This is a genomic window from Neorhizobium sp. PAMB6716 (genome assembly GCF_058242805.1).
On the sequence record NZ_CM177835.1, the window covers coordinates 115,882 to 171,189 of the forward strand.

Below are 55,308 nucleotides of genomic sequence, written 5' to 3' on the forward strand. Positions count from 1 at the left end.
TACCACGAAATCGACCGGCGCCGGAACCGGGCTTGGCCTCAGCATGGTCTATGGTTTCGTGCGCCAGTCCGGTGGACATGTCCAGATCTACAGCGAACAGGGCCAGGGCACCAGCATCAGGCTTTTCCTGCCCAGCGTCGTCGATGCGTCGGCGCTACGACCGGGCGAGGAGCGTATGGCGGCTCTGGCGGATATTCCCGGCGGCAGCGAAACCATTCTGGTCGTGGAGGATGATCCGCGCGTGCGCCGGGTTGCCGTCGCGCGACTGGAAAACACAGGCTACACGGTGCATCAGGCCGGAAACGGCATCGAGGCGCTGGCCGTTCTTGACGCACATCCGGAAGTGGCGTTGCTGTTTACCGATATCGCCATGCCCGGCATGTCGGGCGATCAGCTGGCAAAAGTGGTGCGCGAGCGGCGCCCGGATATCCGCATCCTCTTCACCTCGGGTTATGCCGAACCGGACATTGCCGGCAAGCAGCTGGCGGCCGATGGAAGCTGGCTGAAAAAACCCTATACGGCGCGCGACCTTGCGGTGCAGTTGCGCCTGTTGTTGGATTGATTTCAAGCGCTATCGGCAACCGTTTATCGCCCGGAAGGCCGGTTCCCCCGCCGTTGAACGACGTGGGGAGCGGATGCGGCTTTCAGCTTGCCCGCGCAACGGGCCGGGCGGTTTGCGGCGAAAGGCGTGACAGCTGGGCCGCAATGTCCGACGGTGCCATGGAGCGGCCATAAAGATAGCCCTGGCCGCAATCGCATCCCATCATCTTCAGGGTGATTTCCTGTTCCACCGTCTCGATGCCTTCGGCAATCGTGATCACGCCGATGTCCTTGCTCAGTAAGATCAAGGCGCGCGTGATGGCGGCATCCCGCTGCTTGGTGATGAGATCGCGCACAAACCCCTTGTCGATCTTCAGCGTGGTGATCGGGTAGCGTTGCAGCGTGCCGAGAGAGGCATAGCCGGTGCCAAAATCGTCAAACGCAATGCCGACGCCCAGTTCACGCAACTCGCTGATCACCTTGAACGACTGGTCGCCATCCTGAAGCGTGGCCGTCTCGGTAATCTCAAGCTCGAGGATGGCGGGAGCGATGTCATAACGCTTGAGCAGTTCCGCCACTTCGGAGGCAAGGTTGGCGCAACGGATCTGGGACGGGAAAAGATTGACGCTCATCTTGACCAGAGGCAGGCCGCTTGCGGCCCATTCGGCCAGCTGCCGGAGAGCCTCGTTCAGCACCCACCAGCCGACATCGACGCTCAAGGCGCTCTGCTCCAGCATCGGCAGGAATTCGACAGGCGGCAGCAGGCCGCGTTCGGGATGTTGCCAGCGGATCAGGGCTTCCATGCCGCAAAGGCTGCCATCGCGCAGGTTGACCTGGGGCTGGTATTGCAGAACGAATTCGCGTTTGGTCAACGCCCGCAACAGGTCGCGCTGCACGGCGCGCCGGTTCTGCGCGACGGCCTGAAGCGAGGCATCGAAAGCCACCGCTTTATGTATATCGGAGCGCTTGGCGTGTAACAGGGCAAAATCGGCCTGGGCCACAAGCTCTTCCGGGTCGGCCTGATCTGCGACAATAGCATAACCGACACTGCCAATAACCCGCAGCCGGTGACCATTGATCATGAACGGGGTTCCCAGCGCATCCAGCAATTGCGCGGCCAACGCATCGACCGTGTCGCCGGTCACGTGTTGCGGCAGAAGGATGGCGAAGCGGTGTGTGCCAATTCGCGCCAGCGCCATATCCAGGCCAAGCGGCAGGCTGGTGCGGATGACAATGCTCTGCACGAGCGTATCGTGGATCTGTGGTCCGAGATGATCGTTGATGTCACGCAGACCCTCGATGTCGAGCATGAGGACCGCGCCGACATTCCCGTCTTCGCATTGCTCGCGCAGCAGTTCTTCAAAGCCATGGCTGTTATGGAGCCCGGTCAAGGTGTCGTGATTGGCGAGACGCAGCAGACGCGCCTGGCGGCTGTGTCGTTCGGATATATCGGCAACGGCAGCACCCAGATGCCGGCCCTCGTTGGTGTCCCACGCGGTCAGCACGACCTCGAGGGGGAATTCGTGCCCATCGCGATGGCAGGCCCGGATTTCGAAGGCCTTGCCGCTCAACTCGTCGGGGCTGAGGTTCATCATGCCCGAGAGAATGTGCTGGCATTCTTCCCGCAGGCGTTCCGGGATCAGGAGCATGGACGACAGGCCCATCAGTTCATCGCGACTGTAACCAAACAGCCGCAGGGCTGCGTCGTTGATGAAATCGACCACTCCGGTGGCGTTGATTGAGAAAAGCGGATGGTGTGTGGCATTGGCAAAGCCTGCGGCATTCGAGATCGCGGCCTCGGCCAGATCAATGTCGGCGTGCGTTTCCCGCTGCCCGTTCATCACCTTCAGCATCGTTTCCTCTGTCTCGGAACGGGGTGGGTGTTTGTCGATCGGGCCGAAGGATGACGGCAGTGACGCCTGCAGGCGGACCTCCGGAGCAGACGATGTCGCAGCCGTGGAAGCCTTCGGCTGCTCTTGTCCCATCGATGTTCCGGCCACAACCGCCGACGCAGCACATGGGCGAGCGCCCTGCACGGCGATCGTCGCACTGGGTCCCTCGCACGGCGCGAGGCCATGTCGCGGCGAGAGGGCGGAGGTGTCCACATCAAGGTTAAGTTGCATCATGGCTCCGCGGGAACGACCATGGGTGGGTCAAACGTATTGTGCTAATACTTAATGATTTATAAACGAGGTATAATCAAGCATAGTTATCGTATTTCCGACTATATTCTACACTTTAAAGAGATTGCAATGCCGAAAGGTGTACAAGTGTCGGATTTATCGCCAAAAACACCTCCGAGCGTCCAATATAGACAATTCCCGTCTGGCGGAATGTGTCCATGAGCTGGGTCAACTCCTGTTGTGCGGGCACATCAAGAAGCTCCAGTGCGTCATCCAGTACGATCCATTTCGGCTCCATCAGGCGGGCGTTGGCCAGTCTCAGCCGCGCCTGGTCTTCTTCGTCCAGCACGCGCTCCCAGCGATCCCGCACGTCAAGCCTGTCGGCCAGCCGCTCCAGGCCGACCTCCGAAAGAGCCGCCACCATTTGTTCATCGGAATAGTCGGTGGCTTTTTTCGGATAGGTCATGGCTTCGCGCAACGTGGCGTCGGGAAAATAGGCTTTCTGCGACAGGAACAGGATGTCGTCGAGCGGCGGCATGCGGATTTCGCCTTCCCCCCATTGCCAAAGGCCGGCCATCGCGAGGAAGAGAAGATGGCGGTTGGCCTTCGGATCACCGTTGATCATCACCCGCGAGCCGGGTTCTATAACGGTTTCACCGGCAAGCTGCAGTCCACGTTCGGTTGTGGATGCGGCCGGTCCGGCCTGCAGTATCACGTCTTTCAGAATGATCTGGCCAGTAGAGGAGGGCTGTATGATCGGCTTTTTCTGGCTTTCTGCCTTGTCTACTTCGATCAGCGCCCGGCGAAACACCGAGACGCGGTAAAGCGCTGCCTTCCAATCGGCGATGGGCCTGAAATTGTCGACATACCAGCGCAGGGCCGTGTTGACCTGGTTGAAGGCGCCGACTGCCATCATCAGCCCGCCGAAGGAAATACTGCCGTTGAAATAGACCGGTGCTGCAATGAGGATCGGTGCGATTGTCGTCAACCAGCCGAAACCGGAGGAGACCCAGGTCAGGTTGGTATAGGCAAGCGCAAGCTTGCGGATGACCGCCAGAACCGCCCCGATCGACAGCTGGATGCGCTGGCGCTCGCTGTCTTCGCCATTGGTCAGCGTGATGGCCATGAGGTTTTCATTGGTGTGCATCAGCGTGAAGCGCATTTCCGCTTCCTTGGAATAACGCTCCGTATTGAGGCGGGGCAGGTGGCGCCCCACCACATTGCTGATCAGCGAGGCGGTTGCCGCATAAAGCAGGGCTGCCCACACCATGTAGCCGGGAATGGCGATCTGGCGCCCGTCGATGGTGAAACTGAAATCGGCGGAAATCACCCAGAGCACGCCAATGAAGCTGACGAGAAGGATGGTCGAATTGACAAGGCCGATGCCAAGCGAAGTCGTCAATTCCGCAAGGTTTCGCGCGTCCTCATGCAGGCGCTGGTCCGGGTTGATGCCGATCTTGCCGTAGCTGGCAAGCTTCAGCGCCCGCCGCGGCTTCATCCACTGATCGACGAGATCGCGCGAAAGACCCTCGCGCATGTAAAGCGCGGTCATCTGGTTCAGGAATGCCTGCACGACATTGAGCACCAGAAGCGATCCGGCAATGATGAAAAACACTTTCAGTTGCTCGAAGAAAGCAGGCAGGTCGCGTTGCTCAAGCGCGTTGTAAAAAGGCGTGTTCCAGTGGTTCAGCCGGTACTGCCCATAGACCGTGGTCAGGATGACGGCCAGAAGCCCGATGGTCAGCAGCAGAACCCTCACGCGCACGCCGGAGGTCCAGAAGGCACTCATCATCATGCGCAACTGCGCGTCGAAGCGAAAGCCGGCATTGCCGATCTCGAAGTCGGATGGGTCTTTACCGTTTTGATCCGTCTGTGCTGCCATGGTGCTTTCCGCATGTGATCTTGCACGATCGGCCGCCGTGCTCCGCGAGGTCGGCATCGGACGGGCCTTGGAACAGAGCTATACTGTAAATCGCGCCGCTTACTATCTGCCCCGGGAACCCGGGCGGATAATTTCCGCAGCCACTGCCCAGCATCTCGCCCGCCAGCACCCTGCGCCTCCTCCGTTGCCCGAGCCTGATGCCGCAGGAATTGGCGCACCTGAGACGCCCGCGCGCCGGCCGCTCCTCAAAATTATTACAAACTTAAAATTTCTGTCTTGCCACGGGCGACCTCCGGTGCAATTCTTTCCCTCACAAGAGGCGGAAACAGCCTCAAAAGGACGACCATGCCGGAGAGGAAACCGACATCGGACGTTAGAAGACGAAGGGAACAAGAGCCATGCTGGGACCCACTGGCCATGTGGATACGTTTGCCCGCGACAATCTTCCGCCGCTGGATCAGTGGCCGGAATTGCTGCTCGAGGGCTTCGATTACCCGGAATACCTGAACGCTGCGGTGGAACTGACCGACCGCATGGTGGAAAAAGGTTTTGGCGATCACACCGCCCTCATCGGCAACGGTCGCCGGCGCACCTACAAGGAACTGTCGGACTGGACGAACCGCATCGCGCGGGCGCTGACAGAAGATTATGGCCTGAAGCCCGGCAACCGCGTGCTGATCCGTTCCGCCAACAATCCGGCCATGGTCGCCTGCTGGCTTGCCGCCACCAAGGCCGGCGCCGTTGTCATCAACACCATGCCGATGCTGCGGGCAGGCGAGCTGGCAAAAACCATCGACAAGGCGGAAATCTCCATGGCGCTGTGTGATACGCGCCTGATGGATGAACTGGTGGCGGTTGCCAAGGAGAGCCGGTTCCTCACCCAGGTGATCGGTTTTGATGGCACCGCCAACCACGATGCCGAACTGGATCGAGCAGCCCTCAACAAGCCGGTGCGTTATGAGGCGGTGAAGACCGGGCGCGACGACGTGGCGCTTTTAGGCTTCACCTCCGGCTCGACGGGCATTGCCAAGGCGACGATGCATTTCCACCGCGACCTGCTGATCATCGCCGATGCCTATGCCAAGGAAGTGCTTTCTGTCACGCCGGACGATGTCTTTGTCGGTTCGCCGCCGCTTGCCTTCACCTTCGGGCTGGGCGGGCTTGCCATCTTTCCGCTGCGCTTCGGTGCCGCGGCAACGCTTTTGGAGCACGCCACGCCGCCAAAAATGATGGAGATCATCGAGACCTATCGCGCCACCATCTGCTTTACCGCACCGACCGCCTACCGCGCCATGCTGGCTGCGATGGGTGAGGGCGTTGTGGACCTGTCTTCCCTGCGCATCGCAGTCTCCGCCGGTGAAACGCTGCCGGGGCCGGTGTTTGACGAGTGGACGCAAAAGACCGGTATCCCCGTTCTCGATGGCATCGGCGCCACCGAAATGCTGCACATCTTCATCTCCAACCGCCTGGGCGACGCAAAACCCACCTGCACCGGCAAACCGCTCACCGGCTACCGGGCGAAAGTTGTCGATGAGCAAATGAACGAGGTGGCGCGCGGCACCATCGGCCGCCTTGCCGTGCAGGGTCCCATCGGCTGCCGTTACATGGCCGACGACCGCCAGAAGGAATATGTGCGCGACGGCTGGAACCTGACGGGCGACAGCTTTTTCGAGGATGAGGACGGTTATTTCCATTTCGCCGCCCGCTCCGACGACATGATCGTGTCCGCCGGCTACAACATTGCCGGCCCTGAAGTGGAAGCAGCACTTCTGAAGCATGAGGCGGTGCTGGAATGCGCCGTGATCGGCGTGGCCGACGAGGCGCGCGGCCATATCGTCGAGGCCCATGTGGTGCTCACCGATCACGAACAGGCCTGCGATGCGCTGGCCAAGCTTTTGCAGGAGCATGTGAAGGCAATCATCGCGCCCTACAAATATCCGCGCTCCATCGTCTTCACGCAGGCACTGCCGAAAACCGAATCCGGCAAGATCCAGCGTTTCCGGTTGAAATCCGGGCATGCCGCGTGATGGTGCGCAGGGTTTTGCCACTGCATCCTGTGGATGTTTTCTTTCGACTGTGAAAGTTTGCGCTGGGGGCGTTATGGTCCCTCTCGGAATACGGTGATCACACGGGAAACCCGGGGCGCCGAAGACAAGAATAAGTGGGACATCAGACACAAACGGGAGTGCATGACATGAAGACTTTCCTCAAGGCCGCCACCCTTGCGCTTTCGCTCGGCGCCTCCACTCTTGCCATGGCCGAACCGGTGAAGATCGGCCTCATCACCACGCTGTCTGGCGGTGGTGCGGGCCTTGGCGTCGATACGCGCGATGGTTTCATGCTGGCCATCAAGCAGTCCGGCAACAAGGACGTGACTGTCATCACCGAAGACGACGCGCAGAAGCCGGAACTGGCTGTGCAGATCGCCGACAAGATGATCCAGAGCGATGAGGTGGATATCCTGACCGGCATCGTCTGGTCGAACCTTCTGATGGCGGTCGTGCCGGGTGCGGTTGCCCAGGGCAAGATCTACGTCTCCACCAATGCCGCCCCGGCAGCGCTTGCCGGCGAAAAATGCGATCCGCTCTATTTCAACGCGGCCTACCAGAACGACAATCTTCATGAAGCCATGGGCGAATATGCCAACAAGGGCTACAAGAAGATGTTCATCATGGCGCCCAACTATCCCGCCGGCAAGGATTCGCTGACCGGCTTCAAGCGCTACTTCAAGGGTGCGGTGGCAAACGAGGTCTATACCCAGGTCGGCCAGACGGATTATGCCGCTGAAATCGCCCAGATCCGTGCGTCTGGCGCCGATGGCGTGTTCGCCTTCCTGCCGGGCGGCATGGGCATCGCCTTCATGAAGCAATACGCGCAGTCCGGCGTCAAAATCCCGGTCATGGGCCCCGGCTTCTCGTTCAGCCAGGACGTGCTGCCGGCCATCGGCGATGCAGCTCTCGGCGCAAAGGCGTCTGGCCAGTGGGCGAAGGATCTGGACAACGCGGCCAACAAGAAGTTCGTGCCGGCCTTTGAAAAGGAATATGGCCGCCTGCCGTCAATCTATGCCGTGCAGGCCTATGATGCGGCTCAGCTGATCCTGTCTGCCGCCTCCAAGGCGAGCGTCAAGGATACGGCCGCCTTCACAGCCGAACTGAAAAAGGCCGACATCCAGTCGCCGCGCGGCAAGTTCAAGTTCAACACCAACCGTCACCCGATCCAGGATATCTACGTGACGGAAGTGGTGAAGGACGGCGGCGTTCTCACCAACAAGATCATCGAAAAGATCTTTACCGATCACGGCGATGCCTATGCGCAGGCCTGCAAGAAGTAAGGACGCTTCGTGACCTTTGCGCTTGCCATCGAGCAGCTGCTGAACGGGGTTCAGCTCGGCGTCATGCTCTTTCTCATGGCCGCCGGGCTGACGCTGATCTTTGGCGTCATGGGCCTGATCAATCTGGCCCATGGTTCGCTCTACATGGTGGGCGCCTTTGCCTGCGCAAGCGTGGCGGCTCTGACCGGCTCATTCTGGCTCGGCCTCGTCGCAAGTCTTGCGGCGTCGGCCGCTGCCGGCGCCCTCATCGAGGTCACCGTGATCCGTCGTCTCTATGACCGCGATCATCTCGATCAGGTGCTGGCGACGTTTGCGCTGATCCTCATTTTTTCGGAGGGCACGCGCTGGCTATTCGGCTCGTTCCCGCTTTATCTCGATATTCCGCCGCTGCTCGAAGGGGCGGTCGCTCTGCCCGGTGGCGCGCAATATCCGCTGTACCGTCTGGCGATCATTCTCGCCGGCGGTCTCGTCGCCTTCGGGCTTTATGGCCTCATCTCGAAGACGCGGCTTGGCATGCGCATCCGCGCCGGTGAAAGCGACCGCGAGATGATTGCCGCCCTCGGCGTCGATATCCGCACACTCTACACGCTGGTCTTTGCGCTGGGCGCTGCCCTTGCGGGCCTTGCCGGCGGCATGGTCGGCGCGCTGCAATCGGTGCAGGTCGGCATGGGCGAGCCGGTGCTGATCCTTGCCTTTGTCGTCATCGTCATCGGTGGCATCGGCTCGATCAAGGGCGCGCTCATCGGCGCGCTTCTGGTCGGCGTCGTCGATACGATGGGGAGGCTGCTGCTGCCGCAGGTGCTGGCGCTGCTGGTTCCACCCGCGCAGGCGGGGCTCATTGGCGGGGCGCTTGCCTCCATGCTCATCTATATCTTGATGGCGGTCATCCTTGCGGTCAAACCGCGCGGCCTGTTTCCGGCGCAGGCATGAGGGCTTTTCTGATGACCCGCGAAAACATCCTCAATCTCGTGCTGGCTTTGGCGCTTCTCGCGGTGCCGTTCATCGCGCAGGCCGCCGGCCAGCCTTTCACCATCACGCTTGCCACCCGCATCGCTATTCTGGCGCTTGCAGCAACCGGGCTCAACATCGCGCTTGGCCTTGGCGGTCTCGTCTCGTTCGGCCATGCGGCGTTTTTCGGCGTCGGCGGTTATGTGGCGGGCATCCTGTCGTCGCACGCCTTTTCGGGCGATCCGATGCTGTTCGGTCTGTCCGGCTCCAAACAGATGCTCGTCGTCTGGCTGGTCGCCATGATGACGGCCGGGGTGCTGGGCCTTGCCATCGGCGCCATCAGCCTGCGCACGTCAGGCGTCTACTTCATCATGATCACGCTCGCCTTTGCGCAGATGGTCTATTATTTCGCCATCTCCTGGCCCGCCTATGGCGGTGAGGACGGGTTGTCGATCGTCGTCAGAAACCAGTTTCCCGGCGTCAACACCATGCGGCCGATGAACTTTTTCCTGATCTGCTACGGCGTGCTTCTGGTCGGCATCCTCCTCTCGGCGCTGATCCGCTCCTCGCGCTTCGGGGCGGCGCTTCAGGCGGTGCGCCAGAACGATGTGCGGGTGGCATCCATCGGTATTTCGCCGATGCCGATCCGGCTCACGGCCTTCGTCCTCTCCGCCATGCTGACGGCGGTGGCCGGCGCGCTTTATGCCGATCTCAACCGGTTCGTCAGCCCGTCGATGCTTTCCTGGCACATGTCGGGCGAACTCATCGTGCTGATCATTCTCGGCGGCACCGGTCGGTTGATGGGGCCGGTCGCCGGCGCTGCCCTCTACGTCATCTTCGAATATCTGCTGGGCGGGCTGACCGAACGCTGGCAGTTCTTCCTCGGCCTCATCCTGCTCGCCACCGTGCTTTTTGCGCGCGGCGGTCTGATCGGGCTTCTTGCCGGAAAGGTGCGTCATGGCTGATCCGGTTCTCTCCATCCAAGATCTGCACAAGAGCTTTGGCGCGCTGAAGGCAACCGATGGCGTGACCATCGATCTTCACGCGGGCGAAATCCACGCGCTGATCGGGCCGAACGGCGCTGGTAAATCCACGCTGATCCACCAGATCTGCGGCACGCTGCGGCCGGATTCCGGCACGATCACGCTAGCCGGCCGCGACATCAGCCAGCTTGCCGTGGCAGAACGCGCGCGGCTGGGGCTCGGCCGCACATTCCAGATTTCCTCGCTCATCGGCGAGTTTTCCGCCCTGCGAAACGTCATGCTGGCGGTGCAGGCCGGCCAAGGGTCCAGCTTCCGTTTTTTCAAGCCTGTCCTGCGCGACGGCTCGCTCACGGATGCGGCGATGGCAAGGCTGGAACGGGTGGGTCTTGCGGCGCGTGCGCATGTGCCGGCCTCCGAACTCTCCCACGGCGAAAAACGCCAGCTGGAGATCGCCATTGCGCTGGCGCTCGATGTCAAAGCCTTCCTGCTCGACGAGCCGATGGCCGGCATGGGGCCGGAAGGCTCCAAAGTGCTGACCGGCTTTCTCGACACGCTACGCCAGGAAGCGCCGATCCTTCTTGTGGAGCATGACATGGATGCCGTCTTTGCGCTCGCCGACCGCGTTTCGGTTCTGGTCTATGGCCGGGTGATCGCGACAGGCACGGTGGACGAGATCCGCAACGACCCGGCCGTGCGGCAGGCCTATCTTGGAGATCACGCCTGATGCTGCTCGATATCCAGGATATTGCCACTTTCTATGGCGCCAGTCAGGCGCTGTTCGGCGTCGAATTCCAGATGGCTGAGGGCGAGGTTGTGGCGCTGATGGGGCGCAATGGCATGGGAAAATCGACCACGATCAAGTCGATCTGCAACCTCATGCCGCCGAAGTCAGGCCATGTGCTGTTTGATGGCGCCTCGACGAAGCGTTTGGCCCCGCACAAGGTCGCCCGCCTCGGCATCGGCCTTGTGCCGGAGGGGCGGCGGTGTTTTCCAAACCTCACGGTGCATGAAAATCTGGTCGCCGCCGCACGCCCCGGCCGCTGGACGCTTCAACGTGTTAACGCGCTTTTCCCCCGTCTTGAAGAACGCCACGGACAGATGGCGCGCTCGCTGTCGGGTGGAGAGCAGCAGATGCTGGCGGTCGGCAGGGCGCTGATGACCAATCCGCGCCTTCTTATCCTCGACGAGGCAACCGAAGGTCTGGCGCCTGTCATCCGCCAGGATATCTGGCGCGCCATCCGCACGCTGAAGGACGACGGCCTTTCGATCCTCGTGGTCGACAAGACCCTTTCGGAACTGCTGCCGGTGGCGGATCGCTGCGTGGTTCTGGAAAACGGAAAAACCGTCTGGACCGGCCGGCCGGATGGTCTGACGCCGGATCTGCAGGACCGTTATCTCGGCATCTGAGGAAACAGGCTCTCGCGCGGTGGGCGCGAGAACCGGTTGATCAACAGGGAGCGCGTCAGGCGCCGAGCCGTCCGTCTGCTCTTTTCTGCGCGTCCGGCAGGGCGGCGAGGCGGCTGGCAAGGTTTGCCATGCGCTTCACGGCCTCTTCCAGCACCTCATCCGGCACCGTCAGCGAAATCCGGATAAAACCGGCCGCCTGATGGCCGAAAGAGGAGCCGGGCATGACAGCGACCTTTTCGCTCTGCAGCAGTTCCAGCGCGTAATCGGCGCCGGCCAAGCCGGTTGCCGTCACATCCACCACCACGAACATGCCGCCTTCCGGCATCATCGGCTTCAACAGATTGCTGCCGGAAAGCGTATCGCGCACGATCTTGGCGCGGCGCTCGTAATTCGTCCGCATGATACCCGCGGTCTCGAAGGGTTTGGAGAGCGCCAGCGCCGTCATGTCGGAAATGAACGGCTGCACGCCAAACAGCATGGTTTCGGAAACCGGCAGCAACCTTTCGCAAAATTCTTCCGGGCCTGCCGCCCAGCCGCTGCGAAAGCCCGGCGCTGCATGCGACTTGGAGATCGAGGAAACGACGATGGTGCGCTCGGCAAGATCGGCCATATCGAAGGGCGAGGCAAAATCTTCACCGAAGATCAGCTGTTCATAAACCTCGTCGCAGACGATCCAGAGATCGTGCTTGCGGCAGATCTTTCCGATGGCGGCAATTTCCGCCTCCGTCAGTACGGCACCCGTCGGGTTGTGCGGCGTGTTCAAAAGCAGCACGCGCGCTTCCGGCGTGATCGCCCGCTCCAGATCCTCTGCCTGCATGTGAAAACGGTTTTCCGGGCGAAGCGGGACCGGAATAAAGTGTGCGCCGGTGGAGGCAATGACGCCCTCGTAGGTCGCGTAAAGCGGATCGCCAACCAGCACGCCGTCACCGGCTTCCACCAACCCTGTCATCACGGCATAAAGCGCGGTCTGCGTGCCGGGAAAACAGAGGAAATTCTTTTCCGTCACGCCCGGGCGGCGCTTTTCATATTTTTCCACCAGCGCCTTCAGGACCGGCGGCTCGCCGCGACCATTGGAATAACGGGTGCGGCCGGCATGCATGGCGCGGGCGCATTCGGCCAGAAGCTCCGGGTCCGGCGGCAGGTCCGGCTCGCCGATGGTAAGCTCGATGATCGGTTCGCCGGCAGCCTTCATGCGGCGGGCCTGCAAATGAAGGGCCCAGCGGCCGGAACCGAGATCGGCAAGGCGGTCGGTGATGGAAGCGTAACGCACGGAAAAATCTCCAGTTCAGGTACGGATGGGAGCGACGAGATCGCCGGGGTTCAGGCCCAGCAGCCGCTCGACCGAGAGGATGGCGGTATCGGCGAGTTCATGATCGTGAAACATGTCGGAAACCAGCGTTCCCTCCAGCCACAACCCGTCGATCAGGCCGTTCAATGCAATGGCGTGGTGCCGGCAGGTATCGGCAGCCAGCGGCTTTCCCTGTTCTTCGAAAAAGGCCTGCAGCAGATCTTGCAGCACCGACAGGAAGGCGACGTAATTTTCGCGGTGAATGGCGGCAAAGGCCGGCTCGACGCGAATATGGCCGATGAAGGCTGCCCAGAGCGACAGCATACGCGGATCGGTGACCGGTGGCGTGAGGTTGCCGGCGATAAAGAGGATCAGGCGTTCGCGCGCCGTGCCCTCGCTGTCGGCAGCCGCAAAGGCCGGCGCGCTCATCATGCGCATCACCTCGCGATAGGCTTCCTGCATCATCAGGTCCTTGCTCGCGAAATAATGCCGGATGAGCCCGCCGGTCACACCGGCGCGGGTGGCAATCTGGCGCACGGTGGCGCCCTGGATGCCAAGCTCGGCAATACAATCGAGCGTCGCGGTGATCAGATCCTCGCGTCGCTCGGCCTCGGGGGCCCTATGGAAGGTCCGCCTGTTCACGCAGCCTGCCGAAGGATCGGGCGGGTGAGGCATGTCGGGCCACCCTCGCAGGCGATGCAGAGCGCATCGGCCGCAAACGTGGTGACAGTGCAGCCATGCGCTTCCATGGCAGCCTTGGTGGCGGGAAAACCTTCCACCATGATCACCTGGCCGGGGCTTGTCGGCAACACGTTGAGATTGAGGCCGTTGCTTGCGGCAAAATCGGCTTCCGGCGCATGGATGAGCGTAAAGCCACGCTCCTTCAGCATCAGATAGAAGGCAGCCGGCATCAGCGGGGCATGCACGAGCGCCATGGTTTCAGTGAGCGGGCTGATGACTGACATCAGGTGCAGGCAGGCTTCCTCGCCCTGCCAGAGCGGCAGATCGTACCCGAGAACGGTGACGCCGATCGTGCCGAGAATGGCCGACAACTGCTCGATGCCGGACTGGTTGCTGCGCACGCCGCGACCGACGGCCAGCGTCTTGTCATCCACCCACACGCAATCGCCGCCTTCCACCGTGCCCGGCGCCTCGATGGTGCCGAGGATCGGAATGCCGGCGTCGCGATAGGCTTTTGCATGCAGCGCCGGTTCGTCGGCGCGCAAGGGCTTGCCCATGCGCAGGATCACGGCGCCCTTGTCGGTCATAAGTGAGGGATCATGCGTGAACATGGAATCGGCAAGCCCATCGCCCTCATCTTCCAGCCAGAGGATTTCGGCGCCGGAGGCAGCAACCAGAGCGGCGAACTCACCATGCTGGGCAATCGCCTTTTCCGCATCGAAAGTCGGGCCGTAATGCCATTGTGCGGCATCTGCGGCGCGAAGGCTTGCGCCGGGGCGGCGCATCAGCACGCGCGACAGCCGTGTTGCCATGGCCTGGCAGCCGTATCCATTCATGGGAAACCTCTATGGTGTTGGTGATCAAAACAGGGGGTTGCCCTTATTATACGCTTGAGTAATTTTTAGACAAGTGCAAAACTCCGGATCGAAACAACGGCGCCAGCACCGTCACACAATAAAAACTGCTGGGGGAATAGTCGGTAGAGAGATCGGGCGATGAACGTCCGGCAGTGAAGGTAACATGGCGGAAACGGCGCAAGCCATTGAAGTACGGGATCTTTTCAAGCGTTTTGGCCCGCTTGAGGTTCTGAAGGGTGTATCTCTGAGTGCAAAGCAGGGGGATGTGATCGCCTTGATTGGCGGCAGCGGATCGGGGAAATCCACATTCCTGCGTTGCATCAACCTGTTGGAGCTGCCCACGGCAGGCCAGGTGTCCATCCACGGCGAAACCATCGAGATGAAGAAGGATGGTCGTGGCGGATTGATGCCCGCCAATCGCCGCCAGGTGCAGCGCATCCGCACGAAACTCGGCATGGTGTTCCAGAGCTTCAACCTCTGGCAGCACATGACGGTTCTACAGAATGTCATCGAAGTGCCCGTGCATGTGCTCGGCCAGTCACGCGACGAGGCGATTGCTGCGGCCGAGACGCTTCTGCGGCGCGTCGGCCTGTACGAGAAGCGCGATGCCTATCCGGCGTTCCTTTCCGGTGGCCAGCAGCAGCGCGCCGCCATTGCCCGCGCGCTCGCCATCCAGCCGCTCGTTATGCTGTTTGATGAACCGACCTCGGCGCTCGATCCGGAACTGGTCGGCGAGGTCCTCACCGTCATCGGCGATCTCGCGCGCGAAAAGCGCACAATGATCCTCGTCACTCACGAAATGGCCTTTGCCCGCCAGGTGGCCAACCACGTGGTGTTCCTGCATGGCGGCCATATCGAGGAGCAGGGATCGCCGGAGGCCATTTTTGAAAATCCGCAGTCGGAACGACTGAAGAAGTTCATCAGCTCCATCCACTAGAATAACCAAAAACAGACAGACATTACCGAAAGGGGAAAATCATGAAGAACCTTCTCAAGTCCGCCGCAGTGGCGCTGGCCGTCAGCGTTGCCGCATTCGGCTCGGCTTCTGCCCAGGAACTCAAGATCGGCGTTGCCGCGGAACCCTATCCGCCCTTTTCCTCGCCGGACGCGAGCGGCAAGTGGGTCGGTTGGGAAATCGACTTCATCGAGGCGCTGTGCGCCGAAGCTAAGGAAAAATGCGTCGTCACCCCGGTTGCCTGGGATGGCATCATTCCGGCGCTGACCTCCAAGAAGATCGACGCCATCATCGGCTCCATGTCGATCACCGCGGAACGCGAAAAGACGATTGCCTTCTCGGACAAGTATTACAACACACCGGCCACCGTCATCGGCCCGAAGAGCGAAAAGTTCGACGCCACGCCGGAAGGCCTGAAGGGCAAGATCCTTGGCGTTCAGGTGTCCACCGTCTCGGCTGATTATGCCAAGAAGTATTTTGCCCCGGTCGTTTCCGAGATCAAGGAATACCAGACGCAGGACGAGGCAAACCAGGATCTGGCTGCCGGCCGCATCGATGCCACCCAGGCTGACCTGATCACGCTGCAGGCGTTTCTTGACAGCGAACAGGGCAAGGCCTGCTGCGAATCGAAGGGCAACGTGAAGGACGATCCGGAAATTCTCGGCACCGGCATCGGCATCGGCCTTCGCAAGGAAGACACGGCGCTGAAGGACAAGTTCAACGCCGCCATCAAGGCGATCCGTTCGAACGGCACCTACGACACCATTTCCAAGAAGTATTTCGCCTTCGACATCTACGGCAAGTAAGCCGCCAGAGACCTGACCGCCCGGCCTGTCGCCTTCCGGCGTCGGGCCGGGCGTGCCTGTCCGGCCTTGAAAGCGCCTCTTCATGGACGCCACTCTCAAACTTCTTTCGCTCTGGTCTCCGGGCTGGGGCGGCGTACTCCTGACCGGTCTTCTCCATTCGCTGCAGGTGGCGTTCGGCGGTTATCTGCTCGGCCTCGTCATCGGCACCGGTGGTGCTGCCGGCAAGCTGTGGGGCGGACCGATCCTGCGCGATCTTCTGGAGGTTTATACCACCGTCGTGCGCGGCGTGCCGGAACTCGTTCTGATTCTCATCCTCTATTATGCCGGCACCGATGCGGTGAACCAGCTGACGGCGCTTGTGGGCTTGCCGTCCATCGATATCAGCGGGCTTGCCGCCGGTATTTTTGTCATTGGCGTGGTGCAGGGGGCCTATTCGACCGAGGTGCTGCGTGGCGCGATCCTATCGGTGCCGGCCGGCCAGCTTGAGGCGGCGCGTGCCTATGGCATGTCGCCGCTGCTGTCGCTCAGGCGCATCACGCTGCCGGCCATGCTGCCTTATGCGCTGCCGGGTCTCTCCAACCTCTGGATGATTGCCACCAAGGATACAGCCCTGCTGGCCGTTGTCGGTTTTGCCGAACTGACGCTGGTCACGCGTCAGGCGGCCGGCACCACCAAGGCCTATCTGACCTTCTTTCTCGCCGCCGGCGCGCTTTATCTTGCCGTGACACTCATCTCCAACCTGCTGATCGGCCTTCTCGAAAAACGCGCCCGCCGCGGCCTTGTCCGTCAGGGAGGCGCCTGATGAGCGAGATCCAGAGCCCTGCCACCTATGTGGCACCCAAAGCGCGCAGCCTGTTTGAGCCGCATCGCCTGTTCCTGATGGCGGTGGCCGTCGTGCTGGTGTTCTGCGTGGCCTGGTTCATGCGCTGGGACTGGCTGCCGCGTTATCAGGAACGGCTGATCTACGGCATCGGCCAGACCCTGCTGATGCTGTTTTCCACTGCCATCGTCGGCTTCCTGTTTGCCGTGCCGCTCGGCCTCGTGCAGGTCACGGGACCAAAGCCGCTGGCCTGGGCGGCGCGTGGCTTCTGCACCCTGATCCGCGGCACGCCGCTTCTGCTGCAGCTCTGGCTGCTTTATTACGGGCTCGGTTCGCTGTTCGCGCAATATCCGGAAATCCGCTCGTCCTTCCTCTGGCCTTATCTGCGCCAGGCCTGGCCTTATGGTTTTGCCGCGCTGATGATTTCCTTTGCCGCCTATGAGGGCGAGGTGATGCGCGGGGCCTTTGCCGGTGTGCCCCGTGGCGAACTGGAGGCGGCCCGCGCCTATGGCATGGGGCGCTTTACGCTGTTTCGCCGCATCTGGCTGCCTCGCGCTATCCACCGCGCGCTGCCGACGCTGACCGGAGAGACGGTGCTGCAGCTGAAATCGACGCCTCTCGTGGCAACCGTGACCGTGGTCGATGTCTACGCCATCATCTCGCGCGTGCGCCAGGAAACGTTTCTGACCTATGAGCCGCTGCTGCTGCTGGCGCTGATCTATCTCTGCCTCACCGGCATGCTGGTTTATGCCTTCAAGCTTCTGGAAAACCGCATTCCGACGCGCGGCGTCTGAACCCACGCCCGGTCTCAGGCCGGGCGGGTGGCATTCCGGCGGTGAAGCCGCAGCATGGCCCAGGCTCCGAGAAACGGGCCGGGGCTCAGAAACAAAAATGTCCAGCGCCAGCTGCCGAGCCACGCGGCAAGCTGCGGCATCAGCCAGATGCTCATGCCCGTCAGCGCAAATCCCATGCCCATTTGCAGCGAAAGTGCGGTGCCGACGAGATGCCGATCGGTCAGTTCCGTGGCGGCTGCGGAAAACTGCGCGGAATCGCCGATGACGGAGATGCCCCAGATGATCACCACCAGCATCAGCGCCCAAGTCGGCCCGTCGAAGAGGAAGCCGATGGCAAGGGCTGCCGTGCCTGACACCAGCATCATGCCGGCCGTCGTCACCGCCCGGCCAAACCGGTCTGCCAGCACGCCACCGGCGATACAGCCGATGATGCCGGCGGCAAGCGCTGCAAAGGTTGCAAGCGACCCGGCGCCTGCCGCAAAACCCGCAGGCGCCGCGCTCAGGTAGGCAAGCAACCAAGCCCACATGGCATAAAGCTCCCACATGTGGCCGAAATAACCGGCATTCACCAGCATCAGGTCACGGTTTTTGAACACGTGGCCGATCTGTCGCGGATCAAACACCGTGCGGGCAAAGGGATAAGGTCCCTCGCGAACAACAAGAAGAAACAGAGCGGCGCCGATGAGCCCGCAGAACGAGGCAAGCTCCACGACAATGCGCCAGTCGAGCGATGCCGTCAGCCCGCGAAACAGGTGCGGCAGGGAAGAGCCCGCCGTCAGCGCCCCGATGACGAAACCGAGCGCCAGCCCCCGGCTTTTCCGGAACCAGGTGGCCGCGAGCTTCATGGCGGGCGGATAAACGCCGGCGAGCGCAAAGCCCGTGGCAAAGCGGCAGAACACGGCCCCGGCAAGGCCGGGCTCCAGCAGCAGCGCTGCGTTGGCGAGCGCCGCCAGTGCTGCCGAGACGGCGGCAAGCCGGTTCATGGCAACGATATCCGGCAGGTTGATGAGGCTGGCGATCAGCGCGCCGGTGACGAAACCCAGCTGGACGCCATTGGTCAGCCATGCGGCAGCCCCGGACCCAAGCGACAGCGCCTGCGTCATCTCGGGCGCCACGGCCGTTGCCGAAAACCACGCCGACAGCGACAGCACCACGGCAAGGCAGAGCCAGCCGAGCATTATTTTTCCAGGCGCGCCGCTTTCGCTGTCCGGCACTTGTGCCATGTCAGGCGTTTTTCGCACGGTAGCTGGCCGCCACGTGCCTTGCGGGAAGGCGCGGCATGCCAAACAGCTTTTGCCGCATCGGCCCTTCCGCATAGGCGGTCTTGTAGACGCCGCGCTCCTGAAGGATCGGCACGATGAGATCGATGATATCGTCAAAACATTCCGGGACGACAGTGCGCGACAGGTTGAACCCGTCGATGCCGGCGTTCTCGCTCCAGTCGATCAACTGCCCGGCAATATCCTCGGCGGCGCCCACCATCGGCGCCTGCCTGCTGCCCAGTACCATCTGTTCCAGCAGCTTGCGGCGCGTCCATTGCGGACCGGCCGAGCGCGTCATCGCCTCGACATTCGAGGTGATGGCATTGCTTTTGCCTGTTTCGATCGGCTCATCCGGATCGTATTTCGAAAAATCGATGCCCATCGAGGCGGCCGCATGCACAAGGGCGGCCTCCGAACTGACATAACGCCGGTAATCCTCAAATTTCTCCCGCGCCTCGGCATCCGTGCGCCCGGTGACGATGGTGGCGCCCATGAACACCTTGATATCGTCAGCCACGCGGCCGACCTCGACCGCCCTTGCGCGGATATCGTCGACGATCGCCTTCACGCCGTCGATCTTCTGGCCGTTGACGAAGACGCATTCGGCATGCGTTGCGGCAAATTTTCGTCCGCGCGGGGAGGAACCCGCCTGGTACAGCACCGGCGTGCGCTGCGGCGAGGGCTCGCAAAGATGCATCGCATCCAGCCGGTATTGTTTGCCCTCGTGGCGGATCCTGTGAACCTTTGCCGGATCGGCATAAAGGCCCCCGGCGCGGTCAAACACCACCGCATCGTCCTCCCAGCTTTCCTCCCACAGGCGGTACATGATTTCCATGTATTCGTCGGCGAGATCGTAGCGATCATCATGCGCCATCTGACCCTCAAGGCCATTGGCGCGGGCGGCGCTGTCGAGATAACCGGTGACGATATTCCAGCCGATGCGCCCTCCCGTCAGGTGATCGAGCGTCGACATGCGCCGGGCAAACAGGAAGGGCGGCTCGTAGGTGAGGTTTGCCGTGACGCCAAAGCCGAGATGTTTGGTGACGGCGGCCATGGCCGGCACCAGCATCATCGGGTCGTTGACGGGCACCTGAACCGCACCGCGGATTGCCGCATCCGCACTGGCGCCCAGCACGTCATAAACACCGGAGACATCGGCAAAAAAGATCCCGTCGAACAGCCCGGCCTCCAGCCGCTTTGCCGTGTCCATCCAGTAGGTGATGTCGTTATAGCGGTGCGACTGGTCGCGCGGATGCCGCCACAGGCCGTGCTGGATATGACCGACCGTGTTCATGTCGAAGGCATTGAAGCGGATTTCGCGCATTGTTCCCCTCCGGTTTTCCCGGTTAAATGGTTTGCAGCCCATTTTATGTTTCGTATAGGGTTGCTTTCGTCCACTATAAGAGACGAATTTGAGGAAATGCAAGCATGGACGGTGCGGATAATCGAGGGGCTTCCGCCCCGCAGAGCTTAAGCGGCGAAGCGATTGCCGAACGGTTGCGGCTGGAGCGGGAAAATCGCGGCTGGTCGCTGTCCGATCTCGCCGAACGGTCCGGCGTCTCCAAGGCGATGATCAGCAAGATCGAGCGCTCCGAGGCGAGCCCGACCGCAACCGTGCTTGGACGCCTGTCCGGCGCCTTTGGCCTGCCGCTTTCGGTTCTTCTGGCGCTGGCCGAGCGGGCCGGTGACCGCCTGTCGCGGGCTGGCGATCAACCGGTCTGGACCGACCCGGAAACCGGCTATAAGCGCCGCGCGGTCTCGCTGCCCAATGGCGGACTTCTGGAACTGATCGAGGTGACGCTGCCCACCGGCGTGCGCATTCCCTATCCGGCATCGGCCTTTGCCTTCCAGCGCCAGCAGATCTGGCTTCTGTCAGGGCAACTGGATTTCGATGAGGGCGGCACGCTCCATCATCTTTCGCCCGGTGACTGTCTGGAGCTTGGCCCGCCGAGCGCTTGCGTGTTCTTCAATCCGGGCAAGGAACCATCCCGGTATCTGATCGCGCTCACACGGCGGTAATCCACCGCCGTGTGAGATCGGGCTTAAGCCCCAAGCCACAGCTTGATGATCAGCCCGACGACGCCGACGCTCAACACCCCGGCAACCCAGAGCGCGACGAACCAGCCGATCTGCCGGGCCATTTTCGGTGCCATCAGTGATATCCCTCTTCCGGATCCACCTTGCCGCGAAATACCCAGTAGGCATAGGCCGTGTAGGCAAGGATGGCCGGCACCAGAACGGCAGCGCCGACCAGCAGGAAGGCAAGGCTCTTGTCGGGGGCTGCGGCATCCCAGATCGTCACGGATGTTGGCACGATATAGGGATAAAAGCTGATGCCGATGCCGATATAGGCAAACACGAAAAGCCCAAGCGCGGCAATGAACGGGCGGCTGTCATGTTTTGTCTTCAACCCGTTCAGCAGACCATAAAGGCAGCCGATCACCAGCAGCGGAACAGCCACGCTGAAGATCGCGGTTGGATAGCGGAACCAGCGGTCGAGATATTCCGGCTTGAGGAAGGGCGTCCACAGGCTGACGCTTGCCATGGCAATGACGGTCAGGATGGCCGATGCAAAGGCGAACCGGCGGGCGCGATCGGCAAGTTCTCCCGTCGTGCGCATTACCAGCCATGTCGCCCCAAGAAGCGCATAACCGACAAGAACGGCAAAGCCGGTTGCGATGGAAAACGGCGTCAGCCAGTCCCACCATCCACCGGCATAAGCGCGGTTGACCACCGGAATGCCCTGTACCAGCGCACCAAGCGCCACCCCTTGGCAGAAGGAAGCGACGATGGAGCCACCGGCAAAGGCCCGGTCCCATAGCCGTTCGGCCCGCTTCGAACGCCAGCGATATTCAAACGCCACACCGCGAAAGATCAGTGCCAGCAGCATGGCGATCAAGGGCGCATAGAGGGCCGGCAGGATGGTGGCATAGGCAAGAGGAAAGACGGCCAGCAGCCCGCCGCCGCCGAGCACCAGCCAGGTTTCGTTGCCATCCCAGACGGGCGCCACCGAATTCATCATCACGTCGCGGTCGTGCTTTTTGTCAAAGAACGGAAAGAGGATGCCGACGCCGAGGTCGAACCCGTCGAGCACGACATAGGCCAGCACGGCAAAGGCAATGATGGCGGCCCAGATGAAAGGAAGATCAAGCGCCATGACGGGCACCTCCGTGAGAGGCTGAATGGGTGATGTGCTGTTCGGCAAGGCCGGAGGCCGGCGTGATGCCGGCGGTGCGGATCGGCCCCTGGCCAAGATGGCCTTCGGGGTCCCGCGGCAGGCGGCCCATCAGGCGCAGGATGTAGAATGTGCCGGCGCCGAAAACGAGGAAATAGACGATGACAAAGGCGATAAGCGACGAGGCGACGGCCGGTGCCGAGACCGGCGAAATCGACTGCGCCGTCAAAAGCTGGCCATAGACCGTATAGGGCTGGCGGCCGACTTCCGTTGTGATCCACCCCGCCAGCACCGCCACAAAACCGGCAGGACCCATCAAGACGGCCAGCCGATGCAGCCCGCTTGCCTTGTACAGCGTGTGCCGGAAACGACAGTAAAGGCTCCAGAGCCCAAGGCCCAGCATGGCAAAACCAAGCCCCACCATGACGCGGAACGACCAGAACACCACGGTGACCGGCGGCTCCAGCTCATCCGGCACCGTATCGAGGCCCGATAGCGGTGCATTGAGATCGTGCTTCAGGATCAGGCTGGAAAGTTTCGGGATCTCGACGGCGTAATCAATGCGCTTTTCCGCGGGGTTCGGGATGCCGAACAGAACGAGCGGCGCGCCATCCGGATGGCTGTCGTAATGGCCTTCCATCGCCATGATCTTCACCGGCTGGTGCTCCAGCGTGTTGAGCCCATGTTCGTCACCGGCAAAGATCTGCAGCGGCGCGACGACCGAAATCATGCCCATCGCCATGGAAAACATCGTGCCGGCGCGAAGCGGTGCCGTGCGGCGCAGCAGGTGATAGCCGCCGACCGCGCCGACGACGAGCGCCGTGGTGAGATAGGCCGCCAGCACCATGTGGACGAAACGATAGGGAAAGGACGGGTTGAAGATCACCTCCCACCAGTCGGTCGGAACGAATTGGCCGACATCGTTGACGGCAAAGCCCGCCGGCGTCTGCATCCAGGAATTTACCGCCAGGATCCAGATGGCCGACATCAGCGTGCCGAGGGCCACCATCAGGGTCGCAAAGAAATGCAACGCCGGGCCGACGCGCTTGCGCCCGAACAGCATGACCCCGAGGAACCCGGCTTCCAGGAAAAAAGCCGAGAGCACTTCATAACCCATCAGCGGGCCGATGACCGGGCCTGCCTTGTCGGAAAACACGCTCCAGTTCGTGCCGAACTGGTAGGACATGACGATGCCGGAGACGACGCCCATGCCGAAGGCAAGCGCAAAGATCGTTTTCCAGAAATCGAACAGCTCGATGTAGACGGGTTTCTTCGTCCACAGATGCAGGCCTTCCAGCACGGCAAGGTAACTTGCAAGGCCGATGGAGAAGGCCGGAAAGATGATGTGGAAGGAAACGGTGAAGGCGAACTGTATTCGCGCCAGTATCGTGGCATCGAAATTTTCAAACATGGGGGCACTCGCTCTTTGTCCGACCCCGTGGCTATGGGGCGCTGGTAAAAGCAGTCTCGTGGCATCTGCTGCAATGCACAATGTGTGGCGTTGCCGCAGGCCAGCCTATCACGGCAGGCAAAGTGTCACACCCTCAAAGAAGAGGCGCCTTTCGGGTGAAGGCAAACGCCCCGGCGGGGAGGGTGGATTGACGCTGCCGGCGATGCCCCGCAGGCAACGGCGCCTCAACCGCAGCAGCGGGCAAAAGTTCCACAGCCTGAAGGGACATCACACCACGCAACAAATGCCGGAACCTAGCCGCGGTCGATGGGTTCGGTTGAAATATCTGAAAGGAGGACCGTCAGATGAGTGAAGCCGTTCAAACCACTGATCACGACACCATTCGCCGCTGGATCGAGGAGCGCGGTGGGCACCCCGCCCGCGTCAAGGGCGCCGGCGAGGGCGGCATTCTGCGCGTCGATTTCGGTGAGCCGGAAGACAATCTCGAAGAGATAAAATGGGAGGACTTCTTCTCGATATTTGAGGAGAACGAACTCGCCTTCCTCTATCAGGATGAAACCAAGGGCGGAAAAACCAGCCGCTTCAACAAGTTCGTGGCGCGCGACTGAGCGGGAGCAGCAAAACAAGCAAGGAGGACAATCATGTCCGGTAACCAGCATTTCAAGGCGGGCACGCCGAGTGACGCTGATTTAAAGCGTGATCCCGGCATCGGTCAATCCAAGGGGCTTGATCGCCACGTCGGCGAAGGGCCGATCAAGGGCGAAAACAGCGTCGAAGGCGATATCGACAACGATACCCGCGCTGATGGCAGCATCGATCCCGCCCAGCGTGGGCGTGCCAACCGCTAAACCTCCACAGTCGCAAGCAGCGGCAGATGGTCGGAGGCGCGCCGCGCAAGTGGCGTCGATATCGCCTCCGCCATCACGATCCGCGGGCCGCCCGAGACGAAGATGTGATCGAGCCGCAGCAGGGGAAACCGCGAGGGAAATGTCGGCCTGGCAAACCCGCCCGCATGCTTACGTACATCGTGCATCCGGGCCGCGAGCGTTTTATAGGCGCCAGAAGCCGGGATGGAGTTGAAATCACCGATCAGGATGGTGGGCTTGTCCCGTGCCTCCGCATGGCCGAGCCAGTCCGGTCCAATGAGCTCCTCCGCCTGGCGCAGCCTGTCACGGCGCAAAAGCCCGAGATGGGTGTTAAACACCTGAACAGGCTTGCCGTGAATGTCGATCTCAGCCCAGAGCGCGCCGCGGGGTTCCCCGATGGAGGCAAGCGCCCCAGCACGGCGTAGGCGCATCGGAAAGGCGGTCAGCAGTGCATCGCCATACCGTTCCTCCTCGACGCTGAGCGCCGGGTGAAACTGGAAATCCATCTTCAGCCGGCTGGCAATCGCTTCGGCCTGGTCGATGCCGCCGCTGCGTTTGCGGCCGACATCCAGTTCCTGCAGGCCGATAATGTCGGGAGAAATCTGCGCGATCATATCGGCGACGCGGCCCGGATCGAGCCTTCGGTCCGTGCCCACGCAACTGTGAACGTTGTAACTCAGAATGCGGATGGTCCGGCGCTCCGCTGCGCCCGTATCTGGTACAGGTTCAATCATGAGGCAGGGAACCCCTTTACCCCGCGTTTCGTTCCCTCGGCTTGAAACCAGTCCTTCGGCAGCCTGCCGAAATCATATCCTGAAAAGGAGCCGACGTGACGCGGCAGATCATTCGAATACTCGTTGTCGCCATCATCTGTATTGCCGCTGTCCTGGTCTATCGAAGCCTCAGCCGCTACAGCCTTGAGGACATCCGCAGTTCTCTGGCGATGATCCCGCCATGGCGACTTTTGACCGCCTCGCTGTTTGTCGCCGCCTCCTATCTCTGCCTGTCCGGCTTCGACTGGCTGGCCCTGCGTTATGTCGGCCGGCCGCAACCGTTCAGGCGGGCGGCGCTTGCCTCGTTCACGGCCCTGTCGATTGGCCACAATGTCGGAGGCGCTGCGCTTTCAAGCGGTGCGGTACGTTATCGTTTTTATACGCGCTGGGGGCTTTCGGGCGATGAGGTGGCAAAAGTCATCCTGTTTTGCGGGGCAACCGTGCTTCTCGGCCTCAGCATGCTTGCCGCCATTACCCTTCTTTTCATGCCGCCGACGGGCGAAAGCCTGCTCGATCTCGATGCGTCCGGGCGCTTCTGGGTGGGGCTGGCGTTTCTGGCCTATCCAGTGGCCTATGTGATCTGCTCCATCTGGGGCAGGCCGCCGCTCAAATTCCGCTCGTTTCGCATGGAAATGCCGACAACGCCGATGTGCCTTGCGCAGATCGTCGTCGGCACGGTCAATTTTGGTTGCGTCGCCGGTGCGCTCGACCAGTTGCTGAAGACCTTCACGGATGCAGGTTACCTGCAGGTGGCTGCATCTTATGTGACTGCGACCATCGCCGCGATGCTGAGCCACGTGCCAGGCGGGCTTGGCGTACTGGAGGCCACGATGTTGCTGCTGCTGCCGGCCAGCGCCTCAATCGGGGCGCTGGTTGCGTTCCGGGTGCTTTATTACTTCATTCCGCTGCTGATCGGCGTGCCGGTCTTCCTGATCTCCGAGGCTTATTTCCGCCGTTTGCCGGCAGCGCCCACTCCTTCAGGTGAAGCTGCGCGTCAGGCGTGACAGCGCCCAGCGGGTGCCAACCTTCAGCTGGCGGAAGGGCCAGAACGGCCGGCGCGGATCGGCAAGCGATGTGCCGATCAGCGAGTCCGTCTCGCCCTTGGCATCGATCACGAAGGGCCTGAGGCCGCGGGGCTTGCTGTTGAACTGCTCGATGGTGCGGATCAGCGATCCGGTCTCGGCAATGGCGGCGGAAATTTCGGCCGGGCTTGCATTCAGATGTTCGGCAATCAGGTCATCGCGCAGCGCCGTGATGGCGCGGCGGCCTTCCTCGCTTGTGGGTTCAAAAGCGATATCGGATTCCGTATCCAGTCCTTCCGAGCGGTTGTTGAGGTTGGACGAGCCGATGCGCACGAACCGGTCGTCGATCACCACCAGCTTGGAATGAACGATGATTTCCGTCTCCTGGCCCTCGCCATCGCGCGTCACGGCATAGAACACCCGCAGGCGATTGTAGCGGTCCTGCCGCTTCAGCCGGCGGATCAGCCGGTTGCGGTTGTGGCCCATCATCAGTTTTTCCAACAGCCCGTGCGATTCCCGCGTCACGAGAATGATGATTTCCGGGCCATCCGGTTCCTGCAGCCGGTCAGCCAGCGTGCGCGCCACGGTAAATGAAGCCAGATATTGCGATTCCAGATAGATGTGGCGGTGCGCCGCGCGCAGGGCATCATGGGTCAGTTGCACAGCGTCGCGGCGGCCGCGCCTGCCGTTCCACAGAAGCGGTTCGGTCAGTGCAAGTGCTACGGGGCAATCGGTGAGCGAAGGGGCAAGATCCTGGGGCCAGAGCAGCTCGGCATTGCCGGGATCCGCCTCCAGCGCCTCGCCGGTTGCGCGCTTCCAGCGTTTGCGGGCACCGTCGCCCACAAGCCTTGCGCCGTCGCCGGCAAGGATCGCCTGAAGGTCATGCACCGGACCGTAGCAGGTGCCATCCGGCGAGCAGCGCAGGGGATTGGGAATGGTGTGGCGGCGGTCATCCCAGCGGCGGGCGGTCAAGTCTATGCCGCCGAGGAAAGCCACGGCATCATCAACCGCCACCATCTTCTGGTGGTGGCTTGCACGGATGGGATGGCGGAAATCGAATTCGAGGCGGATGCGCGGATGGTCGTTCCAGCCGGTCTTCTGGAACAGTTTCAGGCTCTTGCCGGAATAGATCGGTCCCATGCCCCAGACGAGGATGCGCACTACAAGTCCTTCCTGCGCCTCCACCTGCGCGCGCAGGATTTCGCCAAGCGTCGGGCTGCCGTCCGTTTGCGGGTCAAGGCGGATATGCGGGTTGAAATCCCAGCCGATGATGAAGATGGATTTTTCGGCTTTCTTCAACACGTGCTCGAGGCGCTGGTAATACTCGGCACCATCCACGAGAAAGGCGGCGCGGCTGGCTGTCGCCTCGCGCCACGCATTGCGCCCGGTGCGGATGATGGAGCCGGACTTTTTCGTATGGGCCTGGTCCATCTGCGTCTGGCTCATCTGGGTATGGCTGGCGCTGCGCATGCTCACGTCCACGATCGTCACCTTCTGGATCTCTCTGTTGGTCACAGAACGCGGCTACGCCGCGCCGGTTCCAGCGTGGCGCGCGACAAGTTTCGGATCGTGATAAGCTGGCGCGTGACCGTGTCTTTTCGGGACGCCGTTCGCGCTTTGCCGAATGTCTAGAACTGCGCCGGCGGCTCGCGGCTTTCATCCGGATTGGGTACCGGGTTTTCGTCCGGCAGATGGTCCGGTTCAGGCTCCTTGATCGGCGGCTCGGGTGCCCAGACGGGGGAGGGCATCGGCGGTTGTTCGCTCGGATCGCGTGGGTCTGGCATGATGATCTCCTGATTGCTTGTCTGTTGAACCGCAAGCGAAGGAGATCGTTCCCATCTTTCGCAACGGATCTATGTCAAGGAAACGGCTGATTCAGCCGATAGGGTGAAAGCAAAGGTGGAATTCGCGCTGCCCACATGGCCGGCGCGGACCGCCACAGACAAAGGAGGTTGTTCATGGCCCATTCCCTCGACCATTTCATCGTCTGGCTTGGTGACGCGCATGCGATGGAGGTGCAGGCAACGGCCATGTTGCGCGCCCAGATCGCCCGCATCGAAAACTATCCCGAGCTGCGCGAGCGTATGCAGCAGCACCTCATGGAAACCGAGGCGCAGGCAGAAGCGCTGCGCAAACTGCTCGACCGGGTGCCGGGAAGCGGCTCGGTGCTGAAGGAAGTGGCAGGGCGCCTTTCCGTCGTTGCGCAAGGGGTGACGGGCATGCTGGCCGCTGACGAGGTGGTGAAAACCACCATGGCCATCTACACGTTCGAACATTCCGAAATTGCCACCTATCGCGTGCTGATTGCAGCCGCAGACGAGCTGGGGGATACCGAAGCCGTCGAAGTGTTCGAGAAGATTGTCAGTGAGGAGATGGCGATGGCCGCTTGGCTTGAAACCCATCTTGATGTCGTCACGCGCCTTTACCTGATGCGGGATGAACGCGATCTTCTGGCCAAGCGTTAAGGCTGATGTTTGCCGACATGATAAAGCCCGCCAACAGGTGTTGCGGCGGGCTTGAGTGCAGTGGACGCTGTTAGGTCAGCCGGCTCGTCAGTTCGCCAGGATCGCGAACGCCGGTGCGGTAAAGCTCGATGATCTCGGCAGCGAGATTATCGGCCGCCCGTCGGTCGGTGAGGGCGTTACCCTCAAGGCCACGTTCCCGGCGCAGCACATCAAAGCATGTCTGCAGAAAATCCAGTTCCTGCGGTTCAAGCGTGGTTTCAGCAGCCGATATGGTCACGTTTTCCACCTCCTTCACGGAGGGCGAAAGCTCGGTTCGTCTTCCAGCCGCCAGTGCCCTTGTCGATAACCGGCGGTGACCAAAGACTACCCCGATCACCCGTCATTGCAACCGGTTAACACTCACGATTTCCTGAACGCGCCGCCGGATGGGGATCACTCCGGTTCGAGGTGGTTTGACCGGTTGTCCTTCTATTGCGGATCGAAGGAAGGCAATCACGCTCATGCTCTTGAGTGTGGCGGAAAGATGAGGTCAACTGAAAGGGGAAAGCAGGAGGAACACAAAGGGTGGGGAAAGAAATGCTGGCAGCGCCTGCGGACGCCTTTTCGGGCGCGCTTCGGGCAAGCAACAGCCAGGGTCGCTCCCTCTCCGACGGGGCGCGGCCACGCCGGCGTTTCCTGACATCGCAAGGTGCTGTCCTCGCCATCCTGCTGATCGGCATCCTCTTCGTCATCTACGGCGGCGAGGTGATCAAGACGCGTTATCTGCGCGAGGCGGAAACACAAGGGGCAACCACGCTTCGCCTCGCCGTCTCAGCCCTTGAAGGGCATCTGCGCCGCTATGAGGCCCTGCCGGCACTTCTCGCCGACCAGCCCGCCATCGAGGCGCTGATAGAACGGCCGAACGATCCGGTGGCACGCCATGCCACCAACCGGTATCTCAGCGAAATCAACGCGCTCCTCAAATCCTCCGACATCTACATGATGACGATGGATGGCGAGACGATCGCCGCCAGCAATTTTGAACTGCCGGCAAGCTTCATCGGCCAGAATTTCAGCTACCGGCCGTATTTCCAGGAGGCGGCACAGGGTCGGCAGGCGCGGTTTTATGCGCTCGGCACCACGTCCGCCAAGCGCGGTTATTATTTTTCCTCACCCATCGAGATTGCCGGCCGCATCCTCGGCGTCCTCGTCTTCAAGGTGGATATCGATACGATCGAGGCCTCCTGGGTTGGTGGCGATGCGCGCATCTTCGTGTCGGACCCGGAGGGCATCATCTTCATGACCGGCACATCGGAATGGCTCTACAAGGCCATTCTGCCGCTGACACCGGAGCGGCTGGCGCGCACCAGTGCCTCGCGCCGGTATTCCGATGCGGTGCTGAAGCCGCTGCCGATCACTGAAACGCTGGAGGGCGGCCACCGCCTCGTGCGCATTGCCGAACAGCAGGGCACGCGCGAATATGTGGCGCTGTCGCAGCCGATGCCGGAGGCCGGCTGGACGGTGAATGTGCTGACGGACACCGCCTCGGCGCGGGCGCAGGCGCAGACCGTGGTTATCGCCGGCTTCCTGCTTCTCTGCCTTGCCGGCCTTGGCCTTGCCATCCTGTTGCAGCGGCGCGCACGGCTGGCCGAGCGCCTGTTTTTGCAAGCCGAAGCGCAGGGCGAGCTGGAGCGGCGTGTGGTGGAGCGCACCGCAGACCTTGCCCGCGTCAACGAGCGCATCGAGGAAGAAATTGCCGAACGGCGCCTGACCGAGCAGCAGTTGCGCCAGACGCAGGCCGATCTCATCCAGGCCGGCAAGCTTGCCGGTCTCGGCCAGATGTCGGCGGCGCTGTCGCACGAGTTCAACCAGCCGCTGGCGGCCGCCAAGACCTATACCGATAGTGCTGCCGTTCTCATCGAGCGTGGCCGACTGGTGGAGGCAAACGACAATATCCGCCGCATCTCGGCGCTGATCGACCGCATGGCCTCGATTTCCAGGCACCTGCGCAACTTTGCCCGCAAGCCGAATGAAAAGCTCGGCCCCGTGCTGCTCGACGAGGTGATCCGCGATACGCTGGAAATCGTTGCCGCCCGCCTGAAGGCCGCGGATGCCACGCTCGTCCTTGATCTTGGGGCGCCGGACATGGCGGTGGAGGCGGGTTTCGTGCGCCTGCAGCAGGTGCTCGTCAACATCATCACCAATGCCGCCGATGCGGTGGAGGGGCTGGACAACAGGCGCATCGAGATTTTCGCCAGACGTGACGATGGCCTTGTGGAGATCACCGTTCGGGATCATGGGCCCGGCGTGCCGGCCGCAATCCGCGAGCGTATCTTCGATCCCTTCTTCACCACCAAGGGTGTCGGCAAGGGGCTGGGACTTGGCCTTTCCATCTCCTATAACATCATCAAGGATTTCGGCGGCAGCCTGGAGGCCGGCGATCACCCCGAGGGCGGGGCGGTTTTTCGCATCCGGTTGCAATCGGCCGGGGAGCGGGCGGAAGGATAGAGAAGACGCATGCAGCGGGTTTTGCTGGTGGACGATGAAGAAGAACTGCGCCGCTCCACCGCGCAGGCGCTGGAGCTATCCGGGCTTTCGGTGCAGACGCTCTCAAGCGCCGATCATGTTCTGGAACTCATCGGTTATGCCTTCGATGGCGTCGTGGTGAGCGATATTCGCATGCCCGGCCTTGATGGCATGACGCTGATGCAGCGGATCCGTGAACTCGATGCGGAAATCCCTGTGATCCTGGTGACGGGCCACGGCGATGTTCAGCTGGCGGTGAAGGCGATGCGCGAGGGCGCCTATGATTTTATCGAAAAGCCGTTCACCACGCCGCATCTGTCGGGCGTCATTCGCCGCGCGCTCGACCGGCGGGGCCTCGTTCTGGAAAACCGCCGCTTGCGCGCCGTTGCCGGCAAGCGGGATGATCTGGAAAGCCGGCTGCCTGGGCGCACGCAAGGCATGGTTGACCTGCGTTACCAGATCCGCGCCATCGGGGCGACGGATGCCGATACGCTCGTCATCGGAGACACAGGCGCGGGCAAGGAAGTGGTGGCGCGGGCGCTGCATGATGTGAGTGCGCGCGCCAACAAACCGTTCATCGCTATCAACTGCGCCGCCCTGCCGGAAAACCTGATTGAAAGCGAACTGTTCGGCCATGAGGCCGGCGCCTTCCCCGGCGCCCTTCGTCCGCGCTTTGGAAAGTTCGAGCATGGCCGCGGCGGCACCATCCTGCTCGATGAAATCGGCTCCATGCCGTTCGACCTGCAGGCAAAATTCCTGCGGGTGCTGCAGGAGCGGGTGATCACAAGGCTCGGCTCCAACGAGACGGTGGGTCTCGACGTGCGTTTCATCGCAACGAGCAAGGTGGATCTGGAGGCGGAGGTGGCGGCCGGCCGCTTTCGGGCGGACCTGTTCTACCGGCTGAACGTCGCAACCGTGCGCGTGCCCTCGCTTGCCCAGCGCCGGCCGGATATTCCGCTTCTTTTCCTGCAGCTGGTGCGCGAGGCCTGCGCGCGTTATGGCCGTGACGACATGGAGGTGCCGCAGGAGGTGGTGGCTTCCGTTGCCCAGCGCGACTGGCCGGGCAATGTGCGTGAGTTGCGCAATGCTGCCGACCGGCTGGTGCTGGGGCTCGACATGCGCCCTGGCGATGGCGGTGCGCTGGTGAAGCCGGAAAGCGGGCGCCTTTCCGACCGCGTGTCGGCCTTCGAGCGCAACATTATCGCCAGCGCCATCGCGGCCCATGGTGGGGCGCTTCGCCCGGTCTATGAACAGCTCGGAATCAGCCGCAAGACGCTCTACGAAAAGATGCAGAAATACGGCCTCGACAAGAAGCTTCTCTCGCCGGAAAGCCTTCTGGAGCTTGGGGAAGAGTAGGCCCGGCAACCCGCATGGGTGGAAATCCACACATGAAAAACTGCTGATGTAGCGGTTTCTACCCATGACGCACTGCGATATCGCAATTTGTACGCCAGCCTCGTGTCACGCCTGATTGCGCCGGCATCTTTTGCGGGGGCAGATGGCGTCATCTGGTTGCTGGAGGAGGAGCCCCGGCAACTGATCTGATTTCATCTCGAGGAGGATGTCGATGAAAATCACCAAGGCTATCGCTTGTGCAACCGCGTTTGCCGCTCTTGCCCTGTCGTCCACCGTATCTCAGGCGGCCGGTTATCCCGAACGTTCGATCACCATGATCGTGCCGTTCTCCGCCGGTGGCCCCACGGATACGGTCTCGCGTCTGGTTGCCGAAGCCATGTCGAAGGATCTCGGCCAGCAGATCATCATCGAAAACGTCGGCGGTGCCGGCGGAACGCTCGGCGCCGGCCGCGTTGCGAGCGCCGAGGGCGATGGCTACACGCTGCTTCTGCACCACATCGGCATGGCCACCAGCGCCACGCTCTATCGCAAGCTCGCCTATGACACGCTGAACGCGTTCGAATATGTCGGCCTCGTCACCGAGGTGCCGATGACCATCGTGTCGCGCAAGGATATGGATGCCAAGGACCTGAAGGGTCTGATCGAATACGCCAAGGCCAACAAGGACACGGTAACGGTTGCCAATGCCGGCATCGGCGCTGCCTCGCATCTCTGCGGCATGCTGTTCATGAGCGCCATCCAGACGCCGCTCGTCACCGTTCCCTACAAGGGCACGGGGCCTGCAATGACCGATCTTCTCGGCGGTCAGGTCGATATCATGTGCGACCAGACCACCAACACCACCAAGCAGATCCAGGGCGGCACCATCAAGGCTTATGCGGTGACTTCGCCCAAGCGCCTCGACGTGCTGAAGGATGTGCCGACGGCGGTTGAAGGCGGCTTGGCCGGCTTTGAGGTTGGCATCTGGCACGGCATCTATGCCCCGAAGGGTACGCCGAAAGAGGCGACGGAACGTCTCTCCAAGGCGCTGCAGGTGGCCCTGAAGGACCCGAATGTGGCCGCCCGCTTCGCAGAACTCGGCACCGCACCCTCGTCGGCCAGTGACGCGACGCCCGTTGCGCTGAAGGCAAAGCTTGAAAGCGAAATCACCCGCTGGAAGCCTGTCATCGAAGGCGCCGGCCAGTACGCCGACTAAGTTTTTTCGGCACAACCGCCCACTCTCCCTTTTCTCGCGTCGCGTCTTTTCCGATCGCAGGCTGTGAAGGGGAGGCGGGCCGGCGCGCCGCCTCGCGTGGGGGCGTGAGGTGGCGCGGCAATGTCCGTCTCCCCGTTTGGGCGGGGAGACGGTGACGGCAGCCGGATGGGATATCGTCTCGCCCGCGGTTCCAATCATTGGGGACACCATGAAATCCATAAAAATCGACCGGACAAATGCGCTCTGCGGCGCAATCTTCGTGGCGCTCGGGCTGTTCTTTGCCCTGCAGTCGCTGGGGCTTCAGTTGGGAACGGCCTTCCGCATGGGGCCGGGTTATTTTCCGCTCGTTCTTGCGAGCGCCCTCATTCTGCTGGGGGCCATCATCGTCATCCAGTCGCTGCGCACGGTGCATGAAGGTGTCGGCGCCATTGCCTGGCGCGGCCTCATTTTCATCCTGCCGGCGCCAATCGTCTTCGGCTTTACGGTGCGCGGGCTCGGTTTTGTACCGGCGCTGTTCATGGCCGCCTTCATCGCTTCCTTCGCGTCATCGCGCATGAAGCCCTTGATGGCGCTTGTGCTGTCTGCCGCCATCACGGTGTTTTCCGTGCTCGTCTTCAGTTACGGCCTCGGACTGCCTTTCCGCAGCTTTGGTCCCTGGCTCGGTTATTAGGACGCAACGATGGAACTCTTTCACAATCTGGCGCTGGGTTTTTCCACGGCCACCTCGTTTGCCAACCTGTTCTTCTGCCTGATCGGGGTGCTGCTCGGCACGCTGATCGGCGTTCTCCCAGGTATTGGCGCCACGGCGACAATCGCCATGCTGTTGCCGATCACCTTTCAGCTGGAGCCGGTCTCCTCGCTGATCATGCTCTCCGGTATCTATTACGGCGCGCAGTATGGCGGCTCCACCACCGCCATCCTCATCAACATGCCCGGTGAAAGCTCGTCTGCGGTCACCGCCATCGATGGTTACCAGATGGCGCGCAAGGGAAGGGCAGGAGCTGCCCTTGCCATTGCAGCGCTCGGCTCGTTTTTTGCCGGCACGGTCTCGACCTTCCTCGTTGCCATCTTTGCCCCGCCGCTCACCTCGATTGCGCTGCAATTCGGCGCTGCCGAATATTTTTCGCTGATGGTGGTCGGTCTCGTCTCCTCCATCGCGCTGGCCTCCGGCTCCATCGTCAAGGCGCTCGCCATGGTCGTGCTCGGCCTGCTGCTCGGGCTTGTCGGCACCGACATCTATTCCGGCACGCCGCGCTTCACGCTCGGTATCCGTGAATATGCCGATGGGTTGAACTTCGTGGCAGTCGCCGTCGGCGTCTTCGGCATCGCCGAAATCTTGCGCAACCTGGAGAACGAAAAGACCCGCTCGGTGCTGATCTCCAAGGTCAGCGGCCTCATGCCGACGCGCGACGATTTTCGCCAGATGGTTGGCCCGGTCCTGCGCGGCACGGCGATTGGCTCGGCGCTCGGCATCCTGCCCGGCGGTGGCGCCATCCTCGCCGCCTTTGCCTCCTATACGGTGGAAAAACGCGTCTCGAAAAACCCGCAGGAATTTGGCCATGGCGCAATTGCCGGTGTTGCCGGCCCTGAATCGGCCAACAATGCCGGCGCGCAGACCTCGTTCATCCCGCTCCTGACGCTCGGCATTCCCGCCAATCCGGTCATGGCGCTGATGATCGGCGCGATGATCATTCAGGGCATCGTGCCGGGGCCGAATGTGGCGACCGAACAGCCGGCGCTGTTCTGGGGCATCATCGCCTCCATGTGGATCGGCAACCTGATGCTGGTGGTCTTGAACCTGCCGCTCATCGGGCTCTGGGTGAAGCTGCTGACGATCCCCTATTACGTGCTCTTCCCGATCATCATGGCCTTCTGCTCCATCGGGGTCTACAGCGTCAATTCCAACGTCTTCGACCTCTATGCCGTCGCCTTCTTCGGTTTCATCGGTTACGTGCTGGTAAAGCTGCGCTGCGAGCCGGCACCGCTGCTGCTCGGCTTCGTGCTGGGGCCCCTGCTGGAGGAAAACCTGCGGCGCGCCATGATCCTGTCGCGCGGCGATCCCTCCACTTTCGTCACCCGCCCGATCAGCGCCACGCTTCTGGCGCTTGCACTCGGCGTGCTGATCGTCGTGCTGTTGCCAAGCGTCAGGGCCAAGCGCGAGGTGGTGTTCCAGGACGAGGATTGAGACCATTTGAGTGTGCAGGCTCCCGTCGTCAGGCGACGGGAGCCTTTTTAAAATTCGGCGACCGTCTGCAGGTGCTGTAATTGCGTAACGGGCGTCTGGCGCAGGATGCGCTCCAGAAGCAGCGTGCCAAGCTTTGAGCCCGCCTCTGAGAGATCCTCGCGGATGGTGGGAATGCGGGGTCTCACCTGATCGAACAGGCCGGATGTCTGCTTGGCGACCACATGAACCTCCTCGCCAAGCGTCAGGTTGCGGTCATGCGCTGCCGCCATCACCGCCATGGCAATCACCTCTCCGCCGCAAATCACCCCATCGGGGCGGTCCTCTTTGCCGAATGAGGCGAAAAAACAATCGCGGATCGCATCTGAGGGGCTGTCTATGGTGATGCTTTCAGGGATTTCATAAGCAATGCCCGCCTCGCTGACGGCGGCCATGAAACCATCGCGCATATGGCGGGAAAAGGTGAACTGGCCAGGCGGCAGGATGATTGCAAGCTTACGGCACCCGGCCTCGATCAGCCGGCGGCTGGCGCTATAGGCAAAGGCATGGTTGTCGTAGTCGACAAACGGATGCGGCGTTAAAAGTTCGGTGCGGCCGTGGCAAATGAACGGGAAATCACTCTCCAGCAGCAGTTTTACCCGCTCGTCTTCGGGCTCCGTTCGGGTGAAGATGATCCCATCTGCGGTGCGGTTTCGAATGATGTGGCGCACCGGCTCGATCTGCGGCCGATCGGAAAAATGCGGGGTGATGACGAGGTGATAGGGCGTATCGCGAAAGGCCTCAGACAGCCCCCGGATCATCGACGTGGCATAGCCTAGGATTTCCTCGTGCGGATCGAGAATGAGGCTGATGACATGGGTGCGCCCCGTGCGCAGGCGCTGGGCGGCACTATCCGGCAGATACCCGATTTCTTCTGCCACCCGCGCCACCTTGAGACGCGTTTCCAGCGCAATCTGCGGCGCGCCGGCAAGGGCCCGGGAGACGGTGGTGACGGCAAGCCCTGTGAGATCGGCAATGGTGCGCAGTGTCGGTTTTGCGCCACCCTTGCCTTCTGCCCGCGCCTCTATTGGCCGTTTTGGCCACCCGGCCTCCTCAAACGTCATGATTGTCCTCCTGCTTTGGGCTCCCGACCCAAACGGGATATAAATCATACTTTTTATCCCTGCGGAACATACGGTTCCCGCCTCTTCACGCGGCGGCAAAATCATGCCTCCAGCCGATGCAACCTGCGATGCCGGGCGTGGCAGGCAGATAGTCCCGCAGTTCCGGGCGGGCTGGAACTTTCGGCATCGCTGCAGGTTGACGCTCCACCCGCAGGCAGCAACCGCTGCGCGCGAAAAGCCGACGACAGGAGGCGCGAATGCGCAAGGATATTCCCCAGGATAATGATGCGGCAACCGTTCGAGGCGATGCAAAGGGGCAGTTTGCCAAAAGCCAGGGCGACCGAAAGGCAAGCGGAGTCGATTCGGCAAAGCCCACCGTCATCACCGGTTCGGAAGATGCAACGGCGCACAAGGAGCCGCCGGGCCAGCATATCGGCAAGGAATGGTCACCTCATTATGAAGAGGGACACAGCCAGAAAAAACCTGAATAGGTCAGAAGACCCGGCGGGCCAGGGACCGCTAACGTATCCGCTCGCATCGTCGGAACGGGGGACGCCGCCGGCGGTTGCGGCAACATCCCTTGGTTCCGGCTGCGAAGTCGGCTAGAACAAGTTGAACGCGTGGAGAGCGAGCAGGGGCGGGACATATGAGGGCAGCCACAATTCATCAATCGGCGCATTCGCAGGACTGATATTGGGGATGGTCAGGCTTTCGCGGATATTTCCCACGGCTTCGATCAGTTTTTATCTTGTCGCGCTCTCAGCCGTGATCGCGTTGCCTCTGATTGCCTTCGTGGTGTTTCTGATGCTGCGGCTTGAAGCCCAGCAGCGCGATATCCTGAACAGTGATACGGAGGAGGATGCCCGCGCGATTGCCCGCTCCATCGAGCGTGAACTGCGCGATTCCGCAACCACGCTGCGGCTCATCGCAAACTCGCCGGAACTTTCGACCGGTGACCTCCGCGCTTTTCATGAAAGAACCCGCAGCAGTTTGCGCGGCAGCGCGCGTTATGTCGTGCTGGCCGATGCGGATGGTGGGCAGAAGCTGAACACCCGCACCGATTTTGGCGAAGCTCTGTTGCCAATGGCCAACAAGGAAGGCCTGCACTCCGTTCTGTCATCCCGCAAAATAGAGGTCTCCTCCGTCTTTGTGGGAGCAAACGCCAAGCGCTGGGTGTTCAACGTGCTGATGCCCCTGCCTGCGGAACTCGCCTCGGTCGGTTCTGCCCTCATCCTCACCCAGAACGCCGAGGATCTGCAGCGGCTGATCAGTACAGAAAATCTGCCGGCCGGATGGTCCGTTGCCGTTCTCGACCAGCACGACCGGGTAGTGACCTCGACGACAGCCTGGGCCGGTGAGGCGCCTGCGTTTGGAAAAACCACGCAGGCGCTGATGAGTGGTGTCAGCGGCACCATCGAGGATGTCGGAGGCGAACCGCGCCAGATGTATGGTTACGCCCGCCTGCCCGAATGGTCGTGGAAGGTGGTGGTCTGGGGGCCGATTGCCACGGCACAGGCCAGTATCATCACCACCTCCCGTTACCTTATTTTTGGAAGCCTGCTCATCCTGACCGGCGGGCTGATGGTCGCCTATTTCGTCGCTCGCCAATTGCGCATTCCCATCCGCCAGATTGCCGCGATGGCAGACCGTATCGGCCGTGGCGAAATCGTCTCGCCCGTCGATACGCGCATTACCGAAGCCAATCAGATCGCGATTGCGCTCTCCAATGCCTCCTTTGATCGCAGCGAGGCTGAAGACCGCGTTCACCTCATCATGCATGAGCTGGTGCATCGCACGAAGAACATCATGACGCTGGTGCAGGCGATGATGCGGCAGCTGGCGCGGCGCGGCACCAGCATGGAAGAGTTCCAGCGCGCCATCGCAGAACGCCTGCACGGGCTTGGAAAATCCATCGAAATGCTGGCGCAGGAGCAATGGGCGGGCGTTCCGATGACCCGCGTCGTTACGCTGCACCTGGAAACCTTTGCCGAGGCCCGCGCCCGCGTCAAAGTATCGGGAGAGGATTTTATCCTGCGCGCCGAAGCGGTGCAGAATCTTGGCCTCGTGCTGCATGAACTGGCAACCAATTCGGTCAAGTACGGCGCGCTGTCGGTGCCGGAAGGTCGCGTCGACTTGTCCTGGACGCCTGTAACAGGAGAAGCCGACGACCCTTGTCTGCAGGTTACCTGGCAGGAAAGGGGAGGGCCGCCCGTCGTGGAGCCGGCCGCAACCGGTTTTGGCACCACCATCATCAAGCGCCATGCGGCGGCCTCGTTCAACGGACAGGTGGATGTGGATTACGCCGTCACCGGCTTCCGCTGGAGCCTTGTTGGCCCGCGCCGGCTGTTTGAGCGCAGCAGTGCGGAAATCCACAAGGATACGCTCACCTGACATCGCCTTGCCTCTGCTCCAGCGGCAGGAACGAACGCCGATCTTCGGCGTTTGGCGGCTATGGATATCACCAGCACCATCAGCACAACCGATACGGCCATCGAGGCGCTTTCCAACATTGGCCTCACCTATGTCAGTGATGCGGAGCCGGGCATTCGCCGGCTGCGCAAGGGGCGCGGCTTCTGTTATGTGCTGCCGGACAAGACGGTTGTCTGCAAGGGGCCGGAAAAGCAGCGCATCCTGTCGCTCGGCCTGCCGCCGGCCTATGAAAATGTCTGGATCTGTCTGGATCCGCGTGGCCACCTGCAGGCAACGGGATATGATGCGCGCGGGCGAAAACAGTATCGGTATCACACGCAGTGGCAGCTGTTTCGCAGCGAGCTGAAATACGACCAGCTGATCCGTTTCGGCGAGGCGCTGCCGCGCATCCGCCGGCGCGTGCAGAAGGATCTCGGCACTGGGCTCGATCATCCGGAAGCGGTCATCGCAGCCCTGGTTGCGCTGATGGATGCAACGCACCTCCGCGTCGGCAACCGTGCCTATGCCAAGGAAAACAAGACCTATGGCGCAACCACCCTCCTGAAGCGCCACATGAAGCTGACGGATGACGCGGTGCTGTTGCAGTTCACCGCCAAGGGCGGCAAACGCGTGCGCCACACCATTCGCCAGCCCCGGCTTCAGCGTATTCTGGAAGAGATCGCTGATCTGCCGGGACGCCAGTTGTTTTCCTTCCCCGATGAGGACGGCTTGCCGCATGCGGTGGATTCCGGACGCCTGAACGCCTATCTCGCGGAAGCCTCCGGCCTGCCGATTTCAGCCAAGACCTTTCGCACCTGGGGCGGCAGCGTGGCAGCGTTCAGTGCGGCCCGTCAGGCGCATCAGGCCGGCGAAAAGATAAAGATCAAGCTGCTGACGACGGCAGCGTCAGAGGAATTGCAGAACACGCCTGCCGTCTGCCGCAACAGCTATATCCACCCGCTCATCCTGTCGCTTGCCGAGGACGCCAGCCCGCTCGATGCCATCGTGGAAAACCCGGTGCGCGCTGATGCCCAGCTTTCCGGCCTGCGCGTCGACGAGCAGCGGATGTTGTCCTTCCTCAAGACCGCCACCGTTATCGAACCGGCGTGAGAGCCGCCGCAGATCTTGGCGGTTCTGCATATCTGCACACACAAAAAGGCCGCCCTACAGTGCATGGCGGCCAATTTTTTACGTGATGGTGCCGATCAGGCCGCGCGGCGATCGTGGCGACCTTCGCCGATTTCCTCAACGATCTTGGCGACGAACGCCTTCAGATCCTTGGGCGAACGCGAAGTGATGATGCCGTTATCGACTACCACTTCCTTATCTTCCCAGGAGGCGCCGGCGTTCTTCAGGTCGGTCTTGATGGAGGCAAAGGATGTTGCCTTGCGGCCGCGCAGAGCGTCGGCTTCCACCAGCAGCCAAGGGCCGTGGCAGATGGCGGCCACAGTCTTGCCGCTCTTGATGAAATCACGAACAACCTTGACCGCGTTCTCATTAGCGCGAAGGATGTCCGGGTTGATCTGGCCGCCCGGAATGACAAGCGCGTGGTAATCCTCGGACTTCACGTCAGTAACGAGCAGGTCCACAGGAACGCTGTCGCCCCAGTTCTTTTCATCCCAGCTCTTGATCTCACCGGCTTCCAGCGAAGCGATCTTCACATCGGCGCCCTGCTTGCGCAGTTCTTCCAGCGGCACGCGAAGCTCGGAGCGCTCATAGCCGTCGGTGGCAAGGATCAGGATTCGTGCGGAGGTAATATCTGTCATGATGTTATCCTTTCGATGGTTTGGTGCCGGTTAAAGCCGGCCTGTCGAGAGATCGCGCCCGTTGATCGAAGCGGGAACGCGCATTTCCTCTCGCGGTGCCCTTGGAAGGGGCATATCGACACTGTCGGGCATGACGACATGAAGGTTATCTGCCCTTTGGACAGTGTCAGGTGCGGATTGTGACCTTTTGCGGCCAATCAGTTCATTCAGTCTGGCAATAACGTCGCGCATTTCACTTCCTCCAGTGATCGTTCCCGCTGAACCCGGGTTCGAGATGGTCCTTGCGGAGACGAAGTGTCTTGCCTGTCGTTGAGGCCGCTGTTTCGGCCCGTTGTGCTCTCTAAACCGCAGCCCGGGCTGGATGGTTCCTCATAAAAAACTAAGGCACGTACTGGAACAAAAGCTACCCTTCACAGTTGCCGCCCTGTTCGCTGCCGTCTTAACGCGGCAAATTTTGGGGAAGATCAGCCGCAGGGGCAAGGATGTGCGATGACCGCTTGACCGGCAGGGGCCGGCCAAATCGATCACCAGTTGGCTGTCGGCGCATGCTCGCCGTGCTTTTGCCGGGATTGTTGTTGTCGTCCTGCACGGGCGTCCAATCAGCACTCGATCCGGCGGGCTCCGAGGCTGAGGCGGTTGCCACACTATTCTGGGCCATGGTTGCCGGCGGTGGCCTGATCTGGCTGATCGTTGTCGGTGCCGTAATCTATGCCAGCCGCCTGAAGAAAAAGCCGATGTCGGATATCGGTGCCAGCCGGGTGATCTTTTTCGGCGGCGTTGCCTTCCCGGTTGTCGTGCTGGCCTTTCTGCTCGCCTATGCCGTCTGGCTGATGCCCGCCATGCGCCCCTGGTTCGGCGGCGAGGGGGAGGGTTTGCGCCGCATCGAGGTCACGGCCGAGCAATACTGGTGGCGTGTGCGTTATCTCGACAGCACCGGCGGCGTGATCCGCGAGACAGCCAATGAAGTGCATATGCCGACCGGCGAGCGTGTGCTTTTCATGCTGAAAGCGAAGGACGTCATCCATTCCTTCTGGATCCCGTCGATTGGCGGCAAGATGGACGCGATCCCCGGCCGCACCAACACTTTGCAGCTGGAAGCGACCCGGCCCGGCACCTACCGCGGCGTCTGCGCCGAATTCTGCGGCACCGCCCATGCGCTGATGGCCTTTACGGTTCAGGCGATGGAACCTCAGGCATTTGACGACTGGCTGGCTGCCCGGCCTTTGGAAAGTCCGGTCGCCGGCATCGAGCCGGTTTCCAGCGGTCAGCCGCGAGGCCTCAATCTTTTCCTGCGCCACGGCTGTGGTTCCTGCCATGCCATCGAAGGCACGCCGGCAGACGGCGCGCTCGGGCCGAACCTCACGGCGTTTGGATCACGCCCGACGGTTGCCGCGGGCACGCTTCCCAACACGCCGGAGAACCTCGCCCGCTTCATTCAATATCCCGATGCCATCAAGCCCGGCGTGCGTATGCCGGGTTTCGCCATGCTGCCCGAGGCGGATGTGGCCGCGATTGCCCTCTACCTGAAAGGACTGGAATGACCGTCGAACTGGGACCGTTGCTGCCGAAGGAGGAGCGCGCCGCGCAGGAAAAGCGCCTGCGGGATGTCTGGCGCACGCCTTCAGGCTGGCGTTACTGGACCTCGGTCAACAACAGCCAGATCGGCCTGTGGTATGGCTGTACAGCCTTCCTGTTCATGCTGTTTGCCGGCCTGCTGGCGCTTCTGATCCGCCTGCAACTGGCGGTGCCCAATAACGATCTCGTATCGGCCGAATTTTTCAATCAGGCCTTTACGCTGCATGGCACGGTGATGATGTTCCTGTTTGCCGTGCCGATCTTCGAGGCGGTGGCGATCTTTATCCTGCCCTCCATGCTCGGCTCACGCGAGCTGCCGTTTCCGCGCCTGTCGGCCTTCGGCTATTGGAGCTTTTTCATCGGCGGCGTCTTCGTCTGCGGCTCGATCTTTTTTAATGCCGCGCCCAACAGCGGCTGGTTCATGTATCCGCCGCTTGCCACCGACAAGGAACAGTCCGGCATCGGCGCCGATATCTGGCTGCTCGGCCTCTCCTTCATCGAGGTTGCTTCCATTGCGGCTGCCGTGGAACTCATCGTTGGCATCATGAAATGCCGGGCACCGGGCATGCGGATCAACATGATGCCGCTGTTTGCCTGGTATCTGCTGGTCGTGGCGGGCATGATCCTCTTTGCCTTCCCGCCGCTGATTGCCGGCGACCTGCTGTTTGAAATGCAGCGCATGTTCGACTGGCCCTTCTTCGATGCGGCCCGCGGCGGCGATCCGCTGCTCTGGCAGCACCTGTTCTGGATCTTTGGGCACCCGGAGGTCTACATCATCTTCCTGCCGGCGATTGCGCTGATGGCGATGATCGTGCCGACCTTTTCCCAGAGGCCGATCGTCGGTTATTCCTGGATCGTGCTGGCGGCCGTGGGCACCGGGTTCCTCAGTTTCGGGCTCTGGGTGCACCACATGTTCACCACCGGCCTGCCGCAGATCTCGCTTGCCTTCTTTTCTGCGGCCTCCGAGGCGGTGGTCATTCCGACGGGCGTGCAGATCTTCGTGTTCATCGCGACAATGCTGGCCGGCCGGGTGATCTTTTCAACGCCCATGCTGTTTGGCGCCGGCGGGCTTGCCATCTTCATCATCGGGGGTCTCACCGGCGTCATGGTGGCGCTGGTGCCGTTCGACTGGCAGGCGCATGACACCTATTTCATTGTCGCCCATCTGCATTACGTGCTGATCGGCGGCATGCTGTTTCCGGTGACGGCCGGCATCTATTATTTCTATCCGTTCTTTTCCGGCAAGAAACTCTCTGATCGCCTTGGCAAGATCGCCTTCTGGCTGATGTTCGTCGGCTTTAACACCGCGTTTTTCCCGATGCATTTTGCAGGCCTTCGCGGCATGCCGCGCCGTGTCTATACCTATCCGGAAGACATGGGCTGGGACTGGTTCAACCTTATCTCGACGATCGGCGCCTTCGTGTTTGCCGCAGGTTTTGCCCTTGTCGTGATCGATGTGCTGAGGCCGAAGCGCAACGTCCCCGTCTCGCCGGACAATCCATGGAATGCCGGCACGATGGAGTGGCTCAACGAAAAGGACGAGAACTGGGGGTATCGCTCCATTCCCGTCGTCAACAGCCGTTATCCCCTCTGGGATCAGCCGGATCTGCGCCAGTACATTGCCGAAGGGCGTTTCTACCTGCCGGACGCCGAAACTGGTCACCGCGAAACCCTCGTCACCTCCGTTCTCGATGGCAAGCCGCTGCAGGTGCTGCGCGTCGGAGGTTCCTCGCATGTCACGATGGTGGCCGCCTTCATGCTCGGCGGTGTGTTCATCGCGCTGACTTATGAATGGTGGTGGATCACGATCCTCTGCGCCATCGGCACGCTGATCTCCATTCTCTATTGGCTGTGGACGGGAACGGCGCAGATCCCCGAGACGGAAAACCGGCAAGCCGGCATGGGGCAGAGCTTTCCGCTTTACGTCTCCGGTCCTGCTTCCGTCGGCTGGTGGGCGATGTTCATCACCATGGTCGGAGACGGCACGGCCTTTGCGAGCCTCCTCTTCGGTTATTTCTTCTACTGGACCATTCATGACGACTTTACGGCAGGAGCCGCAGGTCCTGGTATGACATGGCCGCTCATCGCTGCTGGACTCTTCATCGCCGCCTGGCTTGCGATGATGGCGGCGCGTTTTGTAAACGACCGCGACCGGACCGCCGCCACTCGCCTTCTGCTGGTTCTGGCGCTGGCGCTGACCCTTGGTGGAACCGCCGCCGGCTTCATGGGACCATATAGCCATGCCATGGAGCCGACACGGCACGTCTATCCGGCCATTGTCTGGGTGCTCGTCTGCTGGACATCCGCCCATGCAGCCGTCGCCATCGTGATGCAGGCCTATTGCCTGGCGCGCAGTTTTGCCGGGCGCCTCACCGGCACCTACGATCAGGATCTGCGCAATGTCGTGCTCTACTGGCACTTCATGCTGGCAACGGCGGTCGGCACCTTTGCCACCATCGGCCTCTTCCCGAGCCTGAGATGAGGGTGTCATGAAAAGCGTCATCCCCCGCGAAGTCGAAACGCTCTGGACCCTGTTTACCGCCCCCATCGTCTGGGCGCTGCATTTCGTCATCTGTTATGTCGTGATGGCGATTTATTGCGCCAAACCGGGCATCTACGGCCTCAGCTTCAATGATTTCCGCTGGGGTCTCGTCGCCTTCACGCTTCTTGCGCTCGCCTTCATCGTGTTTGCCGGTTACCTCGCCTGGCGCCAATGGGGATTTGGCTCCGGCGACCCCCCGCATGACGAACCCACGGGCAAGGATCGACGCCTGTTCCAGGGCTTTGCGACGCTGCTTCTGTCCGGCCTCAGCTTCGTCGCCGTCGTCTACACCGCAATCCCGCTGATCATCCTGGCGGAGTGCCAGACATGAGCACGACAACAAAACGCGTGATGTTTGGCTGCGGCCTTCTGGTGCTGTGCGCCGCCTGGACACTTCTCGTCCTTGAAAATGCTGCCTCGTTTTCGGTCCACATGATCACCCATATGGCCGTGGTGGCCGGTGCTGCTCCGCTTCTGGCGCTTTCCATCTCCGGCTCGCGTTATGATCGTGTCGCAACAAGCCGCATCCTAACGCCGCTGACGGCCTCGCTCATCGAACTCATTGTCGTTTGGGGCTGGCACCTGCCGGCACTGCGGGCCCTGTCGGAAAGCTCGGTTGTGTTTCGCGTGGCGGAGCAGGCGTGTTTCCTAATCGCCGGTCTCATTCTCTTTCTCTCCTGTTTTGGCGGTTCGGGAGAGGCGCGGGATGAACGCCGGCTTGGCGGCACGCTCGGCCTTTTGTTCACCACCATGCACATGACCTTGCTCGGCGCGCTTCTGGCGCTGTCGCCGCGCCCGCTCTACGGCGATGGCTTTGTCACCTGTTTCGGCACGACCCTTTCGGCTGGCGAAGACCAGCAGGTCGGCGGCGTCATCATGCTGATGGTGGGCGCGGCCGTTTATCTTGCCGGCGGCGTTACGCTTCTGGCCCGAACGCTTAATGCACCATCGCCATCTGGCATAAGGGAGGGCTGATGTTTATCCGCTGGAAATACCTGATCGCAGCCCTCGTTGCTGCGCCTATCCTCGGCCTCTTCGTTGCCTGGTCCGGCCTTGTCAGCATCGGCGCGAGAAGTGGCCACTGGGCAATCACCGACTGGTTTTTGCACTGGTCGATGCAAAGTTCGGTGCGCACCGCCTCTATTTCAACGGAAGTACCGCCTTTCGACAATCCCGAAATGCTCAAACTGGCAGCCGGGCATTACGAGGCGGGCTGTGCCATGTGTCACGGTTCGCCGGCGCGCGAGCGCTCCGCCGTTGTCTTCGGCATGTTGCCGGTGCCGCCGGACCTGAAACCCCGCGTGCCCACATGGACGAATGCGGAACTGTTTCACATCGTCGAGAAGGGCGTGCGTTTCACCGGAATGCCCGCCTGGCCTGCCGAACATCGCGAGGACGAGGTCTGGTCCATGGTGGCGTTCCTGCGCAAGCTGCCGGGGATGAGCGCGGATGACTATCGCGCACTTGCCGGGCTTGCCACACAATCTGGAGAGGTGACAGCGCTCGGCTGCCAATCCTGCCATGACGAGCAACGCCTGAATGGCAGAAGCCTGATCCCGAGCCTTGCGGGACAATCGCCGGAGTATCTGAGGGAAAGTCTTAGCGCCTACCTCAAGGGCGACCGCGCAAGCGGCGTCATGCAGACGGCCGTCAACGGCCTCAACGCCGATCAGGTGGCAGGCCTTTCCGCCTATTATTCGGCGCTGCCGCGCAAGGCCATTGCGGCGGACGAGAGAAATCCGAACGGCGGCAATATCGCGGATGGGGAAAAGCTTGCGAGAGCAGGACGTCCAGAGGACCGCATTCCCGCCTGCCTCAGCTGTCACGAAAAGCCGGATGGCAATCCGCTCTATCCGAGCCTTTCGGGACAGAGCGCGCCATATCTGGCACGTCAGCTTCGCCTGTTCCGTGATGGACATCGTGGCGGCACGCAGTTTCACCATCTGATGGCGCGCGCCGCCAATGACCTGACGGACAAGGATGTGGAGGATCTGGCCGCTTATTTTGCCGCGCGCGACGTCAACCGTTGAGGCGCAGCAAACTCATGATCAGACCGGCACGATCAGCATGTAACATGTTGCAATGGCAAGTACGACACTTGCAGCTTCCAGCCATTCACGCGGCATGATGCATCTCCCTACTGTCTGTGGCTCCAGAACGGGCTTGCAGCTGACTGGTTCCACACAATTGCCACAGGTGTGAATAATGTGTGCAGAAGCTGTCAGAAAAATGACAGTCGGCAATTTCTGCCTCGCGTCATGCCATGCGGCGCTCGGCTTTTGCGCGGGCGCGGGCGGCTTCCAGAATGGAGCGGATCTCGTCGGCTGCCATATTTGCGATGGCAAAACCTTCGCCCGGAACCGCACCCGGATCCTCTTCGTGATCCTTGAAGCTTGCATCCTCAGACAGCCGCCGTGCGAATTGTTGAAGGCTCTGGTCGCCGCCGAGAAGGGCGGCGATAAAATCGATCATCAGTTCCCGATGGGCGTTGAGGCGGCCTTCCATCTCTTCTGCGGACTGCGACATCATCGTTATTTTCCTCCTGCTGATTACGGCGCACGTTCTGCGCCCTTCTTTCAAAGGGGGAACATCGACAGGCGCAAAAGGTTACCGGCATCCGTGAAATTTTTCACCGCCCGCCGTTGTCGTCAGACAGATGAGCGGGCCTGACAGACAAGGTGCCACGATGAAAATGCTGCTGCTGGCCGGATGCACCATCCTGATAGCCGCCCTGTCCTCCTGCGGCCCGGCCGAGGAACAGAACACGACACCCGCCGACACGTCGCCGCCGGCGGCAAACCAGCTTGATGGCAATACCGCTCCGGCCGATCGCGATCCGACACCGCAGAGCGGGACCGGCGGGACCGTTCCCACAGATGGGCAGAAACCGCCGCGTTGAGGCGGATTAAGACGGATCTTGTCGCAGTGCGGGAACGAAATGGTCCCTCGCGCTTTGTGTGCGCACAGCGACAGAAGGTGCGGCAATGGATATGAAAACAACTGATTTTACGGTGGAAGCGGGTTCCTGGGCGGAACTTGGCGCCACTTACGACGGCAATGGCACGAACTTTGCCATTTTCTCCGCCCATGCGGAACGCATCGAGCTTTGCCTGTTCGATCCCTCCGGCAAGACCGAGATCGCGCGCATCACGCTTCCGGAATACACCAACGAGATCTGGCACGTCTATTTGCCGGGCGTGAAACCCGGCCAGCTTTATGCCTACCGCGTGCATGGCCCGTTCGATCCCGAAAACGGCCACCGCTTCAACGCCAACAAACTGCTCATCGACCCTTATGCCCGCGAACTTGTCGGCAATTTCGACTGGAACGACGCACATTTTGCTTATGACCTCTTGGCCGAAGACAAGGACCTGACCTTCGACGAGCGCGACAGCGCGCCGTATACGCCGAAATGCCGGGTCATCGATCCCTTCGCTTTCGACTGGAGCGGCGACAGTCGGCCGAACATTTCCTGGCCCGCCACCATCGTTTATGAAACCCACGTCAAGGGCTTTACCAAGCTCAACCCAGCCATCCCGGAAAACCAGCGCGGTACATTCGAAGGCATGGGCCACAAGGCCACCGTCGATTACATCAAGAGCCTCGGCATCACCTCCGTCGAGCTGATGCCGGTCCACGAGTTCCCCGACGACCAGCACCTCCTCGACAAGGGGCTGCACAATTTCTGGGGCTATAACACCATCGGCTTTTTCGCGCCCGCCTCGCGTTATTACGGGCCAAAGGGTATTCAGGGTTTCCGCGACATGGTGCGGTCCTTCCATGATGCCGGCATCGAGGTGATCCTCGACGTGGTCTATAACCACACCGCCGAAGGCAATGAGCTTGGACCGACGCTCTCCTTCAAGGGCATCGACAATTTTTCCTATTACCGCACGCTGCCGGACAATCACCGGTATTATATCAACGATACCGGCACCGGAAATACCGTGAATACCTCCCATCCGCGCGTGTTGCAGATGGTGATGGATTCGCTGCGTTACTGGGTTGACCACATGCATGTGGACGGTTTCCGCTTCGATCTCGGAACCATTCTCGGCCGTGAACCGGAAGGTTTCGACGAGCGCGGCGGCTTCTTTGATGCCATCACCCAGTGCCCGACGCTCTCCAAGGTCAAGCTGATCGGCGAGCCCTGGGATATCGGCCCTGGCGGTTACCAGGTCGGCGGTTTCCCGCCCGGCTGGGCCGAATGGAACGACAAATACCGCGACACGACCCGCGAATACTGGAAGGGCGACCAGAATACGGCGCCGGATTTTGCCGCACGCCTGCTCGGCTCCGGCGACATCTACGACCAGCGCGGCCGTCGCCCGTGGTCCAGCGTCAACTTCCTCGCCGCCCATGACGGTTTTACGCTGAACGACATGGTGTCCTACAACGAGAAACACAACGACGATAACGGCGAAGACAATAACGACGGCCATAACGACAACCGCAGCTACAACTATGGCGCCGAAGGCCCGACCGAAGACGATGGTATCAATGCGGTGCGCGAGCGCCAGAAGCGCAACTTCCTCGCCACTCTGTTTCTGTCGCACGGCACGCCGATGCTGCTTGCCGGCGACGAGTTCGGCCGCAGCCAGATGGGCAACAATAACGGCTACTGCCAGGATAGTGAAATCTCGTGGGTTCAGTGGGAAGGCCTGCCGGAAACCAATGAGGCGCTGCGCAACTTCACCCGCCACGTTATTGCCCTTCGCCAGAAGCAGCCGCTGTTTCGCCGCGAAAACTGGCGCGACGGCATGGAAGTGAACTGGTTCAACGCCGGCGGCGGTTATCAGCAGCCGGAACAGTGGCTGGAGGGCACGACGCTTGGCCTTCATCTCGGCCGCCGTGATCTGGAGGGCCAGAAGGGCATCTGGTCGGATGCGCTGATGTTGTTCAACCCGTTCGAAGGCACGGTGCCGTTCAAGATCCCGCCGCTCAACAAGGGCCGCTGGATCCTTGAACTCACCACAGCCGATCCAACAGTGCGCGGTCAGGAGATCGACCAGGACGAGGATTTCGAACTGGAAGGCCGCAGCCTTGCGGTGTTCCGCCGGGGCTGACGGTTCAGACGACAGATAAAACGAGAAGGCCGGCAACCCGTTTGCCGGCCTTTTTGCATTGTGAAGACCGGCGCGAAGACCATGCTGTTGTTTTTTTGCTGATCGGCAACCAGACGTCATCCCCAAAAGGTAACGCCGAGCGAGCCCCCGGCCGTGGCTGAAAAAACAGTGGCTTGGCGGTGAAGCAACAGCCTTTCTCTGCCTTGGTTTCCAAAGCGGCGCCGACGCAAAAGCGGCCCGAAAGCCTATGCTTCGGGCCGCTGATTATGGATTGGAAGGAGAAGACCGGCGCGTTGGCAAGAGCGGCGAAGGGCGCGAGAAAGAGCCGGTCGCTCAAAAGCCGCGACCGGCTTCTTCTCGATCAGCCACCCATGCGGCGCAAGCCGCCATCGGCGCGTTTGCCGACGAGGTTGGCGTAGATCGCGGCATATTTTTCGGCACTGCGTTCCCAGGAAAAACGGGTCTTCATGCCCTGGTTCTGCAGGCGTGCCCAACTGCGCGTGTCGGAATAGGTGTCAAGCGCGCGACGAAGCGCCAGGCGCAGGCCATCGGTGTTGACAGGATGAAACTGGAAGCCGGTGGCCACGCGCGCAGAGACCGCCGCATCATTGGCATCGATGATGGTTTCCGACAGGCCGCCGGTGCGCGACACCACGGGCACGCAACCATAACGCAACGCGTAAAGCTGCGTCAGCCCGCATGGCTCGAAGCGAGACGGCTGCACGATCGCATCCGAACCGCCATGGATGAGGTGGGCCGTTGGCTCGTCATAACCGACATGCACGGCCATGCGTCCGGGAAAACGAGCGGCAGTTGCCCGAAGCGCGTCCTCGATCTCACGGTCGCCTTTGCCGAACACGATCAGCTTGCCGCCGTTATGGATGATTTCGTCGGCGGTATCGGCCAGCATGTCCATGCCCTTTTGCCAGGTGAGACGGGTGACGGCTGAAAAAACCGGGCCGTCGCCCTGCTCAAGGCCGAAGCGCTCCAGAAGCACCGCACGGTTCTCGCGCTTGCGCTTCAAACTCGTCGCATCGTAATTGCGCGGCAGATAGGTGTCGGTGGAGGGGTTCCACACGTCAAGATCGATGCCGTTGACAATGCCGCGAAGCGCCATGACCCGTTCGTTCAAAACGCCATCCAGCCCCATGCCGAAGCGCGGGGTGAGGATTTCCCGAGCATAGGTGGGGCTGACCGTGGTAATCGCATCCGAGGTCTGCAGTCCGCCCTTGAGGTAGCTGATATCGCCGAAATATTCGAGGCACTGCGTCGTGTAGGTGCTGCGCGGCAGGCCGATGGCCGGCAGGCGGTCGACGCCGTACTGGCCCTGGAATGCAAGGTTATGGATGGTGAGAACCACCGGCAGGGTGCAACCCATCTCGCGCATGTAGACGGAGGTCAGCGCTGCCTGCCAGTCATGGGTATGCACCAGATCGGGCTTCCAGGCGGGCAGGGCGCCATTGGCAATTTCAGCGGCTGCCCGTGACAGGGCTGCAAAGCGCTTCCAGTTGTCCGCGTGGTCCCTGCCGGCTTCATCGACATAAGGCCCGCCCGGGCGGTCAAACAGCGATGGCGCATCCAGCACGAAAAGATCGAGGTCATCGATATGAGCGTGGAGAAGACGGGCCGGTTCGCCCAGAAGATCATCGAAGGCAAAGAGCGGAACCGCACCCTCGATCTTATCCATCACGACAGGATAACCGGGTACAAGGGTCGACGTCGACACGCCGCAGGATCGCAGGGCCTTGGGAAGCGAGCCGGTCACGTCGGCCAGACCACCCGTCTTGATCAGGGGGAATAGCTCCGATGTTACCGATAGAACGTTCATATGTGGCCTGTCCCTCTCTGGCGCGTCCGCCTCGGATGTCCGGTCCCGGCCACGCCGAACACGGCGGTCGTCAAAGCTTACGGGAGCATTCATCATGGCGAAATCCTGCGCGCGCCTGTGGTTGTGTGGTGGCAAACGCGCCGGCCACGAAGGGTGTTCCATCCGTCAGAGGAAATCAGGAGGGCGGGAAGCTCGGCCTGCATGGCATGTCCAAAAAACACGAAAAATCACGAGGCGCCGTGAAGATCTCCACGGCGCAAGGGGTGGTTCTGAGAGAGCGGGGATCGCTCGTTTGGTCTGTTGGAAGCGCGTGAGCGCATCACGCCGGGCAAAATCCGCCAGGGATCCTGTCGGCAAGCCGTGTCAGAGGCCGGTCTTTTTTGTCGAACGCTTCCTGGCCGGCGCGGCCACAGGCTTTGCGGCGGCCTTTGGCTTTGGTTTGGCCGGTGCCGTGTCGATGACCGGATCGTTCGGAGCGGGCTCAACCGCCATGGGTTTAGAGGCGTCCGCCGTGTCGGGTGTCTTGCCCGAAGCACTCAGCGCTTCATATTCCCGGCGCGCCTGTTCCCAATGCGCACTATCCTTGCCATGTGCATAACCGTCTTCTTCCCACAATGCGTAGGCGCGGTGTCTGATCCACTCTTCTGAGTCCGCCATCTTCGTCTCCATTAGCCCGAGCATCGAAACGCGCTTTGCCTCAAAAAGTTCCGGCGCAATTGGATTTTGTGCGCTGCAACGGCCGCTGGCAAGCCATGGAGTGTCGAATTTTTTTTAAACGCGCCGGGAACTTTATGATCGCCTTCCGGTTTAAACGACGGGCGAGGAGGGCCCGTTCCATGGAAAAATGTTTCGATATCATTCCCCATGCCACCGGCTGGATCTATGTGCTGGATGGAAAGCGCTCCGCTTCCTATCCGTCCTACGGTCTGGCGCTGAAAGCGGCCAAAAGCCATGCGGAGCGCGAACTGGAAACGCTGCGCCGCCCCATCTTTCGCCGGCAGGAGGTGAGCGGCGAGATGATCAAGGTGATGCCGCAGCCGCCGATGCATTCCCTCTGACGATCAGACTGCGGCGCACGCAGCGCGCCCGTCGACCCGAACCTACTAAAAAGCCCGCGAACCGTGAATGGTTGGCGGGCTTCTCGCTTTTCGCACCGTGCGAAAACTGCCATGCGGCTCACCGATCCGGCAAGCCGCATGCCGATCGTCAGGCGGCCTTCTTGGCCGCCATGTTGACCGCGCTGTCGGCAAGCGCCGTCAGCGTCTCGTCCGTCTTGCTTTCTTCGGCAAGCGTCTCTTCAAGAAGCGTAACCGCATCCTTCAGGCCCAGCTGCTTTGCCCAGGCAACGAGCGTGCCGTAGCGGCTGATCTCATAGTGCTCGACTGCCTGTGCGGCCGCCAGAAGACCAGCGTCCAGTGCCGGCGTGCCCTTGAATTCTTCAAGGATTTCCTCGCCTTCTTCGATAATGCCTTCGATGGCCGCGCAGGTCTTGCCGCGCGCGCGTTTGCCAATCAGTTCAAAGACCTGCTGAAGGCGTTCGATCTGACCGTCGGTTTCGTCCTTGTGCGTCAGGAAAGCCTGCTTCAGCTTGGCATCCTGGGCGCCGCGGGCCATTTTCGGCAGCGCCTTGGAAATCTTGCGCTCGGCATAATAAATGTCTTTCAGGGTCTCGTAAAACAGATCCTCAAGGGTCTTGGTCGCCATGGTGGGTGTCTCCTCGTCTGTGGGGGAATATCGTGGCGCTCGAGGCGCATTGGTCTAACCGCACGGCAGTGACAATGTTCCGTGCCGCAAATCTTATTCTGTGCGCGCCATCGGCTTGTCGTAGAGATCACGCGTGGCGCTCTTTTGGCGCGCCTCCTCCACGCGGCTGAGCCGGCGCCGGCGCATCATCGCATAAACGATGGCAGCACCGAGCAGGACCGGTCCCAAGGCCACGGCAAAAAACCAGATATTGTCGATCATGGACGCTTCGCCTCCATCTCCTGTTTTGCCCGTTCCTCGTCGGCGAGGTCGTCTTCAGGATAATCATCGGCATTGCGTTTTTTGTCGGCCACCGGGTCGTCGGCAAAGATATTGGCCTCGCCTTGTTCATAGCCGCTCGGGCGCGTTTCAGCCGGGCCCTCCCAGCGGGGTTTTTGAGAAATTTCGCCGGGTTTGCCGGAGCTTGTCGGTTCATGGCGCATCGCAGTCTCCTCCGTTTCATGGTGTGACACCTTGCTCATGGAGAACAACCGGCAGCAAAAAGGTTTGTTCCGGTTTGCGGCTGTATGCCGGCCTGCCGGCGATAGTTCATCGCCACCAGGCCAGAATCTCGTCCGTCGTCATCAGGTTGAGCTGTACGGAAAAGCGCGAGGCATAGAGTTCCAGGGAATCGTTGTGGGTGCGGTCCGACGTACTGCAGATCGCATCCTTTACCAGCACAACGCGGTAACCGAGATCGACTGCACCCAGCACCGCTGCCAGTACGCAGACATCGGTTTCTCCGCCGGAAATAACCAGTGTGGTTGCCTTCTTGTCGCTGAGGTAATGGTTCAGCCGTCCATCGAGCCAAGGCGAATAGATCGGCTTGTCGAACACCACCGCTGGCGGCACCAGCACCTTCAGTTCCGGTAGGATGTCGATCAGTTCCTCGCCAAGCGCATTGCGAGTCATGTTAGACCATTTGTCGAAATAGGCTCGCCATTGACCACTGGCCTCGTTTGGTGTGTGCGGCGGCACGAAGCGGGTAAAGATCGTGCGCTCGGGGTGGGCCTGCGCAAGCCGTGCTACCGGCTCGCGCACCTTTTCCATCCATTCGATATGCCAGGGCGTATCTTCTGCAAACAGCCGCTGCATGTCGACACACAGATGATAACAGTTGCCGCGATCTTGCATCATGTCCTCCTGTCTTGGGCATGCGACTGCCGCAACCGCACGGCGCTGCCAAAGTTCCGGCCGCAGAGGGCCGGAACGAAGGAAAGGCGAGGACGTTTTGTGGGTTAGAAAACCAAGGAGGAATTCCCATGTCGCAGGCGATGAAAATCTATCGGCTGGTGCCAAGCGCCCCCCTCGATGATCCACAATGGATGGGACGTCCGCCGCAAGGGGAAGTGGTGGTGCGCGCACTGACCGTCGGCGATGCCCGGCTGGTGGCAACGGATGCAGAGCTTGATTTTACGGAAATCGATGCGAGCCCGGCTGAAGGAAATTCAACGAACATGGCAAGCGCATTTCGCAATGAGAAGCTTTATACGGTGATCGAGGATCTGTCGGGGCGGTTTTCGCCCGAGGGTCCGCGCGAAGTTGTCGATGGCGTTGTGCGTGTCGATACCATCCTGCCTGTCCAGGTCGACTGAAAAGGCGCGCGCCCGCAGATAAGGCGTCGATCAGTCCTGGGCGTCAAGCTTGTC

The 55,308-nt window shown here is 61.4% G+C and carries 57 protein-coding genes (2 of these 57 cut by a window edge); 33 read left to right on the plus strand and 24 right to left on the minus strand.

Annotated elements, in window-relative coordinates:
* Nucleotides 1–562, plus strand: partial view of a hybrid sensor histidine kinase/response regulator gene (locus tag AC4CWH_RS00540; protein WP_491319947.1) — the final stretch only. It extends 1,349 nt beyond the left edge of the window; only the last 562 of its 1,911 coding nucleotides appear in the window; its start codon lies off the left edge, out of view; its stop codon occupies nt 560–562.
* 82 nt (nt 563–644) lie between these two features.
* On the opposite strand, the gene AC4CWH_RS00545 is transcribed toward AC4CWH_RS00540, so the two are convergent.
* Nucleotides 645–2,525: a putative bifunctional diguanylate cyclase/phosphodiesterase gene (locus tag AC4CWH_RS00545; protein WP_491319948.1), complete on the minus strand. Its 1,881-nt coding sequence runs from the start codon at nt 2,523–2,525 to the stop codon at nt 645–647.
* Between the two features lie 253 nt (nt 2,526–2,778).
* Complete coding sequence (locus AC4CWH_RS00550; protein WP_491319949.1) at nt 2,779–4,545, minus strand: ABC transporter ATP-binding protein/permease; 1,767 nt, start codon at nt 4,543–4,545, stop codon at nt 2,779–2,781.
* 398 nt (nt 4,546–4,943) lie between these two features.
* On the opposite strand from AC4CWH_RS00550, the gene AC4CWH_RS00555 reads away from it, so the two are divergent.
* The 6 genes from AC4CWH_RS00555 (at nt 4,944) to AC4CWH_RS00580 (ending at nt 11,214) form a co-directional block, all read left to right on the plus strand.
* A complete protein-coding gene (locus AC4CWH_RS00555) occupies nt 4,944–6,572 on the plus strand; it encodes an AMP-binding protein (RefSeq protein WP_491319950.1) in 1,629 nt (542 codons plus the stop codon).
* A 167-nt stretch (nt 6,573–6,739) separates the two neighbouring features.
* The gene (locus tag AC4CWH_RS00560; protein ID WP_491319951.1) at nt 6,740–7,876 is read left to right on the plus strand and encodes an ABC transporter substrate-binding protein; all 1,137 of its coding nucleotides are present in this window, start codon (nt 6,740–6,742) and stop codon (nt 7,874–7,876) included.
* 9 nt (nt 7,877–7,885) lie between these two features.
* Nucleotides 7,886–8,806, plus strand: coding sequence for a branched-chain amino acid ABC transporter permease (locus AC4CWH_RS00565; RefSeq protein ID WP_491319952.1), 921 nt, complete (start codon nt 7,886–7,888; stop codon nt 8,804–8,806).
* A gap of 11 nt (nt 8,807–8,817) precedes the next feature.
* Nucleotides 8,818–9,789: a branched-chain amino acid ABC transporter permease gene (locus tag AC4CWH_RS00570; RefSeq protein WP_491319953.1), complete on the plus strand. Its 972-nt coding sequence runs from the start codon at nt 8,818–8,820 to the stop codon at nt 9,787–9,789.
* A complete protein-coding gene (locus AC4CWH_RS00575; RefSeq protein WP_491319954.1) occupies nt 9,782–10,531 on the plus strand; it encodes an ABC transporter ATP-binding protein in 750 nt (249 codons plus the stop codon). Before AC4CWH_RS00570 ends, AC4CWH_RS00575 begins: the two co-directional genes overlap by 8 nt.
* Nucleotides 10,528–11,214: an ABC transporter ATP-binding protein gene (locus AC4CWH_RS00580; protein WP_491321317.1), complete on the plus strand. Its 687-nt coding sequence runs from the start codon at nt 10,528–10,530 to the stop codon at nt 11,212–11,214. The genes AC4CWH_RS00575 and AC4CWH_RS00580 overlap by 4 nt, the downstream gene beginning before the upstream one ends.
* A 55-nt stretch (nt 11,215–11,269) precedes the next feature.
* Here the strand turns inward: AC4CWH_RS00580 and AC4CWH_RS00585 are convergent, their stop codons facing one another.
* From AC4CWH_RS00585 to AC4CWH_RS00595, 3 genes are read right to left on the minus strand one after another with little or no spacing between them, the layout of a single operon-like run.
* Nucleotides 11,270–12,484 carry a pyridoxal phosphate-dependent aminotransferase gene (locus tag AC4CWH_RS00585; RefSeq protein WP_491283685.1) on the minus strand — a complete coding sequence of 405 codons (1,215 nt, stop codon included), beginning with the start codon at nt 12,482–12,484 and terminating at the stop codon, nt 11,270–11,272.
* A gap of 15 nt (nt 12,485–12,499) precedes the next feature.
* Nucleotides 12,500–13,144: a TetR family transcriptional regulator C-terminal domain-containing protein gene (locus tag AC4CWH_RS00590; RefSeq protein WP_491319955.1), complete on the minus strand. Its 645-nt coding sequence runs from the start codon at nt 13,142–13,144 to the stop codon at nt 12,500–12,502.
* Nucleotides 13,141–14,019 (minus strand): dimethylarginine dimethylaminohydrolase family protein, encoded by an 879-nt coding sequence (locus AC4CWH_RS00595; protein ID WP_491319956.1) that lies wholly within the window; start codon nt 14,017–14,019, stop codon nt 13,141–13,143. The genes AC4CWH_RS00590 and AC4CWH_RS00595 overlap by 4 nt, the downstream gene beginning before the upstream one ends.
* A gap of 184 nt (nt 14,020–14,203) precedes the next feature.
* On the opposite strand from AC4CWH_RS00595, the gene AC4CWH_RS00600 reads away from it, so the two are divergent.
* From AC4CWH_RS00600 to AC4CWH_RS00615, 4 genes are all read left to right on the plus strand, one after another.
* The gene (locus AC4CWH_RS00600; RefSeq protein ID WP_491319957.1) at nt 14,204–14,977 is read left to right on the plus strand and encodes an ABC transporter ATP-binding protein; all 774 of its coding nucleotides are present in this window, start codon (nt 14,204–14,206) and stop codon (nt 14,975–14,977) included.
* 41 nt (nt 14,978–15,018) lie between these two features.
* Nucleotides 15,019–15,801: a transporter substrate-binding domain-containing protein gene (locus AC4CWH_RS00605; protein ID WP_491283689.1), complete on the plus strand. Its 783-nt coding sequence runs from the start codon at nt 15,019–15,021 to the stop codon at nt 15,799–15,801.
* 82 nt (nt 15,802–15,883) lie between these two features.
* Nucleotides 15,884–16,603 carry an ABC transporter permease gene (locus AC4CWH_RS00610; protein ID WP_491319958.1) on the plus strand — a complete coding sequence of 240 codons (720 nt, stop codon included), beginning with the start codon at nt 15,884–15,886 and terminating at the stop codon, nt 16,601–16,603.
* Nucleotides 16,603–17,415: an ABC transporter permease subunit gene (locus tag AC4CWH_RS00615; protein ID WP_491319959.1), complete on the plus strand. Its 813-nt coding sequence runs from the start codon at nt 16,603–16,605 to the stop codon at nt 17,413–17,415. The genes AC4CWH_RS00610 and AC4CWH_RS00615 overlap by 1 nt, the downstream gene beginning before the upstream one ends.
* A gap of 14 nt (nt 17,416–17,429) precedes the next feature.
* Here the strand turns inward: AC4CWH_RS00615 and AC4CWH_RS00620 are convergent, their stop codons facing one another.
* A complete protein-coding gene (locus AC4CWH_RS00620) occupies nt 17,430–18,638 on the minus strand; it encodes an MFS transporter (RefSeq protein WP_491319960.1) in 1,209 nt (402 codons plus the stop codon).
* A gap of 1 nt (nt 18,639) precedes the next feature.
* A complete protein-coding gene (locus tag AC4CWH_RS00625) occupies nt 18,640–20,001 on the minus strand; it encodes an LLM class flavin-dependent oxidoreductase (protein ID WP_491319961.1) in 1,362 nt (453 codons plus the stop codon).
* Between the two features lie 104 nt (nt 20,002–20,105).
* On the opposite strand from AC4CWH_RS00625, the gene AC4CWH_RS00630 reads away from it, so the two are divergent.
* Nucleotides 20,106–20,696, plus strand: coding sequence for a helix-turn-helix domain-containing protein (locus AC4CWH_RS00630; RefSeq protein ID WP_491319962.1), 591 nt, complete (start codon nt 20,106–20,108; stop codon nt 20,694–20,696).
* A 133-nt stretch (nt 20,697–20,829) separates the two neighbouring features.
* Here AC4CWH_RS00630 and cydB read toward each other — a convergent pair whose 3' ends face one another.
* Nucleotides 20,830–21,834, minus strand: a complete 1,005-nt coding sequence (gene cydB, locus AC4CWH_RS00635) for a cytochrome d ubiquinol oxidase subunit II (protein ID WP_491319963.1) — start codon at nt 21,832–21,834, stop codon at nt 20,830–20,832.
* A complete protein-coding gene (locus AC4CWH_RS00640) occupies nt 21,824–23,263 on the minus strand; it encodes a cytochrome ubiquinol oxidase subunit I (protein ID WP_491319964.1) in 1,440 nt (479 codons plus the stop codon). Before AC4CWH_RS00640 ends, cydB begins: the two co-directional genes overlap by 11 nt.
* A 344-nt stretch (nt 23,264–23,607) precedes the next feature.
* On the opposite strand from AC4CWH_RS00640, the gene AC4CWH_RS00645 reads away from it, so the two are divergent.
* Both AC4CWH_RS00645 and AC4CWH_RS00650 read left to right on the plus strand, forming a co-directional pair.
* Nucleotides 23,608–23,871 carry a hypothetical protein gene (locus tag AC4CWH_RS00645; RefSeq protein ID WP_491319965.1) on the plus strand — a complete coding sequence of 88 codons (264 nt, stop codon included), beginning with the start codon at nt 23,608–23,610 and terminating at the stop codon, nt 23,869–23,871.
* A 33-nt stretch (nt 23,872–23,904) separates the two neighbouring features.
* The gene (locus AC4CWH_RS00650; protein WP_491319966.1) at nt 23,905–24,111 is read left to right on the plus strand and encodes a hypothetical protein; all 207 of its coding nucleotides are present in this window, start codon (nt 23,905–23,907) and stop codon (nt 24,109–24,111) included.
* Here AC4CWH_RS00650 and AC4CWH_RS00655 read toward each other — a convergent pair.
* On the minus strand, nt 24,108–24,863 hold the full coding sequence (locus AC4CWH_RS00655; RefSeq protein WP_491319967.1) for an endonuclease/exonuclease/phosphatase family protein: 756 nt from the start codon (nt 24,861–24,863) through the stop codon (nt 24,108–24,110). The genes AC4CWH_RS00650 and AC4CWH_RS00655 overlap by 4 nt on opposite strands.
* A gap of 95 nt (nt 24,864–24,958) precedes the next feature.
* Here AC4CWH_RS00655 and AC4CWH_RS00660 point away from each other — a divergent pair, with 95 nt between their 5' ends.
* Complete coding sequence (locus AC4CWH_RS00660) at nt 24,959–25,906, plus strand: lysylphosphatidylglycerol synthase domain-containing protein (RefSeq protein WP_491319968.1); 948 nt, start codon at nt 24,959–24,961, stop codon at nt 25,904–25,906.
* Here AC4CWH_RS00660 and AC4CWH_RS00665 read toward each other — a convergent pair.
* Both AC4CWH_RS00665 and AC4CWH_RS00670 read right to left on the minus strand, forming a co-directional pair.
* A complete protein-coding gene (locus AC4CWH_RS00665) occupies nt 25,880–27,415 on the minus strand; it encodes a phospholipase D-like domain-containing protein (RefSeq protein WP_491319969.1) in 1,536 nt (511 codons plus the stop codon). The two genes, AC4CWH_RS00660 and AC4CWH_RS00665, sit on opposite strands and share 27 nt — an antisense overlap.
* A 137-nt stretch (nt 27,416–27,552) precedes the next feature.
* A complete protein-coding gene (locus AC4CWH_RS00670) occupies nt 27,553–27,708 on the minus strand; it encodes a hypothetical protein (RefSeq protein WP_491283704.1) in 156 nt (51 codons plus the stop codon).
* Nucleotides 27,709–27,882: 174 nt separating this feature from the next.
* Between AC4CWH_RS00670 and AC4CWH_RS00675 the strand changes: the two genes are divergently transcribed.
* Complete coding sequence (locus AC4CWH_RS00675; protein WP_491283705.1) at nt 27,883–28,389, plus strand: ferritin-like domain-containing protein; 507 nt, start codon at nt 27,883–27,885, stop codon at nt 28,387–28,389.
* 70 nt (nt 28,390–28,459) lie between these two features.
* On the opposite strand, the gene AC4CWH_RS00680 is transcribed toward AC4CWH_RS00675, so the two are convergent.
* Nucleotides 28,460–28,666 carry a hypothetical protein gene (locus AC4CWH_RS00680; protein WP_491283706.1) on the minus strand — a complete coding sequence of 69 codons (207 nt, stop codon included), beginning with the start codon at nt 28,664–28,666 and terminating at the stop codon, nt 28,460–28,462.
* Nucleotides 28,667–28,965: 299 nt separating this feature from the next.
* On the opposite strand from AC4CWH_RS00680, the gene AC4CWH_RS00685 reads away from it, so the two are divergent.
* From AC4CWH_RS00685 to AC4CWH_RS00705, 5 genes are all read left to right on the plus strand, one after another.
* A complete protein-coding gene (locus AC4CWH_RS00685; RefSeq protein ID WP_491319970.1) occupies nt 28,966–30,876 on the plus strand; it encodes a sensor histidine kinase in 1,911 nt (636 codons plus the stop codon).
* A 9-nt stretch (nt 30,877–30,885) separates the two neighbouring features.
* A complete protein-coding gene (locus tag AC4CWH_RS00690; protein WP_491283708.1) occupies nt 30,886–32,250 on the plus strand; it encodes a sigma-54-dependent transcriptional regulator in 1,365 nt (454 codons plus the stop codon).
* Nucleotides 32,251–32,461: 211 nt separating this feature from the next.
* Complete coding sequence (locus AC4CWH_RS00695; RefSeq protein ID WP_491319971.1) at nt 32,462–33,445, plus strand: tripartite tricarboxylate transporter substrate-binding protein; 984 nt, start codon at nt 32,462–32,464, stop codon at nt 33,443–33,445.
* Between the two features lie 208 nt (nt 33,446–33,653).
* A complete protein-coding gene (locus AC4CWH_RS00700; RefSeq protein WP_491283710.1) occupies nt 33,654–34,115 on the plus strand; it encodes a tripartite tricarboxylate transporter TctB family protein in 462 nt (153 codons plus the stop codon).
* Nucleotides 34,116–34,124: 9 nt separating this feature from the next.
* The gene (locus AC4CWH_RS00705; RefSeq protein ID WP_491319972.1) at nt 34,125–35,630 is read left to right on the plus strand and encodes a tripartite tricarboxylate transporter permease; all 1,506 of its coding nucleotides are present in this window, start codon (nt 34,125–34,127) and stop codon (nt 35,628–35,630) included.
* Between the two features lie 47 nt (nt 35,631–35,677).
* On the opposite strand, the gene AC4CWH_RS00710 is transcribed toward AC4CWH_RS00705, so the two are convergent.
* On the minus strand, nt 35,678–36,730 hold the full coding sequence (locus AC4CWH_RS00710) for a LacI family transcriptional regulator (protein ID WP_491319973.1): 1,053 nt from the start codon (nt 36,728–36,730) through the stop codon (nt 35,678–35,680).
* Nucleotides 36,731–36,987: 257 nt separating this feature from the next.
* Here AC4CWH_RS00710 and AC4CWH_RS00715 point away from each other — a divergent pair, with 257 nt between their 5' ends.
* The 3 genes from AC4CWH_RS00715 to AC4CWH_RS00725 all read left to right on the plus strand — a co-directional run bounded on the left by AC4CWH_RS00715 (nt 36,988) and on the right by AC4CWH_RS00725 (nt 40,249).
* Nucleotides 36,988–37,221: a hypothetical protein gene (locus AC4CWH_RS00715; protein ID WP_491283713.1), complete on the plus strand. Its 234-nt coding sequence runs from the start codon at nt 36,988–36,990 to the stop codon at nt 37,219–37,221.
* Nucleotides 37,222–37,429: 208 nt separating this feature from the next.
* The gene (locus tag AC4CWH_RS00720; RefSeq protein ID WP_491319974.1) at nt 37,430–39,121 is read left to right on the plus strand and encodes an HWE histidine kinase domain-containing protein; all 1,692 of its coding nucleotides are present in this window, start codon (nt 37,430–37,432) and stop codon (nt 39,119–39,121) included.
* A gap of 60 nt (nt 39,122–39,181) precedes the next feature.
* Nucleotides 39,182–40,249: a DNA topoisomerase IB gene (locus AC4CWH_RS00725; RefSeq protein WP_491319975.1), complete on the plus strand. Its 1,068-nt coding sequence runs from the start codon at nt 39,182–39,184 to the stop codon at nt 40,247–40,249.
* Between the two features lie 95 nt (nt 40,250–40,344).
* On the opposite strand, the gene AC4CWH_RS00730 is transcribed toward AC4CWH_RS00725, so the two are convergent.
* The gene (locus AC4CWH_RS00730; protein WP_491319976.1) at nt 40,345–40,905 is read right to left on the minus strand and encodes a type 1 glutamine amidotransferase domain-containing protein; all 561 of its coding nucleotides are present in this window, start codon (nt 40,903–40,905) and stop codon (nt 40,345–40,347) included.
* A 575-nt stretch (nt 40,906–41,480) separates the two neighbouring features.
* Here AC4CWH_RS00730 and coxB point away from each other — a divergent pair.
* The 5 genes from coxB to AC4CWH_RS00755 are packed head-to-tail and all read left to right on the plus strand — an operon-like array spanning nt 41,481 to nt 47,052.
* Nucleotides 41,481–42,446 (plus strand): cytochrome c oxidase subunit II, encoded by a 966-nt coding sequence (gene coxB, locus AC4CWH_RS00735; protein WP_491319977.1) that lies wholly within the window; start codon nt 41,481–41,483, stop codon nt 42,444–42,446.
* The gene (gene ctaD, locus AC4CWH_RS00740; protein ID WP_491319978.1) at nt 42,443–44,962 is read left to right on the plus strand and encodes a cytochrome c oxidase subunit I; all 2,520 of its coding nucleotides are present in this window, start codon (nt 42,443–42,445) and stop codon (nt 44,960–44,962) included. The genes coxB and ctaD overlap by 4 nt, the downstream gene beginning before the upstream one ends.
* A gap of 7 nt (nt 44,963–44,969) precedes the next feature.
* A complete protein-coding gene (locus tag AC4CWH_RS00745; protein WP_491319979.1) occupies nt 44,970–45,353 on the plus strand; it encodes a hypothetical protein in 384 nt (127 codons plus the stop codon).
* On the plus strand, nt 45,350–45,997 hold the full coding sequence (locus AC4CWH_RS00750; protein ID WP_491319980.1) for a cytochrome c oxidase assembly protein: 648 nt from the start codon (nt 45,350–45,352) through the stop codon (nt 45,995–45,997). Before AC4CWH_RS00745 ends, AC4CWH_RS00750 begins: the two co-directional genes overlap by 4 nt.
* Nucleotides 45,997–47,052, plus strand: a complete 1,056-nt coding sequence (locus AC4CWH_RS00755) for a c-type cytochrome (protein ID WP_491319981.1) — start codon at nt 45,997–45,999, stop codon at nt 47,050–47,052. Before AC4CWH_RS00750 ends, AC4CWH_RS00755 begins: the two co-directional genes overlap by 1 nt.
* A gap of 226 nt (nt 47,053–47,278) precedes the next feature.
* Here AC4CWH_RS00755 and AC4CWH_RS00760 read toward each other — a convergent pair whose 3' ends face one another.
* Entirely contained in the window at nt 47,279–47,551 is a 273-nt protein-coding gene (locus AC4CWH_RS00760; RefSeq protein WP_491319982.1) for a hypothetical protein, read from the minus strand.
* A 157-nt stretch (nt 47,552–47,708) separates the two neighbouring features.
* Between AC4CWH_RS00760 and AC4CWH_RS00765 the strand changes: the two genes are divergently transcribed.
* Both AC4CWH_RS00765 and glgX read left to right on the plus strand, forming a co-directional pair.
* Nucleotides 47,709–47,921, plus strand: coding sequence for a hypothetical protein (locus tag AC4CWH_RS00765; RefSeq protein ID WP_491319983.1), 213 nt, complete (start codon nt 47,709–47,711; stop codon nt 47,919–47,921).
* An 85-nt stretch (nt 47,922–48,006) separates the two neighbouring features.
* Nucleotides 48,007–50,088 carry a glycogen debranching protein GlgX gene (glgX, locus tag AC4CWH_RS00770; RefSeq protein WP_491319984.1) on the plus strand — a complete coding sequence of 694 codons (2,082 nt, stop codon included), beginning with the start codon at nt 48,007–48,009 and terminating at the stop codon, nt 50,086–50,088.
* A gap of 4 nt (nt 50,089–50,092) precedes the next feature.
* On the opposite strand, the gene AC4CWH_RS00775 is transcribed toward glgX, so the two are convergent.
* The 3 genes from AC4CWH_RS00775 to AC4CWH_RS00785 all read right to left on the minus strand — a co-directional run bounded on the left by AC4CWH_RS00775 (nt 50,093) and on the right by AC4CWH_RS00785 (nt 52,573).
* Complete coding sequence (locus AC4CWH_RS00775) at nt 50,093–50,425, minus strand: hypothetical protein (RefSeq protein ID WP_491319985.1); 333 nt, start codon at nt 50,423–50,425, stop codon at nt 50,093–50,095.
* A gap of 24 nt (nt 50,426–50,449) precedes the next feature.
* A complete protein-coding gene (gene glgA / locus AC4CWH_RS00780; RefSeq protein ID WP_491319986.1) occupies nt 50,450–51,916 on the minus strand; it encodes a glycogen synthase GlgA in 1,467 nt (488 codons plus the stop codon).
* A gap of 363 nt (nt 51,917–52,279) precedes the next feature.
* Nucleotides 52,280–52,573: a DUF2934 domain-containing protein gene (locus tag AC4CWH_RS00785; protein WP_491319987.1), complete on the minus strand. Its 294-nt coding sequence runs from the start codon at nt 52,571–52,573 to the stop codon at nt 52,280–52,282.
* A gap of 179 nt (nt 52,574–52,752) precedes the next feature.
* On the opposite strand from AC4CWH_RS00785, the gene AC4CWH_RS00790 reads away from it, so the two are divergent.
* Nucleotides 52,753–52,974, plus strand: a complete 222-nt coding sequence (locus AC4CWH_RS00790; protein WP_491319988.1) for a hypothetical protein — start codon at nt 52,753–52,755, stop codon at nt 52,972–52,974.
* Between the two features lie 148 nt (nt 52,975–53,122).
* Here the strand turns inward: AC4CWH_RS00790 and AC4CWH_RS00795 are convergent, their stop codons facing one another.
* From AC4CWH_RS00795 to AC4CWH_RS00810, 4 genes are all read right to left on the minus strand, one after another.
* Nucleotides 53,123–53,620 (minus strand): YciE/YciF ferroxidase family protein, encoded by a 498-nt coding sequence (locus AC4CWH_RS00795; protein ID WP_491283730.1) that lies wholly within the window; start codon nt 53,618–53,620, stop codon nt 53,123–53,125.
* A 93-nt stretch (nt 53,621–53,713) separates the two neighbouring features.
* Nucleotides 53,714–53,881 (minus strand): hypothetical protein, encoded by a 168-nt coding sequence (locus AC4CWH_RS00800; protein WP_491319989.1) that lies wholly within the window; start codon nt 53,879–53,881, stop codon nt 53,714–53,716.
* Entirely contained in the window at nt 53,878–54,102 is a 225-nt protein-coding gene (locus AC4CWH_RS00805; protein WP_491319990.1) for a hypothetical protein, read from the minus strand. Before AC4CWH_RS00805 ends, AC4CWH_RS00800 begins: the two co-directional genes overlap by 4 nt.
* 106 nt (nt 54,103–54,208) lie before the next feature.
* Nucleotides 54,209–54,793 carry a cysteine hydrolase family protein gene (locus tag AC4CWH_RS00810; protein WP_491321318.1) on the minus strand — a complete coding sequence of 195 codons (585 nt, stop codon included), beginning with the start codon at nt 54,791–54,793 and terminating at the stop codon, nt 54,209–54,211.
* A gap of 128 nt (nt 54,794–54,921) precedes the next feature.
* On the opposite strand from AC4CWH_RS00810, the gene AC4CWH_RS00815 reads away from it, so the two are divergent.
* Nucleotides 54,922–55,254, plus strand: coding sequence for a hypothetical protein (locus AC4CWH_RS00815; RefSeq protein WP_491319991.1), 333 nt, complete (start codon nt 54,922–54,924; stop codon nt 55,252–55,254).
* Nucleotides 55,255–55,284: 30 nt separating this feature from the next.
* On the opposite strand, the gene AC4CWH_RS00820 is transcribed toward AC4CWH_RS00815, so the two are convergent.
* Nucleotides 55,285–55,308, minus strand: the final stretch of a protein-coding gene (locus AC4CWH_RS00820) for a hypothetical protein (RefSeq protein WP_491283736.1). 153 nt of this gene lie beyond the right edge of the window; only the last 24 of its 177 coding nucleotides appear in the window; its start codon lies off the right edge, out of view — the gene reads right to left on this strand; it ends in the stop codon at nt 55,285–55,287.

Bases quoted from the DNA above. Each gene is read 5' to 3' on its own strand.
- AC4CWH_RS00545 (WP_491319948.1), bottom strand. From the start codon at position 2,525: ATGGGACAAGAGCAGCCGAAGGCTTCCACGGCTGCGACATCGTCTGCT.
- AC4CWH_RS00550 (WP_491319949.1), bottom strand. From the start codon at position 4,545: ATGGCAGCACAGACGGATCAAAACGGTAAAGACCCATCCGACTTCGAG.
- AC4CWH_RS00555 (WP_491319950.1), top strand. From the start codon at position 4,944: ATGCTGGGACCCACTGGCCATGTGGATACGTTTGCCCGCGACAATCTT.
- AC4CWH_RS00560 (WP_491319951.1), top strand. From the start codon at position 6,740: ATGAAGACTTTCCTCAAGGCCGCCACCCTTGCGCTTTCGCTCGGCGCC.
- AC4CWH_RS00570 (WP_491319953.1), top strand. From the start codon at position 8,818: ATGACCCGCGAAAACATCCTCAATCTCGTGCTGGCTTTGGCGCTTCTC.
- AC4CWH_RS00575 (WP_491319954.1), top strand. From the start codon at position 9,782: ATGGCTGATCCGGTTCTCTCCATCCAAGATCTGCACAAGAGCTTTGGC.
- AC4CWH_RS00595 (WP_491319956.1), bottom strand. From the start codon at position 14,019: ATGAATGGATACGGCTGCCAGGCCATGGCAACACGGCTGTCGCGCGTG.
- AC4CWH_RS00600 (WP_491319957.1), top strand. From the start codon at position 14,204: ATGGCGGAAACGGCGCAAGCCATTGAAGTACGGGATCTTTTCAAGCGT.
- AC4CWH_RS00605 (WP_491283689.1), top strand. From the start codon at position 15,019: ATGAAGAACCTTCTCAAGTCCGCCGCAGTGGCGCTGGCCGTCAGCGTT.
- AC4CWH_RS00610 (WP_491319958.1), top strand. From the start codon at position 15,884: ATGGACGCCACTCTCAAACTTCTTTCGCTCTGGTCTCCGGGCTGGGGC.
- AC4CWH_RS00615 (WP_491319959.1), top strand. From the start codon at position 16,603: ATGAGCGAGATCCAGAGCCCTGCCACCTATGTGGCACCCAAAGCGCGC.
- AC4CWH_RS00620 (WP_491319960.1), bottom strand. From the start codon at position 18,638: ATGGCACAAGTGCCGGACAGCGAAAGCGGCGCGCCTGGAAAAATAATG.
- AC4CWH_RS00625 (WP_491319961.1), bottom strand. From the start codon at position 20,001: ATGCGCGAAATCCGCTTCAATGCCTTCGACATGAACACGGTCGGTCAT.
- AC4CWH_RS00630 (WP_491319962.1), top strand. From the start codon at position 20,106: ATGGACGGTGCGGATAATCGAGGGGCTTCCGCCCCGCAGAGCTTAAGC.
- cydB (WP_491319963.1), bottom strand. From the start codon at position 21,834: ATGGCGCTTGATCTTCCTTTCATCTGGGCCGCCATCATTGCCTTTGCC.
- AC4CWH_RS00640 (WP_491319964.1), bottom strand. From the start codon at position 23,263: ATGTTTGAAAATTTCGATGCCACGATACTGGCGCGAATACAGTTCGCC.
- AC4CWH_RS00645 (WP_491319965.1), top strand. From the start codon at position 23,608: ATGAGTGAAGCCGTTCAAACCACTGATCACGACACCATTCGCCGCTGG.
- AC4CWH_RS00650 (WP_491319966.1), top strand. From the start codon at position 23,905: ATGTCCGGTAACCAGCATTTCAAGGCGGGCACGCCGAGTGACGCTGAT.
- AC4CWH_RS00655 (WP_491319967.1), bottom strand. From the start codon at position 24,863: ATGATTGAACCTGTACCAGATACGGGCGCAGCGGAGCGCCGGACCATC.
- AC4CWH_RS00670 (WP_491283704.1), bottom strand. From the start codon at position 27,708: ATGCCAGACCCACGCGATCCGAGCGAACAACCGCCGATGCCCTCCCCC.
- AC4CWH_RS00675 (WP_491283705.1), top strand. From the start codon at position 27,883: ATGGCCCATTCCCTCGACCATTTCATCGTCTGGCTTGGTGACGCGCAT.
- AC4CWH_RS00685 (WP_491319970.1), top strand. From the start codon at position 28,966: ATGCTGGCAGCGCCTGCGGACGCCTTTTCGGGCGCGCTTCGGGCAAGC.
- AC4CWH_RS00690 (WP_491283708.1), top strand. From the start codon at position 30,886: ATGCAGCGGGTTTTGCTGGTGGACGATGAAGAAGAACTGCGCCGCTCC.
- AC4CWH_RS00695 (WP_491319971.1), top strand. From the start codon at position 32,462: ATGAAAATCACCAAGGCTATCGCTTGTGCAACCGCGTTTGCCGCTCTT.
- AC4CWH_RS00700 (WP_491283710.1), top strand. From the start codon at position 33,654: ATGAAATCCATAAAAATCGACCGGACAAATGCGCTCTGCGGCGCAATC.
- AC4CWH_RS00705 (WP_491319972.1), top strand. From the start codon at position 34,125: ATGGAACTCTTTCACAATCTGGCGCTGGGTTTTTCCACGGCCACCTCG.
- AC4CWH_RS00710 (WP_491319973.1), bottom strand. From the start codon at position 36,730: ATGACGTTTGAGGAGGCCGGGTGGCCAAAACGGCCAATAGAGGCGCGG.
- AC4CWH_RS00715 (WP_491283713.1), top strand. From the start codon at position 36,988: ATGCGCAAGGATATTCCCCAGGATAATGATGCGGCAACCGTTCGAGGC.
- AC4CWH_RS00720 (WP_491319974.1), top strand. From the start codon at position 37,430: ATGGTCAGGCTTTCGCGGATATTTCCCACGGCTTCGATCAGTTTTTAT.
- AC4CWH_RS00725 (WP_491319975.1), top strand. From the start codon at position 39,182: ATGGATATCACCAGCACCATCAGCACAACCGATACGGCCATCGAGGCG.
- AC4CWH_RS00730 (WP_491319976.1), bottom strand. From the start codon at position 40,905: ATGACAGATATTACCTCCGCACGAATCCTGATCCTTGCCACCGACGGC.
- ctaD (WP_491319978.1), top strand. From the start codon at position 42,443: ATGACCGTCGAACTGGGACCGTTGCTGCCGAAGGAGGAGCGCGCCGCG.
- AC4CWH_RS00745 (WP_491319979.1), top strand. From the start codon at position 44,970: ATGAAAAGCGTCATCCCCCGCGAAGTCGAAACGCTCTGGACCCTGTTT.
- AC4CWH_RS00750 (WP_491319980.1), top strand. From the start codon at position 45,350: ATGAGCACGACAACAAAACGCGTGATGTTTGGCTGCGGCCTTCTGGTG.
- AC4CWH_RS00755 (WP_491319981.1), top strand. From the start codon at position 45,997: ATGTTTATCCGCTGGAAATACCTGATCGCAGCCCTCGTTGCTGCGCCT.
- AC4CWH_RS00760 (WP_491319982.1), bottom strand. From the start codon at position 47,551: ATGATGTCGCAGTCCGCAGAAGAGATGGAAGGCCGCCTCAACGCCCAT.
- AC4CWH_RS00765 (WP_491319983.1), top strand. From the start codon at position 47,709: ATGAAAATGCTGCTGCTGGCCGGATGCACCATCCTGATAGCCGCCCTG.
- glgX (WP_491319984.1), top strand. From the start codon at position 48,007: ATGGATATGAAAACAACTGATTTTACGGTGGAAGCGGGTTCCTGGGCG.
- glgA (WP_491319986.1), bottom strand. From the start codon at position 51,916: ATGAACGTTCTATCGGTAACATCGGAGCTATTCCCCCTGATCAAGACG.
- AC4CWH_RS00785 (WP_491319987.1), bottom strand. From the start codon at position 52,573: ATGGCGGACTCAGAAGAGTGGATCAGACACCGCGCCTACGCATTGTGG.
- AC4CWH_RS00790 (WP_491319988.1), top strand. From the start codon at position 52,753: ATGGAAAAATGTTTCGATATCATTCCCCATGCCACCGGCTGGATCTAT.
- AC4CWH_RS00795 (WP_491283730.1), bottom strand. From the start codon at position 53,620: ATGGCGACCAAGACCCTTGAGGATCTGTTTTACGAGACCCTGAAAGAC.
- AC4CWH_RS00800 (WP_491319989.1), bottom strand. From the start codon at position 53,881: ATGATCGACAATATCTGGTTTTTTGCCGTGGCCTTGGGACCGGTCCTG.
- AC4CWH_RS00805 (WP_491319990.1), bottom strand. From the start codon at position 54,102: ATGCGCCATGAACCGACAAGCTCCGGCAAACCCGGCGAAATTTCTCAA.
- AC4CWH_RS00810 (WP_491321318.1), bottom strand. From the start codon at position 54,793: ATGCAAGATCGCGGCAACTGTTATCATCTGTGTGTCGACATGCAGCGG.
- AC4CWH_RS00815 (WP_491319991.1), top strand. From the start codon at position 54,922: ATGTCGCAGGCGATGAAAATCTATCGGCTGGTGCCAAGCGCCCCCCTC.